Below are 57,671 nucleotides of genomic sequence, written 5' to 3'. Positions count from 1 at the left end.
TCGGCGGGGATCCCTCCAGATCGAGGCGGGCGCCCAGGCTGCGCAGGACGTCCAGGACGAGCCCGACCACGATCAGGTAGACGCCGGCGTCGAAGATCAACGCCGTCACGACCTTCACGTCGCCGAACACCGGCAGGTGGAACGAGAGCGCGACCGACGACATGGCCGGGGCGCCGACCACGAGCGAGACGATGCTGCCCGCGGCCGCGAGCAGCAGGCCCGTCCCGAGGACGCGGCCCGCGTCGAGCGGCAGTGCCTCGCCGATCTCGTAGCGTCCGCCGGCCAGGTACCGCAGCACCAGCGCGAGGCCCGCGGTGAGGCCACCGGCGAAGCCGCCGCCGGGCGCGTTGTGCCCGGCGAAGAAGAAGTAGACCGACAGCACCATCACGGTGGGGAACACCAGCCGGGACGTCACCTCGAGCACCAGGGAGCGGTGCCGCGGGTCACGCAGCGCGCTACCGCGCAGCCACGTGGTCCCGGGGGCCGCGGCCGCCGCGGCGGCGGCCTCGGCGCTCACCCGCGGCGCGGCGCCGAACCGACGGTTGCGGAACACCAGCGAGGCGACGCCCGTCGCCGCGACGAGCAGGACGGCGATCTCGCCGAAGGTGTCCCAGGCGCGGATGTCCACGAGGATCACGTTCACGGTGTTGTGGCCGTATCCGAACTTGTAGGCCTGGTCCGGCAGCCGGTCCGCGACGGGCGCGGCCACGCGCGCGCGCGCGCCGCGACGGCCACCACGACGACCATCACCGCCACCGCGACCCCCAGCAGGGCCCGGGCGACCCGCGACGGGCGGCTGCCCGTGATCGGAGCCTCCGCGGGCAGCTTGCGCAGCACCAGCACGAACACCACCAGCGTCAGCGTCTCGACCAGGAACTGGGTCAGCGCCAGGTCGGGCGCGCCGTAGATCGCGAAGATCACGCCGGTGCCGTAGCCCGTGACCCCGACGACGAGAACGGTCGCGAGGCGGTTGCGCAGCAGCACCGAGGTGAGCGCGGCTGCGCACATCAGCACGGACACGGCGAGGAACAGCGGCGAGGACTGCAACTGCAGTTCCGGGTCCGCGCGGGTCCCGAGCACGAGCACCAGCATCGGGAGTAGCACCAGCGTCAGCAGGATCGTGCCCTGCGTCAGCGGCAGCGAACCGCGCTGAGTGCTCTGTGTCATGCGGAGCGAGAGCACGTCGGCGCCGCGCAGGGTGGCGTCGTAGAGCCGGTCGGCGTTGCCCAGCAGGACGCTGTTGCGCCGCCGCAGCCGCGCGAACGGGCTGTGCGGCTGGGCGACGACGACGCCCGCCGCGATGATCAGCGCGGTCAGGAGCAACGGCAGCGTGAATCCGTGCCACAGCGCGAGGTGGTACGGGTCCTGCGCCGGCGGGAACGATCGATCCGGGTACTCGGCCAGCACGTGGTCGATCCACGGGGAGAAGACCCCGTCGATCAGGCTGAGCGCGGCGAGCAGCGCCGGACCGGCGAGGAAGAGCGGGCTGATCGCGTGCATGTTCTCGACCGCGCGCGTCGGCGAGGCCTGTCCCTTGCGGCCGAACGCGCCCCACAGGAAACGGATGCTGTAGGCCACCGTCAGCGCCGAACCGACGCACATGCCCACGAGCAGCACCACCGGGATCGGCGACGGCAGCGAGGCGTGCAGCATCGTCTCGAGCGCCGCCTCCTTGCCCACGAAGCCGTACAGCGGTGGGATCCCGGCCATCGACGCGGCCGCCAGGGCAGCGATCACCGCGAGCACCTTCTGCCGGTCGCCGAGGCGGGCGAGACGTCGGATGTCGCGGGTGCCGGTCGCGTGGTCGATGATGCCGACCACCATGAACAGCGTCGCCTTGAACAGGGCGTGCGCGGTGAGCATCGTCATGCCCGCGAGGGCCACGTTCCGCTCACCCGTGCCCACGAGCACCATGAGCATGCCGAGCTGGCTCACGGTGCCGAAGGCGAGGATCAGCTTGAGGTCGAACTCGCGCAGCGCGCGCCAGCCGGCCAGGATCATCGTCAGGATGCCGAGGCCCAGCACGATGACCCGCCACGACGTGAGCTGCGCGAAGGCGGGCGCGAGCAGCGCGACCAGGAAGACGCCGGCCTTCACCATGGCAGCGGCGTGCAGGTAGCCGGAGACCGGCGTCGGCGCGGCCATGGCGCCGGGGAGCCAGAAGTGGAAGGGCACGATCGCGGACTTGCTGATCGCGCCGACCAGGATCAGCACGACGCCGACTTCGACACCGATGGAGATGGTCGACGGGTCGGCGACAGCCCGGGCGATGACCTCCGAGAACAGGTAGCTGCCGTAGTGCTCGCCCAGCTCGACGATGCCGACCAGCATCGCGAGGCCGCCGAGCGTGGTGACCAGCAGGGCCTGCGTGGCGGCGCGGCGGCTGGTGGCGCGCTCGGCGTAGTAGCCGACGAGCAGGAAGCTCAGCACCGAGGTGAGCTCCCAGAAGACGTACATCGCCAGCATGTTGTCGCTGACCACGAGGCCGAACATGACGGCCATGAAGGCGACCAGCTCGGCCGCGAAGGTGGGCAGCTTGCGCGTGTTGGTGACGCCGGTGAAGTAGCCGGCGCAGTAGACCAGGATCACGGCGCCGATGCCGAGCACCAGCACCGACATGACGGCGCCGAGCGGCGTGAGCCGCAGGTCGACGTCCATGTTCAGCGACGGCACCCAGCGCAGGGTCTCGGTGCGGGCGGGTTCGCCGGAGACCGGCCAGACAGAGACGACCCAGACCAGCGCGGCGGCAGGGACCACTGCGAGGCCGAGGAAAGCGCGCGCGCCGAAGCGGCCGACTGCGACCGGTGCGGCTAAGGTCGCCAATGACAAACAGACAAGGATGACAAGCAAGGGCACTCCGTCCTTTGTGAGCGGGGTGTCGTTTCGCTTCGAGATTCTACCGGCCGGACATTTCGGGGAAGTGTGCGGCCGCGATGGAGGTGTGTGGGATGGCAACGGGACGCCGAGTGGTCCGTGGGCTCGCGACAGTGCTGGCGGGCGGCGCTCTGCTGCTCGGGGCGGCCTGCGGCGACGGCGAAACCGGTACCCCGGCAGCGACGGTCACCCTCCCTGCGGCGTTCCCCAAGGCCGACGTTCCGCTGGTCGAGGGAAACCTGATCGACGCGGGCGAGCGCGCGCAGGGCGCGGTCACCGTGTTCAACGTCACCGTCCAGGCCAAGCCGGGCGGGTACCAGGAGGCGAAGAAGAAGCTGGCCGACGCCGGGTTCCTCGCCCTCGGCGACGGCGCGCCGGGCGGCGGATCGCAGTCCGCCCAGTTCTCCGGCAAGGGCTACGTCATCACCGTCAGCTCCGTGCAGGACGCCGCGGTCCCCAACGCCGTCTTCTACTCCGTCAGCAAGGCCTGATCGGCCGACCCGCGCCGCCATTGCGGGCCGCGCCGTCTCCGCCGGCCCGCTACGTCGCCCGACGGTCCGCGTACGCCTGCAGGTCGGCCACCTGCGCCGGGTCGAGGGACGGCCGCACGGCCTGCCGTGCCGCCTCGACGTCGGCCGCGGTGACGGTGGCCGCGTCCAGGTCGCGCCGCATCGCGGTGAGCGCGGCCTCGCGCAGCAGCGCGCTGCAGTCCGCGGCGGAGTAGCCGTCCAGCTGCTCGGCGAGCACCGCCAGGTCCACGTCGCCGGCCAGCGGGATCGACCGGGACGCGGTCTTCAGGATCTCCGCGCGGGCCTCGGCGTCCGGCGGCGGCACGAAGATCAGCCGCTCCAGCCGGCCCGGCCGCAGCAGCGCGGGATCCACCAGGTCGGGGCGGTTCGTCGCGCCCAGGACCACCACGTCGCGCAGGGGCTCGGCACCGTCGAGCTCGGTGAGCAGGGCGGCGACCACCTTGTCGCCCACCCCGAGTCGGACGACTGCCCGCGCCGGGGCGCGAGCGCGTCCACCTCGTCCAGGAAGATCAACGACGGTGCGCTGCCCCGGGCCCGGGCGAACAGGTCGCGCACCGCCTTCTCGGACTCGCCGACCCACTTGTTCATGAGCTCCGCGCCCTTGACCGCGTGCACGGACAGCTGCCCCGATGCCGCGAGCGCGCGGACCACGAAGGTCTTGCCGCAGCCGGGCGGGCCGTAGAGCAGGACGCCGCGCGGCGGTTCGACGCCGAGCCGCGCGAACGTGTCGGGGTGGCGCAGCGGCCACAGCACGGTCTCGGTGAGGGCCTGTTTGGTCGAGGTCATGTCGCCCACGTCGTCGAGGGTGATGGACCCGACCGAGACCTCCTCGGTGGCTGACCGGGACACCGGCCGGATCACGGTGAGCGCGCCCAGCAGGTCGGGCTGGGTGATGGCGACCCGCTCGTCCGTGCCGACCACGCGGGCGGCGGCCCGCAGCGCCGCCTCGCGGCACAGCGCGGCCAGGTCGGCGGCGACGAATCCGGGCGCGCGCAGCGCCACCTCGTACAGGTCGACGTGGTCGGTGGGCGCCTCCCGCAGCAGCAGCTCCAGCAGCTTCTCCCGCTGCCGCGCGTCCGGCAGGTCGACGGTGACCGTCCGGTCGGCGAGGTCGGGCTCGCGCAGCCGCGAGTCCACCTCGGTCGGCGCGGACGTGGTCGCGATCAGCGCGACGCGGGGCGTGGCGACGGCGCGGCGCAGCTCGTCGAGGATCATCGTCGCGACCGGCTCGCGGGCGGCGGGGAGCAGCGCCTCGACGTCGCGGACGAGCAGCGCCGCCCCCGAGCCGCCCTCGGCCGCGTCGCCGGTGCTCGTCGTGGCGCCTTCGGCGGCCGCCCGCACGCGCGCGACGGCGTCGCGCACCCGCTCCAGCCGCGCCTGCGGCTCGAGCGCGCCCGTGAGCGCACCGTCGAGCTCGATGAGGGGACGCGGTGCCACGACGGACCGCGCCACCGTGGCCTTGCCGCCGCCCGTGGGGCCCGTGACCAGCACGCCGAGCCGGGCGGGCGCGCCGAGCTTCTCGAGCAGCTCGGGCTCGTCGAGCGCGAGGGAGAGCCATTCGGTGAGCCGCTTGACCGCGGTCTCGGCGCCCACGAGGTCGGCCACCGGCCGTGCGGGCGGCGTCTCGGCGTCGGGGACGTCCGCGGGGGCCTCCGCGGACGCGGGTACGGGCACGTCCATCGAATGGTGGACGGTGCCGGCCGCGGCGTCGTCCGCCCACAGCACCGCTGAGTTCGGCTGCACCGAGACCGGGCCCGGCGCAGGATCCACCGACACCACGGTGAGCAGTTCGTTCGTCCACGTGATCCCGACCAGCCGCGACAGCAGCCGGGTCGCCTCGGCGGTCGACGTGCCGGGCCCGAGGTCGCGGGGGAGGAGCGAGACGCTGTCGCCGGGCATCATCACCTTGCCGAGCAGAGCCTGCCGCAGCGCGGCACCGTCGAGCGCGTCCCGAGCGAGCGATCCGCCCCGCAGCAGCACCCGTTTGGCGCCGAACACGGTGGCGGGAGAGATCACGACCTCGCTGTCCTCGCGGAGGCCGCAGTTGGTGATGGTGAGCTCGTCGAGCAGGGCGACCCCGGGTGCGCTGTCCGACGGTGCCGCGGCCACGACGGCGGCGGTGCGGCGCGCGCCCAGCAGCTCGATGCCGTCCCATTCGCGCAGGCCGAGGGCGGCGAGCGCCTCCGGGTGGATCCGGACGATGCCCCGTCGCGCCTCGAGGGCCGACGTCTGCAGGCGGACGGTGAGCGACAGGTTCGGCACGACCGCCAGGGTAGTCGGCTACTCCTCGCGCGTGGGGCGCCGCAGGCCCAGGCGTGCGGCCGTGCGCCGGCCGCCCCGTCCCGCGGTGGCGGCGCGCCGGTGCGGCCGGACCGGGCGGCGCTGCTGCCGGCGCATCGCGCGCCGCTCGGCGGGCTTGCTGTCCCACGCCTCGGGCCGGGCCACCACCCACCGCTTCGAGCGCCAGGCGAACGGGATGTGCAGCAAGTAGATGCCGATCACCACGAGCAGCGCGATGTACGGGTAGGTGAGCATCAGGGCCACCAGGCCGGCGACGACCACGAGCACGCCGGCGGCCTTCGCGGGCTGCACGGTCATGGTCTTGAAGCTGGAGGTGGGGATGCGCGAGACGGTGAGCGCGGCCACGAACAGGGTCCAGATCGCGACTGCGGGCGTGCTCACCCACCAGCCGTCGCCCCACTCCTGCTGAGCGGCGAGCGGCGCCAGGACCAGGAGGGCGCCCGCGGGCGCCGGAACGCCGACGAAGAAGTCCTTGGTGTAGGCGGGGGCGGTCGGATCGGCGGCGAGGGTGTTGAACCGGGCCAGCCGCAGCACCATGGCGACCACGAACAGCAGCGCCACGATCCAGCCGGCGGGGAGCCCGGGAAGCAGACGAAGTACAGGATGAACGCGGGCGTCACGCCGAAGTTGATCGCGTCGGCCAGCGAGTCCAGCTCGGCACCGATCTTCGTGGACGCGCCGAGCAGCCGCGCGACCCGGCCGTCGAGGCCGTCGAGGACGGCGGCCACGACGACCAGCATGATCGCCAGGTCGACCTTGCCCGCGGCGGCGAACCGCACGCCGGTGAGGCCCGCGCACAGCGCGGCCACGGTGAGCACCGATGGGAGGATCATGACCCCGACCGGCCGGTGCGCCTCGGCGTGTTGCGGACTCACCGCAGCCGCGCGATCACGGTCTCGGCGGCCACGGCGCGCTGGCCGCTGTAGACGGTGAGTTCCGTCCCGGCGGGGAAGTAGGTGTCGACGCGCGAGCCGAACCGGATGATGCCGTAGGTCTCGCCCAGCTCGAGGGTGTCGCCGGGCGCGCAGTCCGTGCGGATGCGGCGGGCCACCAGGCCCGCGAGCTGCACGATGCCGACGGGGCCGTACTCGGTCGCGAGCCGGACGGTGTTGCGCTCGTTGCGGTCGCTGGCCTCGGGGAGGTCGGCGGAGAGGAACTGCCCGTCGGTGTGCACGACGGAGTCGACGACGCCCGCGAGCGGTGCGCGCTGCACGTGCGCGTCGAACACCGAGAGGAAGATCGAGACCCGCGGGAGCGGCTGATCGCCCAGCCCGAGCTCGGCGGGCGGGACGTGCTCGTCGACGAGGGTGACCTCGCCGTCGGCGGGAGCCACGGCGACGCCGGCCTCGGTGGGCGTCACGCGCGGGGGATGCCGGAAGAACCCGGCGCACGCGGCCGCGGTCAGCAGCGCCGGGACGCGGACCCAGCCCTTGCGGTAGCCCGCCGCCGCCACCCCGAGGGAGCCCGCGATGAAGGGATCCCCGCGGGGTGCAGCGGCGGGACGGTGTGCCGGATCAGCTCCGTGATGTGCTCGATACCGGTGGAGTGCTCGGTCAGATGCCCGTCGACCGGCGTGCGAGGTCGGCGCGCCACCTGACGTCCTCTCTGTTCGCTGTCATTTCGGGTGACATCATCGCACCCGAGGGCGCTATCCCTTGCGTCCGGTGACCAGCTTCACGATGAACAGCAGGATGCATGCGCCCGCGACGGCGGTGAAGAAGGTGAACCAGTAGCCGCCGCCCTTCACGTCGATACCCAGCTTGGTGAGGATGAATCCGCCGAGCAGGCCGCCGATGATGCCGACGACCACGTTGAGGATGAAACCCATCTGCTTGTCGGTGCCCATGAACTTGCTGGCGATCCAGCCGGCGAGTCCGCCGATGATGATCCAGCCGATCCAGCCGACCTTGTCGGGGGTGAAGGATGCGGCGATGAGTGCGTCGGCGTACTGGGTGATCATGTGGTGCCTCCTAGTGGGTGCCGTTCAGGACGATCACGTCCACCGGCTCCCCCGCGGCCAGGTGCTCGACCTCAGCGGGTACGTCCAGCAGGCAATCGGCCTGTGCAAGCCATCGTAAGTAGTGCGAGCTCGCTCCGCCGAGAACCGAGACCGAATCGGTACCGTCGTGCTCGTTCCGGAGGCGTCCGCGCAGGTACTGGCGTTTCCCGGGGATGGAGTCCACCGCTTCGGCGAGCCGCGCACGCCGTCGCGGGCGGTCCGGGACCAGCCCCGTGGCCGCGCGCAGCGCCGGCCGCAGGAACACCTCGAACGAGACCAGCGCGCTCACCGGGTTGCCGGGGAACGCCACGAACGGGACCCGGACCCCGCCCAGCGCGACGGTGCCGCATCCCTGCGGCATGCCTGGCTGCATGGCCACCTTGGTGAACTCGACGCCCCGGGACGCGAGGGTCTCCTTGACCACCTCGTACGCCCCGGCGCTGACCCCTCCGGTGGTGACGACGAGGTCCACGTCGCCGTGGTCGAGCCGCTCGTTCAGGCGCGCGAGCAGCTCGTCCGGGTGGTCGGTGACGAACCGCAGCACCTCGGCGGCGGCGCCCGCCTCGCGGACGGCGGAGGCGATCATCGGCGCGTTCGACTCGTAGATCTGCCCGGGCAGCAGGGGCTCGCCGGGCGGGACCAGCTCGGATCCGGTGGACAGCACCGCCACGCGCAGCGGCGCGAGCACGGGGATCGTCGTCAGGCCCAACGCGGTCGCGAGCCCGACGGTGGCCGCCCCCACCCGCTCGCCGGCGCGCAGCGCCACGTCGCCGGATTCGATGTCGCTGCCCGCGTGCCGGAAGAAGCGGCCGGGCTGCGGCGCCACGTCGATCCGCACCCGGTCGACGCCGGCGTCGGTCTGCTCCACCGGGACGATGGCGTCGGCACCGTCGGGCACGGGGGCGCCGGTCATGATGCGGAACGCGACCCCGCGCCCGAGCGGCGGGACGCCGACCCGGCCCGCGGGGACGTCCTCGGCCACCGGCAGCACGACGCCGGCGGTGGCGTCCGCGGCCCGCACGGCGTACCCGTCCATACCGGAGTTGGTGAACGGCGGGAGCGACAGCGGCGCGGTCACGTCGCGGGCGACGACGCGGTCCAGCGCCTCGGCCACCGGCAGGTCGACGGTGCGGGCGGCCGGGACCAGCGCGGCGACGGCGGCGCGGTGCTCCTCGACGGACCTCATGCGTCGCCCAGCCGGGTGAACAGCAGGGCCTCCGCGAGCGCGGTCCGCCGCAGCTCGCGCGGGTCGACGGACTCGTTGGGCGCGTGGATCCGGCACTGCGGCTCCTCGACGCCGAGCAGCGCGATCTCCGCCTGCGGTGCGGCCCTGCGCAGCTGGGTGCACAGCGGGATCGAGCCGCCCTGGCCGCTGAAGGCGACCTCGGCACCGTCGTACGCCTCGGACAGTGCGGCGCGCAGCGCGGCGTACCCGGGGCCGGTGGTGTCGGCGGCGAACGGCTCGCCCACGGACTCGACGGTCGCGTCCACGCGCGCCCCACGGGGCGTGGGCGTTCAGGTGCGCGACGAGCAGTTCGCCGGCGGCGCGCGGGTCGGTGCCGGGCGGCACCCGCAGGTTCAGCAGGGCGGCCGCGCGGGGCTGGATCGCGGCGGCGGCGGTGGCCGTCGCGGGCGCGTCGAGGCCGATGACGGTGACGGCCGGCCGCGCCCACAGTTGGTCGGCGATGGCGCCCGAGCCGAGGACGACGGAGGCGTCGAAGATCGCGGCGTCGGCGCGGAACGCGGCCTCGTCGTAGGGCTCGCCGGCCCAGCGGGCGATCGCGTCCAGGCCGTCGACGGTGGTGTCGCCGCGTTCGTTCCGCAGGGTCGCCAGCAGCGCGATCAGGGCCGCGAGCGCGTCGGGAGCGGCGCCGCCGAACTGGCCCGAGTGCAGGTCGGACGTGCCCGTCGTGAGCTCGACGCGCACGCTCGCGACGCCGCGCAGCGACGTGGTCAGGGTGGGCCTGCCCACCGCGACGTTGCCGGTGTCGCCGATGACGATGAGGTCGGCCTGCGCCAGGTCCGGGCGGTCCGCGATGAGCTCGTCGAGGCCCTCGCCGCCGGCCTCCTCGGAGCCCTCGATGATGATCCGCACGCCCACGGGGAGGGTGCCGTACGCGGCCCGGACGGCGCGCAGGGCGGTCAGGTGCGCGACGACGTTGCCCTTGCAGTCGGCCGCGCCGCGGCCGTACCAGCGCTCCGCCCCGTCCGGCCCCGGGCGCGCGGTGAGGGTGAACGGGTCGGTCTCCCACGCCTCGCGCGGGCCGGGCGGCTGGACGTCGTGATGGCTGTAGAGCAGCACCGTCTTCGCCCCGGGCGGGGCGGGGGTGTGTCCGACGACTGCGATCGAGCCGTCGGAGGTGGTGATCTGCTCGATGTTCTCGACGCCGGCGGCGGTGAAGGCGTCGGCCACCCACTGCGCGGACGCGCGGCCGTGCTCCGCGCCGAACTCGGGGCTCTCGTGCACCGACGGGTGCGCCACCAGCGCCGCCAGGTCGTCCCTCGCCTCGTCCATCAGGGCTTCGACGGTGTCGCGCACAGTTGCGGTCATCGGCTCACGATAGCGCGGGGGTTATGCGATCGGCGCGTCAGTCGTGGTTCACTGGATCGACTCTGGAGGAGGAATCCATGCTGAAGAAGTCTTGGACCGCGATGGGGGCTGCGATGGGGGTCGCAGTGCTGCTCACGGCCTGTTCGACGACGGTGCCGGGCTCGCCCCAGGCGGACCCGTCGGCGATGCCCCGGCCGGACACGGGCTCGTTCGCGACCGCGCCGCGCACCGTCTCGCCGATGACCGACGTCCAGGCGGCGGCCGCCGAGGGCTACCGGATGGTCGAGATCATCCCCATGCCGCCGGACATCGATCCGGCCATCCGCTACGACGGCAAGTTCTCCGTCGGCAAGCTCACCAGCATCAAGGGCACGTTCGGCGCGGGGGCCGCCACGGCGCTGCAGGATCACGAGGTGGGCGCGTACGTCTCGGCGACGGCGAAGAAGCCCGACGACTCCGGGACCAAGCCGGGCACGAGCCTGATCATGGGCGTCATGCGGATGAAGGACGACGCGGCCGCGATCGCCGCGGTGGCGAACCCCGTGTTCCTCGGCGACGAGGAGAAGATCGTGGACACGGAGCCCGACAAGGAGCCCGTCTCGATCCCCGGCTACTCGGGCGCCAAGGCGTACTCGAAGAACTGGACCTCGCAGAACACGGTGTCGACGACCGCGGTCGTCGCGAGCGGCCGCTACGTCCTGCTGACGTACACCACCGCCGGCGTGGACGCGGTGAAGAAGTTCTTCGACGCCCAGATCAAGGCGCTCGACGGTTTCCAGCCCACCCCGGTGGACAAGTTCTCGACGCTGTCCAAGGACCGCGACGGGCTGCTGCGCTACACGCTGCAGAGCAGTTCCACCCGCGACGTGGTGCTCCAGGCCCGGGCCGCGGTGGTCAATCAGACCGACATCACCGGATCGGTGAAGAACTTCGCCGACGCGGGGGTCGACCTGGTCGCCCGCGCCAGCAACCTGGTGTACCGGGCGAAGGACGCTGCGGGCGCGCGGCTGCTCGCGGACCGGTTCCTGGCCGAGGTCAAGGGATTCAACGCCGGATCGGTCGAGTCGACGGTGAAGGGCGTGCCCGGCGGCACGTGCCTGACGTACCCGACGTACAAGGGCTCCAAGAACACCCAGACCTACTGCGTGGCGCCGGTCGGCCGGTACCTCGCGGAGCTCGGTGACACGCAGCAGAACCGGGCGCAGCAGGCGCTCGGGGCGTCGTACCTGATCCTGAAGGACGCGAAATGAGGGTCCGCGCAGCGGTCCTGGTCGGGTCCGCGGCACTCCTCGCTGCCTGTTCGACGACGGTGCCCGGCTCAGCCGTCGTCGATCCGTCGGCGTTGCCGCGACCGGACACCGGATCGATCGTGATCGCTCCCCGCGAGGTCGGGAAGGCGGACCCGGCGCTGGGGTTGGTCCTGGAAGGTCGCCGGATGGCGGCGACGGCGCCCCTGCTGACGGAGATCGACCCCGATATCCGGTACAACAGCGACGTCGAGGCGGGCGCGCTCAAGGATTCCGGGCGCACCGTCGAATTCATGCTGGGCGCGCTGGCGGCGGAAGCCCTGAAGGATCGCGAGGTCGGCTTCTTCATCGGGGCCAGTGACCTGAAACCCGGTGTGCGCAAGGACGTCAAGGCGAAGTCCCGCGGGATCACCGTCGGCGTGGTCCGGATGCCGTCGAAGGAGAAGGCCGCCGCGGCGGTGACGGCCGCGTTGCGCGGCCGGGAGCCGAAGGCGGATGCGGACACGCCGGAGAAGAAGGAGACGTCGATCCCCGGTTACGACGGGGCGATCGCGTACACGCAGGACTTCCCGACGGGCAACCCGACGGTGGCGTTCGTCGCGCACGAGCAGTACGTGCTCTTCACCTACGGCGAGTACTCGCCCGAGCAGGTCCGGAAGTACTTCGATGCGCAGATCAAGGGGCTCGACTCGTTCACGCCCACGGCGATGAACGAGCTGGCGGGCCTGCCGGTGGACGAGTCCGGCGTCGCGAAGTACACGCTGCCGCCGAGCGACGAGGACCGCACCCGCACGGGCACGATGCCGCTGTCGGTGGCGCTCCAGACGCAGATCGACGTGACCGGTGCGAAGAAGGCCTTCGACGAGGCCGGCGTCGACGCCGTCGGGGTGGGGACGGGCACCGTCTACCGGACGAAAGATGCTGCGGCCGCGACGAAGTACGTGCAGGACTCGGTCCGCGAGGTCCGGGGCTTCTTCACCACCAACTCCGCGATCGCATCGCCGAACGTGCCGGGCGCGACCTGCATGGTGCTCCCCATGTACCCGGGGAGCGTGATCAAGACGAACTGGTGCATCGCCGCGGTCGGGCGGTACGTGGCGGAGGTGTCTGGCCCGCAGGAGCAGCAGGCGGTGCAGCGCATCGGCGCCGAGTATCTGATCCTGCGGGACGCGAAGTGAGGAGCGGCGTGAAGAGGGTTCTATCCGCGGCGGGCCTGGCCGCGTGCCTGGTGGTCACGGGATGCAGCGCGACGGTGGCCGGTTCCCCGGTCGCGGACCCGTCTGCGGTCCCGAAGCCCGAGACCGGCTCGTTCGCCACGACCGCCCGAACGATCAGCGGGACCGTGTCGTCGGGACTCGGCGCCATGCTCGAGGGGTACCGCATGGTGGAGACGGTGCCGTTCCTCCACACGATCGACCCCGCCCTGCACTTTCAGGGGCACGTGTCGGCGGGCTCGTCGAAGGACGGCGGCATCGCGGTGAAGAACACGTTCGGCGACGCGGCGGCGAAGGCCTTCGGAGAGGCGATCGAGGTGGGCGTCACGGTCTCGGCCGAGTCCAAGCCGCAGGGCACGAAGTACGACCCGAAGGATCAGGCGCGCTCGGTGACGGTGGCCGTGTTGCGGACGGCCTCCCCCGATGTCGCGTCTGCGGCGATCAGCAGCGATCTGCTGGCGGCCGAGAAGGACTTCTCCGGCAAGGACACCCCGGAGAAGAAGCGCATCACCATCCCCGGCTACGCCGACGCGATCGCCTACACCCAGACGTGGGAGTACAGCGGCACCGTGACCGTCGCCTTCTTCGCGCACAAGCAGTACGTGCTCGCCGTCTACGGCGACTTCTCGGCTGATCAGATCCGCACCTACGTCGACGAGCAGATCAAGGGGATCGACGGCTTCACGCCGACCCCGGTCGACGGGCTGACCACGCTCAAGGCCGACGAGCCGGGCGTCGCGAGGCTGACCCTGGCACCGTCGAAGGGCGACGGCGGCTACTCGCGCACCGCCCGGCAGGCGGTGATGAGTCAGACCGACGTGTCGCGGTCGGTGACGACCTTCGCCGAGGCGGGCGTGGACGTGATGGGTTCCGGCGGCAGCACCGTGTACCGCGCGAGGGACGTCGCGGGCGCGAAGCACGTCTACGACGAGTTCCTCGCCGAGACGAAGGAGGCCTACCCGAGCGCGCAGGCAGAAACGGTCAAGGGCGCCCCCGGCGCCGTCTGCCTGACGTACTCCACCTACGAGGGCTCGACCTCGAAGCGGACCTACTGCATGGTCGCGAGCGGCCGGTACCTGGCGGAGTTCACCTCCACTCAGCGCAACCAGGCGGTACAGGGCATCGGCGCCCAGTACCTGATCCTGGCTGCGCAGAAGTAGCTACTTCTCGGCTTCGGTCTTGATCTGCGAGAGGGTCTGCTTCATGCCCACGAGCAGGCCCTGCTCGAAGTCCTCGTTGCCGCCGAGGAGGGCGGAGACGAGGAAACTGCTGACGGCGGTGGTCTTGCCGCCCGCGGCCTCGCGACGCTCGACCACGGTGGTCTTGTCGCCGTCGGCGACCAGGGTGAAGCTCCACACGGTGTGGTTCTCGGCCACGCGGAACGCGATCTTCTCGTTGGGCGCGAACTCGACGACCTGGGTGTTGGTGGGCCACACGCGCCAGCCCTGCTTGTTGATGTTCAGCATGCGGGTGCCCTGCTTGATCGGGCCGCCGAACACGAACACCTTCTTGCACTGCGGGCTGCGCTCGCCCATGCGCGCCAGGTCGGACACGACCGACCAGACCTTGTCGACGGGGGCGTCGATGACGACGCTGGACTCCAGTACGGGGGTTGCCATGCCCGGATCCTACCCAGGGGTAGGAACAGTCCGTGCAGCATGCGGCGATCGACCTTGCACTCGGCACCGTCGAGTGCTAGAAACGACTTAGCACTCGGATACCGCGAGTGCTAGGTCAGGGAGGTGAGGCCCGGCCCTTCGCGCACCCCGCGGAGGTGACACGCCGGGCCGTCCGTCGCGGGCGCCGAATCGACCTAGAAGACGTGTCCAAAGTATGGGCCGAACCGGCCCCTATCTGGAGGAATCACTTCGCAATGGCCAAGATCATCGCGTTCGACGAAGAGGCCCGCCGCGGTCTCGAGCGGGGCCTGAACGCCCTCGCCGACGCTGTCAAGGTGACGCTGGGCCCCAAGGGCCGCAACGTCGTGCTGGAGAAGAAGTGGGGCGCCCCCACGATCACCAACGACGGTGTTTCCATCGCCAAGGAGATCGAGCTCGAGGATCCCTACGAGAAGATCGGCGCCGAGCTCGTCAAGGAGGTCGCCAAGAAGACCGACGACGTCGCGGGCGACGGCACCACCACCGCCACCGTTCTGGCCCAGGCGCTCGTGCGCGAGGGCCTGCGCAACGTGGCCGCGGGTGCGAACCCGCTGGGCCTCAAGCGGGGCATCGAGAAGGCCGTCGCGGCCGTCTCGGAGCACCTGCTCAAGGAGGCCAAGGAGGTCGAGACCAAGGAGCAGATCGCTGCTACCGCGGGCATCTCGGCCGGCGACCCGGCCATCGGTGAGCTCATCGCCGAGGCCATGGACAAGGTCGGCAAGGAAGGCGTCATCACCGTCGAGGAGAGCAACACCTTCGGTCTCCAGCTGGAGCTCACCGAGGGCATGCGCTTCGACAAGGGCTTCATCTCGGGCTACTTCGCGACCGACGCCGAGCGTCAGGAGGCCGTGCTCGAGGACGCCTACGTGCTGCTGGTGTCGAGCAAGATCTCGACCGTGAAGGACCTGCTGCCGCTGCTGGAGAAGGTCATCCAGGCCGGCAAGCCGCTCGCGATCATCGCCGAGGACGTCGAGGGCGAGGCCCTGTCGACGCTCATCGTCAACAAGATCCGCGGCACCTTCAAGTCGGTCGCCATCAAGGCCCCCGGCTTCGGCGATCGCCGCAAGGCGATGCTGCAGGACATGGCCATCCTCACGGGCGGCCAGGTCATCTCCGAGGAGATCGGCCTCTCGCTCGAGACCGCCGGCCTCGAGGTGCTGGGCACCGCGCGCAAGGTCGTCGTCACCAAGGATGAGACCACCATCGTCGACGGTGCCGGTTCGCAGGAGCAGATCGCGGGCCGCGTCTCGCAGATCCGCGCCGAGATCGAGAACAGCGACTCGGACTACGACCGGGAGAAGCTGCAGGAGCGCCTCGCGAAGCTGGCCGGCGGCGTGGCCGTCATCAAGGCCGGTGCCGCGACCGAGGTCGAGCTCAAGGAGCGCAAGCACCGCATCGAGGACGCCGTGCGCAACGCCAAGGCCGCCGTCGAGGAGGGCATCGTCGCCGGTGGTGGCGTCGCTCTCGCGCAGTCGGGTGCCGTGTTCGAGGCTCTCGCCCTCGAGGGTGACGAGGCCACCGGCGCGGCGATCGTCAAGGTCGCGCTGGACGCCCCCGTCAAGCAGATCGCCTTCAACGCCGGCCTCGAGCCCGGCGTAGTGGCCGAGAAGGTCCGCAACTCGCCGTCCGGCACCGGCCTCAACGCCGCCACCGGCGTCTACGAGGACCTGCTGACCGCCGGCATCAACGACCCGGTGAAGGTCACCCGCTCGGCGCTGCAGAACGCAGCCTCGATCGCGGCGCTGTTCCTCACCACCGAGGCCGTCGTCGCCGACAAGCCGGAGAAGGCCGGTGCCCCGGTCGATCCGACCGGCGGCATGGGCGGCATGGACTTCTAAGTCCTCGCCTCAGGCATCAGGGCCCGGCATCGTCTTCCCGACGGTGCCGGGCCCTCGCCGTTCGTCGCCTCCCGTAACGCGTCCCGACGGTGCCCCGATACTCCGGGCACGAACTGCTGCACTGAAGCCGCCGGTGCGACCCGCACACGGACGGAGGCAGAGCATGAATCGGAACGCAGTGGTAGCACGGGCCGTGATGGCGGTCGCCGCAGTGGCGCTGGGCGCCGGAGCGGTCACCGCCGGTCCGGCGGCGGCGAGCGAGGTCACCGAGCACGGGTTCTACGGCGGACCCTCCTGCGACCCCGCCGTATCGGCGGCCATGGTGATCGCGGAGACCGCCGACGAGAAGTTCGTGATCTGCCGGCAGAACGGGGTCTTCCCACCCGACGATCACATGATCACGGCGCTCAACGTCAAACCGCTTCCCTTCCGGTACGACGACGTGAAGTACGGGCCGCAGACCTACGTGGTCGACGTGTACGGCAAGAAGCTGCTCGTGGGCCGCGGCTACAGCGAGTTCCACGACGAGCAGGGGAAGATGATCTGGCACAAGCCCACCACTGAGTACCGCTTCCAGCTCTGATCCCGCCCAGCGATCCGCCGCTGGCCACCGAGGGCCAGGTGAATCCACGGTCCTGTGGGCACAAGAAGCCAGATCTGGCCTCGTGCCTCCGTCTAGCCGCGGATTCACCCGGCGCGGGACGCGCGTCGTCGGACCGGCGGGAGGCGCGCACCGTCGGGTTGGCAGAATCGACCCAGGCACCGTCGGATGATGAGGAGAAGTGCGCCGTGACCGCTGAGACCCTGCAGTTCCAGGCCGAGACCGATCAGTTGCTCTCGCTGATGATCCACTCCGTGTACTCGGAGAAGGACGTCTTCCTGCGGGAGCTGATCTCGAACGCCTCGGACGCCCTCGACAAGCTGCGGCTCGAGGCGTACCAGGACAAGGACCTCGACGCCGACGCCTCCGACCTGCACATCGAGCTCCGCCCCGACGCGGAGGCCCGCACCCTCACGATCGCCGACAACGGCATCGGCATGAGCCGCGCCGAGGTCGTCGATCTCATCGGCACGCTCGCCAAGTCCGGCACCGGCGAGCTGCGCCGCAAGCTCGAGGCCGCCAAGCAGGCCAAGGAGCAGGGCGCGTCCGCCGAGCTCATCGGCCAGTTCGGCATCGGGTTCTACTCGGCGTTCATGGTCGCCGATCGCGTCACCCTGGTCACGCGCAAGGCGGGGGAGGACACCGCCACCCGCTGGGAGTCCGAGGGCCACGGCACCTACACCGTCACCGATCTCACCGGCGAGGACGTACCCGCGCAGCACGGCACGACGATCACCCTCCACCTGCGCGCCGCCGACGGCGATGAGAGCCTGCACGACTATGCGTCCCCGCACGTCCTGCGCACCGTCGTACGGCGCTACAGCGACTTCATCGCCTTCCCGATCCGCCTCGTGCTTCCCGCATCCGAGGCCGCCGACGATGCCGGCGAGGACGAGGCCGCCGGTGCCGAGAAGGCCGGTCCCGAGACGCTGAACTCCATGCAGGCCCTGTGGGCCCGGCCGAAGGACGAGGTCTCCGCCGAGGAGTACGCGGACTTCTACCGGCACATCAGCCACGCCTTCGACGAGCCGCTCGAGACGATCGCGTTCCGCGCCGAGGGCACCTTCGAGTACCAGGCGCTGCTGTTCATCCCGACCATGCCGCCGTTCGACATGTTCTACCGCAACACCAAGCCGGGTCCCGCGCTGTACGTCAAGCGCGTCTTCATCATGGACCACTGCGAGGCCCTGCTGCCGCCGTACCTCCGCTTCGTGGCCGGCGTGGTGGATGCGCAGGACCTGTCGCTCAACGTCTCCCGCGAGATCCTGCAGAACGACCGGCACCTCGTGATGATCCGCAAGCGGCTCGTCAAGCGCGTGCTGCAGACCGTCAGCGCGATGCGCGAGAACGAGCGCGAGAAGTACGACACGTTCTGGACCGCGTTCGGCGCCGTCCTCAAGGAGGGCCTGCTCGACGACCAGGACAACCGCGAAACCCTGCTCAAGGCATCGGCGTTCGAGTCCACGTTCAGCGAGACGGGGACCACGAGCCTGGCGGAGTACGTCTCCCGCATGCCCGAGGCGCAGGACGCGATCTACTACGCCGCCGGTGATTCGCGGACGCGCCTGGAGTCCTCGCCGCACCTGGAGGCGTTCGCCGCCAAGGGTTTCGAGGTGTTGCTCCTCACCGATCAGGTCGACGAGCTGTGGACCCCGGGCGCGGAGTTCGACGGTAAGCGGTTCGTCTCCGTCGCGAAGGGTGAGGCCGATCTCGGCGACGAGACCCCCGATGCCGAGGGCTTCGAGCCGCTCACCGAGTGGCTCGCGACGACGCTGGACGACAAGGTGTCCGGCGTCCGCCTCACCTCGCGCCTCACCACCTCGGCGGCCTGCCTCGTGGGCGGCGAGTTCGATCTCACCCCGCAGCTGGAGGCGATGTACCGGGCCAGCGGTCAGGAGGTGCCGCGCACCCGCCGCACGCTGGAGCTCAACCCCGAGAACGACCTCGTGCAGAGCCTGCGGGACCGCGTCGCCGCCGCCGAGACCCCCGCGGACGACGAGACCCTCACGGACGCCGCCGAGATCCTCTACGGCACCGCGGTCCTCGCCGAGGGCGGCGCGGTCGCCGACCCGGCGGAGTTCGCCGCGGTCCTCGCCCGCCAGCTCGGCCGCAGCCTGAGCTGACCCGCACGACCCGGCAGGGGCGTACGGTCGGGGACATGGATTCAGCCGCTGCACGGACCTGCTCACCGACGCGTTCGCCCGGATCGCCGAGCACGCGGAGGACGTCACCGAGGGGCTCGATCCGGGCATCGCGGACCGCAGGATCACCCCGGACGCCAACACGATCGCGTGGCTGGTGTGGCACAGCGCGCGGGTGATCGACGCGCAACTCGCGCCGATCGCCGGCGTGGAGGAGGTCTGGACGGCCAACGACTGGTACGGCCGCTTCGCACTCGACCTGCCCCCGGACGCCACCGGCTACGGTCAGTCGCGGGCGGAGGCGGCCCAAGTGCACGGCAGCGACGCGCTGCTCATCGGCTATTTCCGCGACGTGGACGCCCTCGCGAAGCGCTACCTCGCGACCGTCACCGACGACGAACTCGCGCGCGTGATCGACGAGGCGTGGGACCCGCCGGTCACCGTCGCGGTGCGGCTGGTGAGCATCGTCGACGACTGCGCCCAGCACCTCGGCGCCGCCGCGTACCTCAAGGGTGCGCTGCAGGACTGACGCCGAGGTCGCGCACCGCGTGCAGCGCCAGCTCCACGTACACGCGCCGCTCATCGATGCCGTGCCCCAACGCCTGTTCCGCCTGCCGGATCCGGTAGCGCACGGTGTTCGGGTGCACCACCAGCTCCTCGCCGGTGGCCTTGGCGTCGCCGCCGGCGCCGAGGTAGGCGAGCGCGGTCTCCCGTAGGCGCGCAGCGGAATCCGTGTCGGCGGCGAGCGGTCCGAGCTCTCGCCGCACCAGGGTGTCCAGTCCCCAGTGGCCGGCCAGCCCCGCACCGAGGCACGCCAGCTCCACCTCCCGGTAGCAGGTCCAACGCCGTCCCGTCCGTTGCGCGAGCGCCAGCGCTGCACCGGATTCCGCGTGGCTGCGCCGGAACCCGTCGAGGCCGGGGTGCGCGGTCCCGAGGAGCAGCGGACCGTCGGGGGCAGGTCGGGCCAGCCGGGCTCCGACGATCCCGTGGACCAGCAGCGCAGCGATCGCGCCCCGATCCGCTGCGCCAGGCGGTGCTCTCCGCCCACGGCCCGGTGCACCGTCGCCCCGGCGCGTTCGAGGAGGTGATGGACGTCGGTATCCGGCACGGCCTCGTCGACCCACAGCGTGTACGCGGTGTGCGCGGGCCCCAGCGGATAGCCGAGTGCGGCGGACGCCTCGGCCGCGTTCACCTCCTGGCCGGCCAGCACGGCCTCGACGGTGGCCGCCTGCCGCGCCAGCGCTCCGCGTTGCCACTGCTCGCGCTCCGTCACGAAGGTGCCGATCATCTCCTCGATCGAGGCGTCGAGCCACTCGGTCACGCGGGGCCAGAAGTACAGCAGGACCTGCGAGCGTACGTCGGCGTCGGCGATCTCGGCGGCGACGCGCGCGGTGAACAACTCCCACGCGCCGTTCTGTCCCACCCGGTACACGGCGAGCAGGACCCGCAGTTCGAAGCCGCGCCGTGCCATCGTCCGGGCCAGGTCGTGGGTCTCCTCTCCCGGGTGGATCGAGTAGGTCGCGCGGAGGAGATTGCCGAGGACACCGCGCCAGTGCGCGCGGGTGCTGGCGTCGAGTTCACCGCGCAGCAGCGGCTCGTCCATCTCGGGCAGCGCGGCGACGATGGCGTCGTCGACCATGGCCACCATTGCGTCCAGCTCGTGCTCGTGCTCCCCGGCTCGCGCGAACTCCGCGAGCCAGGTGCGGGCCGGCTCGCTCAGCGATGCCACGGCGCTCGGCATTGTTCCCGGGGACAAGAGTGGGATCGAACCTTGCTCATGACGCCAAGAATATGGCTCTCATCACACTCCACACTTGGAAGTGCTCAACAACACACCACCTCCAGGGAGCCCTCGATGATCGACCGCACCAGCCATTACATCGACGGTCAGTGGCGGCCGTCCACCGGAACCGAGACCATCGACGTCATCGACGCGACGACCGAAGAAGTGATGGCGCACGTCGCCGCCGGCACCGCCGAGGACGCCGATGCCGCGGTCGCCGCCGCCCGGGCCGCCTTCGACGGCTGGTCGCGCACCCCGCTGCAGGAACGGATCGGCTTTCTCGTCCGCGCCGCGCAGGCGCTGCAGGCCCGGCAGAGCGAGATCGCGACGCTGGTCAGCCAGGAGGTGGGTATGCCCTTCGCGTACAGCAACGTCGTGCAGGCGGGCCTGCCGGTGCAGTCGCTGGTCTCCATCGCGGAGGTCGCGAGCACCTACGCCTTCGAGGAGACGGTCTACAACTCGCTCGTGGTCCGCGAGCCGATCGGCGTGGTCGTGGCGATCACGCCGTGGAACTACCCGCTGCACCAGGTGGTCGCGAAGGTCGCGCCGGCGCTGGCCGCGGGCTGCACCGTGGTGCTCAAGCCGAGCGAGGTCGCGCCGTTGACCGCGTTCGTGCTCGCCGAGGTCTTCCACGAGCTGGGCCTGCCGAAGGGCGTCTTCAACGTGGTCACCGGCACCGGACAGTCCGTCGGCGAGGCGCTCGTCGGCCATCCCGAGGTCGACATGGTCTCGCTCACCGGTTCCACCGGCGCCGGCCGCCGCATCGGCGAGGTCGCCGCGCAGACCATCAAGAAGGTCGCCCTCGAGCTCGGCGGCAAGTCCCCGATGATCGTCCTCGACGACGCCGATCTCATCGAGGCCGTCGGCGCGGGCCTGAACGGCTGCTTCCTCAACTCGGGCCAGACCTGCATCGCGCTCACCCGCATGCTGGTCCCGCGCGCAGTACTGCCGCAGGTCGAGGCCATCGCCGCCGCCGGCGTCGAGCAGATCAAGGTCGGCAGCCCCTTCGAGGCCGACACCGTCCTCGGGCCGCTGGTGTCCGCGCAGCAGAGGGACCGGGTGGTCGGGTACATCGAGAAGGGCGTCGCCGACGGTGCGCGTCTGGTCGCGGGCGGCCCTACCCCTCCGGACGGCCTGGACCGCGGGTTCTTCGTGCGGCCCACGGTGTTCTCCGACGTCAGCGGCGACATGGCGATCGTGCGCGAGGAGATCTTCGGCCCCGTCCTGGTGATCCAGGCGTACGACGACGAGGAGGAGGCCATCCGCCTCGCCAACGACACCCCGTACGGCCTCAACGCAGCGGTGTTCTCCGCCGACGCCGACCGCGCCGTCGCGGTGGCCCGGCGCATCCGGGCGGGCCAGGTCCAGATCAACGACGGTGCCTTCAACATCCACGCCCCGTTCGGGGGATACAAGCAGTCGGGCAACGGCCGGGAGTTCGGCGCGTGGGGCCTCGACGACTACCTCGAGACCAAGTCGATGCAGCTGCCCTGAGCGCGAATCCCACTCACCCCCATGACTTTCGATTGGACAAGACCATGAGCTTCACTTTCGACGCGCGCCGCCGCGCCACTCTCACCGCCGTCGTCGACACCTTCGTCGCCTCGGTGCCCCGCGACGACGACCCCACCGGCTTCTGGGCCGTGAAGGGCAGCGACCTGCAGGTCGACGCCGCCGTCGAGCAGTACCTGCTCGAGCACCTCCCCGAGGAGGAGCTCGAGAGCCTCGGCCAGCTGCTCGACACCGCCGCCCTGGTCGGCATGAAGAACCAGCCCCAGGCGATCCGCGAGGCGATCCTCGCGAACCTCGGCGGGATCGCCCCCGAGGCGGGACTCGCCGTTGCGAGCCTGTGCCAGCTGTCGACGATGATCGCCTACGGCGTCATGGACGACCAGGGCCGCAACCCGCTGTGGGCGGGCGTGGGCTACCCCGGGCCGGTGTCGGCCCCGCCCGCGACGCCCAAGACCATCACCACGATCGCGCCCACGGCCGGGGAGACGCTCAGCGCCGACGTCGTGATCGTCGGCAGCGGCAGCGGCGGCGGTGTGGCCGCGGCGATGCTGTCGCAGGCCGGGAAGAACGTGATCGTGGTCGAGGGCGGAAGCTACCGCAACGAGGCCGATTTCGTGCAGAACGAGCTGTTCGCCTACCAGACCCTGTTCCTGCGCGGAGGATTCTTCCCCTCCGCCGACGGGAACGTGATGCTCGCCGCGGGCGGCACCGTGGGCGGCGGCAGCACCGTCAACTGGTCCAACTCGCTCAAGACGCCCGACGTCGTCCGCAAGGAGTGGGCGGACGCGGGGCTCGAGGACGCCCTCGGCCCCGAATTCGACGAGCACCTGGCACAGGTGTTCGCGCGGATGGGCTGCAACCAGGACGTCGCCCTGCAGAACGCTCAGCACGAGCGGCTCGCGGAGGAGCTGCGGGCCTGGGCTACTCGTACCGCAAGGTGGATCTCAACGTGAATCCCGACCGGTTCGACCCGGTGCGCTCCGGCTACAGCGGCATGGGCGATCAGACCGGTGCGAAGAACGGCACGATGAAGACCTTCCTGCAGGACGCGTCGGACGCGGGCGCTCGCCTGCTGCCCAACACCCGGATCCGCGAGGTCACCACGGACGACGGCGCCGCCACCGGCGTCGAGGGCGTGCACACCGACCCCGAGACCGGCGCGCAGACCCCGGTGCGGATCACCGCGCCCACCGTCGTGGTCGCCGCGGGCAGCCTGGAGACCCCGCCTTGCTGCTGCGCTCGGGGATCGGCGGGCCCGCGGTCGGCACAACGCTGCGGCTGCACCCGGCCTCGCTGGTCAGCGGCATCTACGACGAGCCGCAGGACCCCTGGTACGGCCCGGCGATGGCGGGCGTGATGAACGAGTTCGCCGACGCCGATTCCGGCTACGGCTTCCTCATCGAGGCGGTCCAGCACTTCCCGGGCCTGTTCAGCAGCATCGTGCCGTGGCTGGGCGGTGCGGCCCACAAGGAACTCGCCGTGCAGTACCGCAACCGGGTCGACTGGGTGGCCCTGGTCAAGGACCGCGGCGTGGGCGCGGTGACCATCGACGAGAACGGCGAGGCCGTGCACACCTACCCGTTCGACGACGAGCTGGACCGCAAGCACCTCCGGGAGGGCCTCGTGGCCGCCATCCGCATGCAGGAGGCCGCCGGTGCGAACCAGATCTACGTGGCGGGGCAGCGGTTCGCGCCGTGGCAGCGCGGCGAGGATCTGGACGCGTACATCGAGCGGGTGAACGCGATCCCGATCGGCCCCGGCGGCACCCCGGTGTTCAGCGCGCACCAGATGTGCAGCGCCCCGCTGGGCGCGGATCCCGCCACCTCCGTGGCGAAGCCCTCCGGCGAACTGCACGACACCCGCGGCGTGTGGATCGCCGACGCCAGCGGCATGCCCACCTGTTCCGGCGTGAACCCGATGATCACCACGATGGCGCTGGCGCGGCGCACCGCGACCAACATGCTGGCCGCGAACGCCTGACCCGCCGCCACAGTCCGCTCCCGCGGCGACGAATCGTTCCCGCGATCACCATGGTGATCGCGGGACACGTCGCTACCGCGGGAGTGGCCGGGCGGCGGCTTCTTCGATGGTGATGGGCGCGACAGAGTCGAACCCACCGACAGTTACAGGCCGGCGACCTGCGGCAGTACCTCGGAGCCGATCCACTCGACGTGCGCGAGGTCGCGCATGTCCAGTACCTGGAGGTACACCCGCGTCGCGCCGGCCTCGGCGAAGGTGCCCAGCTTGTCGACGATCTCGGCCGCGGAGCCGGTGAGCCCGTTCTCGCGCAGCTCGGGGAGCTCGCGGCCGATGGCCGCTGCCCGTCGCTCGACGGTGGCCGCGTCCGCGCCGCCGCAGACCACCTGCGCGGCCGACTTGACCACCGACTTCGGATCGCGGCCCGCAGCCTCGCACGCGGCGTCGATCCGGCCCCACACCGCGGCGGCCTCGGCCACCGGGACGAACGGGGTGTTGTACTCGTCGGCGAACCGCGCGGCCAGCGCCGCTCCGCGCGTGCGGCCGGCGCCGCCCAGCACCACCGGGACGTGCGCCTGCGCGGGCTTCGGCAGCGCGGGGGAGTCGACCACGGAGAAGTGCTCGCCGCGGAACGTGTAGGGGCCCTGCGACTCCCACAGTCCGGTCACGATCTCGAGGGTCTCCTCGAATCGTGCGAAGCGCTCCTTCACCTCCGGGAACGGGATGGCGTAGGCGCGGTGCTCCTCTTCGAACCACCCGGCGCCGAGCCCGAGTTCCACGCGGCCACCGGACATCTCGTCCACCTGCGCGACGGAGATCGCGAGCGGCCCGGGGAACCGGAACGTCGCGGACGTCACCAGCGTGCCGAGGCGGATCGTCGAGGTCTCCCGCGCGATGCCGCCGAGGGTGACCCAGGAGTCGGTGGGCCCGGGCGCACCGTCGACGTTCATGGCGACGTAGTGGTCCGACCGGAAGAACGCCCCGAAGCCGGCCGCCTCCGCGGTCCGGGCGACGGCGAGTTGGTCGGCGTATGTGGCCCCCTGCTGGGGTTCGACGAAGATGCGTAGCTCCATGGAGCCCACTCTGCCACCTGGTGGGCCGCTACAGGCGCGGGCGTGTGCGGTCGAACGGTGCCTGCACGAACCGGATGTCCGTGCTGCGCTCCATCGTGCGCCGTTCGTACGTCGCCTCCAGCCGCGCACCGTCGACGGTGCCGGACATGCGCAGGGCGTCCGGGCGGGACGCGACCACGGTGAGCTCCACCGGCGCCGCGCCGGCTCCGGCGCGCACCGTGAACCGGTCGCCGTCCGCGCGCAGCCCCCACGCGGTGACGACACCGTCGGGGGTCTGCGTGACGAGGGAGTCCTGCGCGGACCCCTTCGCCGGCCGTTCCGCGGTACCGCGCAGCGTGATGGCGATCGAGGTCCACACGGGCCCCGCCTGCCCGACGGCCGCAGCGGGACGGCCGTCGAGGCTCAGCGACGTCGCGCGCCACACCCCGTCGCGGGTGTCGCGCGGCGTGTTCATGGCGTCGACGCGGGCGAGGTTCCCCGCGGTCGTGACGCCGATCAGAACCGCCGCGAGCGCGACCATCGTCGCGGCGACGACGGTGCGCCGGCGTTCGGCTGGTGGGAACACTGCGGTGAGCAATGCCCGTGCGTGCGGTGCCGCCAGGACGGCCGCGATCATCAGCAGCTCGCCCGCGAGCAGCTTGACGGGCACGTCGTAGAACACGTTGAGCAGCACGATCTGCGTCAGCGCGACGATCGAGAGCAGCGTCCCGGCGACGCGGGTGCGCGGGAACACGAGCAGGACGCCGGCCGTCACCTCGATGGCGCCCGTGACCACCGTGTACGGGGTGGACGCCGCCATGTATCCCCACAGCATCGAGAACGGTTCGGTATCGCCGACGGCCTGCAGCTGGTACGCGGGTAGGTTCATGTGACCCATCTGCGCCGGGATCAGCTTGGCGAGCCCGTAGAGCAGCATCGCGACCGCGAGCGTCCCGCACGCGATGCCGGACAGGATCCGGGCCGCGCGGTCGATCCCGGCGGTGGCCCGCCGCCTGGCCGCCACCGCGCCCCACGCGGCCCCGGCGACGGTGCCTGTCAGGAGCCAGCCCAGGTGTAGTTGCCACGCCCAGGCGAGGTCGCTGCCGGTCGCCACGTCGACGGTGCCGGGCGCGGTCCCGGTGACCGCGGCGCCCAGCCGCGCCAGGGCGCCCCAGACCGGCTCGAACAGCGCCGACGCCCCGGCCGCTGCCAGGATCTGCGAGGCCAGGACACCGACGACGAACAGGATCAGACAGCCGCTGGCCACCGTCAGGGCGATGGTGCGAGCCAGGATGCGCGGCGCCGTGGGGAGTCCCGTGGTCATGGCCTCACCGTATCGATCAGTATGGGTACCCTACCCTTGGTTGTGACGAATCCCACCTGTGTCCGGGCTGAGGAGCGGAATGTGATTTGATAAGCCTGTCCTAATACACTGAGAAAGGGCTTCTTCATGGCCAAGAATGTGCGATATCTCGTCGCCATCCTGTGTGCGCTCGGGCTCGTTGCCGGCTGTGGCGGCGGCTCGTCCGACGACGCGGAGAGCGGCGCGAACGCGAACGCCACCCGCACCGTCAGCACGGTGAAGGGGGACGTCACGATCCCCGCCAAGCCGAAGCGCGTCGTCCTGCTGAACTACGCGCTGGCGGGCTACCTGTACGACCTCGGTCTGCCGGTGGTGTCGACGGTGACCGAGTACACCGACCGCGACATCACCAAGGCGGAGCCGTTCGAGGCCTGGGCCGACGACTTCACGAAGGCCGGCACCAAGTTCATGCACTGGCCCGCCGGCGGCTACAACATCGAGGCGGTCGCCGCGGAGAAGCCCGACCTGATCATCGGCGGCGGCCTCGGCTTCCCGTTCAAGCAGGGCACCGACGCCTACGACCGGCTCACGACCATCGCGCCCACGATCCTGGTCGACAACAAGCTCGAGAGCTGGCAGCAGCAGTTCGAGTACCTGGCGAAGACGTTCGAGCAGCCGCAGGTCTACCAGGACGCGGTGAAGAAGTACGACGAGCGCATCGCGCAGGTCAAGGCCGGTATCACGCCGCCTCCCGGGCCGGTCGCGTTCCTGTCGATGACCGCGCAGGGCAAGGCCTACGGACTCATCGAGAACCGCGGCGTCCCCGCCGAGTTCGCCAAGCTCGGCATCGAGCCCGCCCCGATCTTCGCGTCCGGGAAGTTCAAGCCGTACACCGCCGGTGGTGACTCGTACGAGATCACGCCGGAGCAGCTGCCGAGCACTGTCACACAGCCCTCGGTCTTCATCGTCGGCTTCAGTGGCCAAACCTTCGATGTGAACTCGCTCCGCTCGCAGCCGGTCTACGCCTCGCTGCCCGCGTTCTCCTCGAACCACGCGTACGACCTGCCGTACTGGGTCCAGCGCCCCGACTTCGACAAGGCCATGGCCACGCTCGACGTCGTCGAGAAGATGTTCAAGAAGTAGCCCGCTCCACAGGTTCCACAACGCGACGGTCGCGGCCCGGATGTGATTCCGGGCCGCGACCGTCGGCGTGACGGGCCCTTCGGCGTCAGTCCGGGAGGACCTGGACCATCGCCTCCTGCGTCACCGTCGCAACGAGCTCGCCGCCGGTGTAGAAGTGTCCGGTGGACAGGCCGCGGCCGCCGTGCGCGACGGGGGAATCGACGGCCAGCAAGTGGAAGTCGTCGAACCGGGTGTGCCGGTGGAACCACAGCGACTGGTTCAGCGTCGCCGCGCCGACCCGGTCATAGCCCCACGCGAGCCCATGCCGCGCGATGATCGGATCCTGCACGGTGAGGTCGGAAGCCCACGCGAGGGCGGCGTCGTGGAGCACCTGATCGTCCGGCATCGCACCGTCGGTGCGCATCCACACCAGGTTCCGGCTGTCTGCGTTCTCGACGTCCCGCTTGTCCCACACCGGATCCGAGGCGAACCGCATCTCGATCGGGTGCGAGGCCTCGACGAGGGCGCACAGGCGCGTCTCGTGCCCGGCGAAGCGCTCCGCCATCGTCGGCAGAGCTTCGGGGTCGCCCGCCGCCGGCGCGGCACCGGTGTGCTCCAGCGGGTTCGGCGCGTCCACCTGGTAGGCGAGCGTCATGACGGCGAGGATCCGGCCGTCCTGCTCGACGGTGACCTGCCGGTTCGCCGTGCCGCGACCGTCCCGCAGGCGGAGCACGCGATAGGTGAGATCGTCGGTCACCGAACCGAGTTCGACGAAGTGGGTGTGCGCGGCGTGCAGGGGCGGCGCACCGTCGGGCCCGGTGGTGAGCGTGCGGCCGGACGCGACGATCGCCTGGGCCAGGATCTGCCCGCCGAAGGTGTGCACGCCGACCTTGGCCGGGTGGCGCCCGGTGTACACGTCGGGGGAGCCGGTCGCGGCGAGGCGCAGCACGTCCAGGAACTGCTCGAAGTCCGTGCCCGCCGGGGTGCCGTCGGCGGCGGAGGCCGTGGCGCGCGCGGCGATCCCGGCCACCGTCAGGCCCTCCAGCACGTCGCGGGCGCCCAGCTCGAAGCCGAGCCTACGGGCGCGGGAGACCACCTGCAGCGAGACCAGCGAATCGCCGCCCAGCTCCACGAAGTCGTCGCCGAGCGCGACGTCGTCGGTGTCCAACAGCTCGCGGAACACCGCGAGCAGCGCCGCCTCGGCGGGGGTCGCGGGCTCGCGGTCGAGCCCGGCGTCGGCACGGGCGGCGGGGTCCGGCAGCGCGTCCCGATCGAGCTTCCCGGTGGGGCCCAGCGGGAGCCGGTCCAGCACCACGTAAGCGGCGGGCACCATGTGCGTGGGCAGTTCGGTTCCCAGCGCGGTGCGGATCGCCTCCGGATCGGGCTCGGCGCCGTCGTTGCGGACCAGGTACCCGATGAGGCGCTGGTTCCGCACCAGCACGGCGGCTGCGCGCACGCCGTCCTGCCGGGCGAGCGCGGTCTCGATCTCGCCCAGTTCCACGCGCAGGCCGCGGATCTTCACCTGGTGATCGGCGCGGCCGTGGAAGCTCAGGTTCCCGTCCTCGCGCCACATCACGAGGTCGCCCGTGCGGTACATACGGGAACCCGGTTCCCCGAAGGGATTCGCAACGAACGTCGCCGCCGTCAGGTCCGGCCGGTGCAGGTATCCCGTGGCCAGCGAGTCGCCGGCCAGGTACAGCTCGCCGAGCACGCCCGTACCCACGGGGTTGAGGCCCTCGTCGAGGACGTAGCACGGCAGGTTCGGGTCCGGCCGGCCGATGGGCAGCGGCCCCGGATCGTCCGGGACGTAGCGCCAGGTGACCGCGTTGATCGTCGCTTCGGTCGGGCCGTAGCAATTGAACAGCGCGCGGCGGCCCCGGCCCCAGCGGTCGGCGAGTTCGGGGTCGAGCCGCTCGGCGCCCACCATGAAGATCACCGACGGATCGACCTCGGCGTGGTCCGGCATCGCGGCGAGGAACGATGGCAACAGGTTGATCACCGAGACCCGGTGCCGCTCGATGTATTCCAGCAGCTCGTCGCCGGGAACGCGCACGGCGTCGGGCGCGATCACGGAGGTGGCGCCGGCCATCAGCGGGCCGAGCACCTGGAGGACGGAGATGTCGAAGCTGGGCGAACCGGTCTGCAGCACGCGCTCGTCGGAGCGGAAGCCGAGCGCCTCCACGACGAAGGCCATGAGGTCGGGGATGCCGCGGTGGCTGACGGCGACGCCCTTGGGGCGTCCCGTCGTGCCCGAGGTGTAGATGATGTACGCCAGGGCGTCCGGGGTGAGTCCGGCCCGGGCGTGCGCCGGGTCCGTCGCGTCCCCCGAACCGTCCCACGGGTCCACCGCGAACACGGGAACCCCGCCGGGCACGCGAGCGGTGGCCGTCTCCGGGATCTCGCCACAGGTCAGCACGGCCGACGGTGCCGCGTCCTCGAGGAGGAACTGCAGGCGCGCCGCGGGGTAGGACGGGTCGAGCGGAAGGTAGACCGCGCCCGCCTTGAGCACGCCGAAGACAGCGACGTACCAGGGCAGCCCGCGCTCGGCGAAGACCGCGACCAGATCCTGCTGCTGCACCCCGGCGGCGAGCAGCCGGTGCGCGAGCCGGTTCGCGGCCTCGTCCAGTTCCCGGTAGGTCAGCTGCCGGTCTTCGCAGACCACGGCGGGGTGCTCGGGGGTCGCGGCCACGTGGGCGCCGAACTCCTCGAGCAGCGGGCCGTACTCGCCGCGAAGCGGGACGTCGCCCAGCGCCAGCATCGCCGCCCGCTCGTCCGACGCCAGCGTCCCGATCGCCCCGACGGGGGTGTCCGGCGCGGCCACCATGGCCCGCAGGACCTCCGTGAGCCACCGGCCGTAGCCGCGCACCGTCGCCTCGGAGAGGACGTCCGTGCGGTAGCCCAGTCCCAGGGTCAGGCGTTCGCCGGGAAGGGCGACCACGGTGAGCGGATAGTGCGTGGCGTCGGAGATGTCGACGCCCGTGAGATCGAGGCCGGGCTCGATCGGCTGCACGCTCCGGTCGGAGAGCGGGAAGTTCTCCGTGACGACCATCGTGTCGAAGAGTTCGCCGAGGCCCGCGGCGCGGGTGATCTCGACCAGGCCCAGGTGGTGGTGCTCCGAGAGCGCCAGCGCGCGGCGGTGCACGTCCGCGAGGACCTCACCCACGGCCTGCTCGGGGGTCGCCCGCACCCGGATCGCGATCGACTCGCCGAGTTGTCCGACCATCGTGCCCACGTCGGGCACCTCCACGGGGCGCCCGGAGACGGGGCAGCCGAACACCACGTCGCGGCGACCGGTGAGCCGGCCGAGCAGCAGGCCCCACGCGGTGTGCAGCACGCTGGTCAGCGTCACGCCACGGGCACGTGCCAGCTCCGCGATCCCGCGGGTCAGGTCGTCGCCGAGCTCGACCAGGACGCGCTCCGGTATCCCCTTGGAGGACTCGGAACCCGTGGGCGCGAGCAGCGTCGGCGCCTCCAGCCCGGACATCTCCTCCGCCCACGCGGTTCTCGCGGCGGGCAGGTCCCGGTCGGCGCGCCAGCGGTAGTAGCCGTCGAGCGGCGCCGAGGCCGGTGCGGCCGGGCCGCCGCCCAACTCGGCGTAGATCGCGAACAGCGTGCGCCCGGCGATCGGCATGGACCAGCCGTCGAGCAGCGAGTGATGGTTCGTCAACGTCAGGCGGTACGCGTCGGGTCCGGTGCGGCACAGTAGGAACCGGATCAGGGGCGCGGTCGACGGATCGAACCGGCGGGCCTGCTCTGCCGCGGCGATCGCGGCGAACTCGGCCGCCGGATCCGGATGATCGGCCACGTCCACGAAGGTGAACTCGGGTTGCACCGCCCGCGGAACCACCTGCACCACATCGGCGCTCGCGGTGTATCCGAGGCGGGTGCGCAGCGACGGGACCCGGCGCAGCAGCTCCGCCGCGGCGGTCGCCATCCGCTCGGGATCCACCGGGCCGCGCAGGTACGTCGCGGCCTGCACCACGTACACGTCGGGATCGCCGTCCGCGAGTACCTGCGACTGGAACGCGAGGCCCACCTGCAGCGTCGTCGCCGGCAGCACGTCCGCGATCGGACCGTCCTGTTCCAGCAGGTCGATGTCGGCCTGGTCCAGCGCCACCAGCGGCAGGTCCGACGGGGTGAGGCCGCCACCGTCGGGCCCGATGAGCTCCGCGTGCGCGGCGAACGCGCCCAGGGCCTTCGACCAGCACTCCTGTAGGGCGGCGACGGCGCTCGGATCGAGTACGCCGCCCGCGGCGGTCCATTCGACGGTGAGCCCGTCGGCGCCGTCGAAGCAGTTGATCGCGAGCACCTGTTCGAGCGCCTTCTCCGCCGGATCGAGCACCGCGAACGGGGTGGCGCCGGGGAGCCGCCAGCCGCCGTCGGGTTCCGCGAAGCGGCCCAAGTAGTTGAACACCACGTCGGGCGCCGGCGCGTCGAGACAGGCGCCGGGGTCCAGGTGCCGGAGCACGCCGTAGCCGATCCCGTTGCCGGGCACCGCGCGCCGCGCCTCCTTGACGGCCCGCACCAGGCGGCCTGCCGCGGGCCCGCCGGTGAGGGCGTCGTCGAGCTCGGCGTCGCCCGCCGGCAGCGGCAGCGCCACCGGGTACTCGGTCGTGAACCAGCCCGTGGTGCGGGCGAGGTCGGCCGAACGCACGACCTCCTCGCGGCCGTGGCCCTCGACGGTGACCGTCGCGGCGTCGGAGCCGCCGCGACCGGTGCGCCGGCGGTGCAGACGCACCGTCAGCGCGAGCACCGCGAGCAGGGTCTCCTCCGCGTTCGCCCGGTAGGCGGCGGCGAGATCGCGGGTGATCGCGGTCGCCGTGGCCGCGTCGGTGGCGGTGTGGGTGACCGCGGCGGTGCCGACCAGGTCGGCACGCGGGTCCAGCGAGCGCGCGCCCAGGCGTTCGGCGTGGTCCAACGCGGCCCGCCAGTGTTCGAGTTCGCCGCGGCGGGAACCGGACTCGCCCTCCTCGGCCAGGGCGAGCGCGTGCGCCGCCACGAGGTGCCCTCGGCGCGCAACGCGGGCTCGTGGCCCGAGGCGGCGGCCGCGTGCGCGCGCGGCAGGTCCTCGAGCAGGACGCGCCAGGAGACGCCGTCGACGGCAAGGTGATGGATCACCAGAACCAGCCGGTCCGGCGTACCGTCGGGGTCGCGCACGATCGCCGCGCGCAGCACCGCGCCGTGGGCGGGGTCGAGTTCCGCGGCGAGCTCGGCCGCCACGGACTCGACGGTGCCGCTCCGCTCGCCGACCTCGACGGCCGCCGCGGCCTCGTCGACGGTGAGCTCGGCGGGGCCCGAGATCCGCAGGCGCAACGCGTCGTGCGCCGCAACGAGGGCGTCGAGCGCGGTGCCCACGGTCTCGGCGGTGGCACAGTCGGGCAGTTCGGGAGCGATCCACTGCGCGTACCCGGCGACGGAACGCGGATCCGCGTTCAGCGCCAGCAGTGCCGCCGCGATCGGCGGAGCGGGGAAGGCGCCGACGGCCGGGACGACGGGGCCGGTGTGCTCGGTCGCGGTGTCGGCCGCTTGGGCGGCGAGCGTGGCGAAGCTGCTGCCGGACAGGAAGTCCCGTGGGCGCACGTCCATGCCGCGGGAGCGCAACTCGCTGCACACCGTGATGGCGCTGATACTGTCGCCGCCCAGGCTGAAGAAGTCGTCGTCGATGCTCACGACCTGTGCGTCGAACGCGGTCGCGACCACCTCGCAGAGGAGCCGCTCGCGGTCGGTCCGGGGCGCGCGCCCGCCCGTCTGCACGGCGGGCACCGGCAGGGCCGCGCGGTCCAGCTTGCCGTTGATCGTCACCGGCAGCTCATCGAGCGCCACGACGGCCGACGGGATCATGTGATCGGGCACGGCGGCCGCCAGTGCGTCGCGCACGCCGTCGGCCGTGACGGTGCCGGTCACGTAGCCCACCAGGCGGTCCCGGCCGCCCTCGGAGCGCACCACGGCGGCGGCGCTGGTGACGCCGGGGACCGCCGCGAGGGCCGTCTCGACCTCGGCGATCTCGATCCGGTAGCCGCGGATCTTCACCTGCCCGTCGCCGCGGCCCAGGTACTCGTAGCCGCCGCCGGCGGTGCCGGTGACGGTGGTGCCGGTGACGGTGGTCGAGCCCCCGATCCAGCGCACGCGGTCGCCGGTGCGGTACATGCGCGAGCCGGGCTCGCCGAAGGGATCCGCCACGAACCGCTCGGCGGTTGCGGCGGGCAGGTTCAGGTACCCGCGCGCGAGGTGCGGCCCGGCGAGGTACAGCTCGCCGACCTCGCCGTCCCGGACCGGTTGCAGCGCACCGTCGAGCGCGTACGCGGAGGTGCCGGGCACGGCGCGCCCGATGACGGGCGTCGCGCCCGCCACCCGCGCGGCGGTCGCGTCCACGGCGGCCTCGGTGGGGCCGTACACGTTGACGGCGGGAACGCCGGTGTCCGCGATCCGCTTCCACAGCGCGGGGCCGGTGGCCTCGCCGCCCAGGATCAGCAGGGCGGGGCGGTGCTCGCCGTCGAGCAGGCCGGCGTCGATCAGCGGCGCCGCCATCGACGGGGTGGTGTCGACGACGTCGATGTCGTCGGCGCGGTACGCGGCCAGCAGCGCGTCGGCGTCCCGCGCGGTGTCGGTGGAGTACAGGTGCAGCGTGTGACCGCTGAGCAGCCACAGCAACTGGTCGAGCGAGGCGTCGAACGAGAACGAGTAGGTGTGCGCGCAGTGCAGCCGCCGGTCGGGGTCGCCGCCGATGGCGGTGTCGACCAGCGTCGAACGGTGGTGGCGCAGCAGGCTGGTCAGCCCGCCGGCGCGGGCCGCGACGCCCTTGGGACGGCCGGTGGAGCCGGAGGTGTGGATGACGTAGGCGAGGTGATCGGGGTGGCGGGGCGCCGCGAGTTCGGCCTCCGCCAGTGGGCTGGGGGGCAACGCCGCGAGCCGCGCGCGCGTCGCGGGAGCGTCGAGGGCGAGCGCGCGGACGGACTCGGGAGCGGGAGTCTCGGCGTCCGTGATCAGGAGCGCCGGAGTGGAATCGGCGATCAGCTCCGCGTGCCGCGCCGGGGGATGCGCGGGGTCCAGGTACTGGTACGCGGCGCCCGCCTCGAGTACCGCGAGCAGCGCGATCACCAGGCCGGCGCCGCGGGGCAGTGCGAGTGCCACCACGTCCTCCGCGCCCACGCCCTCGTCGCGCAGCAGCCGGGCGGTGCGGTGCACCCGCTCGGCGAGCGCGCCGAAAGTGAGTGCGGCACCGTCGAACACGAGGGCGGGGACGTCCGGGTGGAGCGCCGCCTGCCGGGCGAGCGCGGCGGGCACGTCCTCGGTGGGGTGCGCGGATCCGGCGGTGTGCGCACGCGCGACGAGGGCGGTGCGCAGCACCGGCGGGAGCAGGTCGACCTCGCCGACCGCCGGGGCGGCGGGCGAGCAGAGCTCGCGGATCAGGGCGGTGACGGTGTCGAGCCGGCCCTGGACCTGGTCCGCGGTGGCGGCACGCGCGTCCACCTCGAAGCCGATCAGGAGTCCGCCGCTCGTGCCGGCCGGGGCGTCCACGGGCGGCGCGGTGGGGATCGCGCTGAGCCCGTAGTCCTCCGGCGGCCCACCAGCCACGTTGCGCATCGTGCCGGCCGAACCGGCGAAGTCGAGCGTGAGGTCGAAGGCCTTGAGATTGATGCCGCGGCCGTGCAGCAACGCGCCCACGTTCGGCGTGGCCAGGTCGCGCGGGAGGTCCTCACCGCGGTACCGCTGGTGCTTGCGCATGCGCCGCATCGCCTCGGCCACGCGGGAACTCAGGTCGGCGAGCCGGTCGCCGGGGAGACCCGCAGGCGCAGCGGCAGCACGTTCACGGCCATCGCCGGGGTGCGCAGCGCCACGCCACCGCTGCGCGACATGGGCGGCATCGCGAACACCACGTCGGTCTCGCCCAGGGTGCGGTGCAGGAATGCGGCGTAGCAGGCGATGAGCGTTTCGCCCCAGGTGGTTCCGGCCTCGTCCGCCGCGCGGCGCAGCGCGTCGACGTCCTCCGGGCCGAGCTCCGTCCGGGCGGAGTGGGTGGTCGTCGCGGGCCCGTCGAAGCCCGCTCGCTCCGGAAGCGCGGGCAGCGGGGTGAGCTCGTCGCGCCAGTACGCGCGGTCGGCCTCGAGGCGCTCGCTCGCGCGGTACTCGACGTCGCCCGCGATGAAGTCGGTGAACGAGCCGAACGGCGACGTCGGCGGCTCGGTGCCGCCGACGAGCGCGGTGTAGTGGCTCGCGACGCGGCGCGAGAGCATCGCCGCGGAGTAGCCGTCGAACACCAGGTGGTGGCCCATCTGGGTGTACCAGACCTCGGTATCCGACAGCCGCAGCAGGCGATACGCGAACAGGTCACGGTCCACCATCTCGACGCACGCGGCGGCCAGGCGCGCCCGCTCCGCCGCGACCTCGGCCTCCGCTGCGGCCCGCGGATCGGGCTCGGACCGCAGGTCGACGGTGACCGGCGCGGCCGGCGCACCGTCGTCGATCCACTGACGCGGCCCCTCGGCGGTCTCCACGACGCGCAGCCGCAGGCTGTCGGCCTCGGCGACGGTGCGCGCGATCGCGGTGCGCAACGCCTCCAGATCCACCTCGCGCTCGCCGGCGATCTCCAGCACGTCCCCCACCACGTAGTACGGCGAATCCGGTTCGAGCCGTTGTGCGTTCCAGATTCCCAGCTGCGCCGCGGTGAGCGGCAGCAGGGCACGGTCGTCGGGGCCGGGGGACACCGGGGCGTGGGCCGCCGCTGCGAGAGTCACGTGGTCGCTCCTGGGGGTCGGGCGGGTCAGTGGGGAGGGCGTCGCGGAGCTCGCGTGGGCGCAGGTCGGTCCACGCGCCGTCGATGTGGGCGCGGCAGGCCTCGCGTCCGGCCGGGCCGAACTCGACGGTCCAGCCGGCGGGGACCTCGGCGAACCGCGGCCACAGCGACCGCTGGTCGCGCGCGTTGCGCAGTACCAGGAACTCGGCGTCGGGATCGTCGAACGGGTTCATGCGCCCACCACCAGCCGCTGCCAATGGGCCAGCTCGGGCTGCTCGGCGAGGTCGGGGAACTCGAGCTCCGCAGCACCCGCGTCGCGCCAGCGCTGGATCAACGTCATCACGCGGACCGAGTCCAGGCCGAGGTCGAAGAGGTTGTCGTCGTCCGCGATCTCGTGCGGGGGCAGCTGCAGCAGCTCAGCGACGTCGGCGCGCACGCGGTCGGCGGTCAGCGGGGAGGTGGACATGTCGGAAACCGTCTCCTTGGGGTAATCTCCAGTGCGATCAGGTAGGTAAGCCTACACTTCTCTGTTTGGGGGTTCGGATGCTGGACCGCGCCGCCGCCGGGCGACAGCTCGTCGGGCGGTCGCACCCGCCGATCGGCGACGTCGCCCGCGCCCTCGCTCTGGACGGTTTCGACGTGCGCGTGGCCGACCCAGGCGGCCCCGACGTCGACGTGATCCACCGGTGGATGAACACGCCCGCCGTGGCGGCGTTCTGGGAGCAGGCGTGGTCCAGGGAGCGGTGGCGGCGGCACCTCGCCGACATGCTGGCCGGCACGGTGGTCGCGCCGCTGATCGTGGGCGATGCCGACGGCGACATCGCCTACCTGGAGTTGTACCGCGCGCACGCCGACGTGGTCGCGCTGCACTACGACTCGGACCCCCATGACATCGGGGTGCACCTCGCGATCGGTTCGCAGGCGCATCGCGGTGCCGGCTGGGGCTCGCGGCTCGGGGCGGCCGTCGCGGTGGCGGGATTCCGCGCCGACCCCCTGTGCCGGCGCATGCTGACCGAGCCCGATGTCCGCAACGCCGCCGCCGTCGGCGTCAACGAGGCGATCGGCATGCGCCGGCTCGGCCTCGTGGAGCTGCCGCACAAGACCGCCGTCCTGTTCGTCGTGGAACGCTCGGACCCCGAGTCCCACGGCGTCGACCGATTGGAGTGATGCATGAAGTGGAACGATTTCGTCCTGACGCTGACGGCGACCTCGCAGGTGGCCGCGAACCTGCTGCGTCTCGAGTTCGAGGTGGGTGGCGGCACGGCAGACGGTTACGTCCCGATCGCGCCCGGCGACGAGGCGATCGCCTTCTACTTCTCGCCTGACGGCGACGAGCTGGTGGCCCGGCAATCGGACGACCCGAAGGCGCTGGGCGGCTGGGAGATCGCCGATCCCGAGCGCAGCGCCGGGCACCGCAACTACACCGTGCGCGCCTACGACCCGCAGACCCGGCGGATGCTGGTGGACGTGGCCGAGCACGGCCACGGTCCGGCGATCGACTGGTTCCGCGCCGCGCGCCCGGGTGGCGGCTGCTGGCCGCCGGGCCGAGGTCCTGGTACGAGCCGGCCGTTGACGCCACCCGCCATGTCCTCGCGGGCGACCTCGCCGCGCTGCCCGCGCTCGCCCGGATCCTGGAGGAGACCCCCGCGGGCATCGACGTCACTGTGATCGCCGAGGTCCTCGACCGCAGCGAGCTCGACTACCTGCCGCGGCGCGACGGGGCCGAGGTCATCGAACTCGTCGGCACCGGGAACGGCGCGGCGCCCAGCCGCCTCCCCGAGGCGCTGCGCAGCGTCGATCTCCCGACCGACGCGTACCTGTGGCTGGCCGGGGAAGCGGCCGACACGCGGGCCGCCAAGAAGCACGTGCGCGGCCTCGGCTGGTCGCGCGACCGTGCCGACGTCGTCGGGTACTGGCGGTACGACGCCGAGGCGTGGACGAAGCGCTTCGAGGCGGCGGGGGAGGACCGGTTGCGCGCCGTGTTCGCCGACGCCCTCGCCGCGGGCAAGTCCCGCGACGAGGCGACCGACCTCTACGAGCAGGCCCTCGAGGCCGCGGGGCTGTAGCGGCCGCTGGGTGACCTCTGGCTCTCCTGGCCTAGAAGGGTGGGGGTTGGAGGGGCTGCGTGTCGTCGTAGTCGATGCCTGCCGCTTCGGCCTGGGCGCGCTCCTGCTCGCGGGCGCGTTGTTCCGCCGCAGCGGCGCGGTGTCGTCGATGTTCCTCACGCAGAATCTGGTTCTCCGCGCGGAGCGCCTTGCGGGCCTTCGCACGTCGTTTCGCCGCGGTGGCCAGTCCGTCGGGGTTCTTCGGTTTCGGCGGTGCGGGTTCGGGGGCATCCCAGATGATCTGTTCAAGCCCGGGGAGCAGATCCCGGGCGCTACCGGGTGGGACGGCGTGCACGCCTCCGGCGGGGTGCCGCCATTCGACGGTGCCGTCCGGCAGCAGGTCTGAGAGCCATCCGGTCTCGGTCTTGATGCGGTGGTGGAACCCGCACAGCGGCACCAGGTTCCCCGCGGTGCCTTTGCCTGCGACGGTGGTCGCCCCGCCTGCGCCGGGATCGTCGTGGTCGAATTCCCCGACGTGGTCGGCCTGGCAGTGGTCCGATGGCACGCTGCAGCCGGGGAAGACGCATGTCGGGTAGGTCAGGCGCATGACGAGTAGTTGGTACCAGGTGGGGCGGTACCCTCCGGCGCCGCGGGCGTGAATCTCCCCGGTGGCGGGGTCGCGGCGGCCGAGGACCCGCCACTGGGTTTGCGTGGCGGCGATCAAGGCCCGCGCTTGCTCCACGGTCACAGGGCCGGTGATCCCGGGGTCTCCGGTCAGGACGACCGCCCCGTGTTCTGCATCGCCGCCACCGGCAACGACTTCGGCGTCCCCATTGCCAGTGGCGTCGGCATCTTCGAGTGCTTGCGCAGGCGCGGCGTCAGGGGTGGGCGTGAACAGATCAGGTTCCGGTTCGGGCGGGGCCGCGTCGTCGAGCGCGGCGGCTGTGACGTCGGCGAGGTCGGATTCGTTGAGGACGATCACCGCCAACGCCCGGATATCCTGGGACACCGCCGCGGTCCGCGGCCGCGCCTCGCGCAGCTCGCACGAATCAGTGCCGCATAGGCAGCCCAAGCTCTCGTATCCCTCCGCGAGCGCGACGAGCGCGGCGACCTGCCGCTGCCCCACCGTGCGGCCATCCGCCCGACACACCGACTGCACCAGCGGCCCGACTAGCGCCGACAACCGCAGCGCCTGATCCTTGGGCATCACCGCCTCCAGATCGACCAGTCCGTCCACACGCGTGTGGAACTCCAACCGCTCCCGCGGCTCGGCCGGCGGTGTTTCCCGCGCCGCCGCCGGATCCAACCGGACGAGCACACTCTTCGCGGCGTCGGTCACCGCCCGCACCGACAGCGACTGCCCACAGCGGGTTGCGAGCCACGCGGTGATCCGCTCATCGAAGGCCTTCGCGACCTGCTCATTGAGCACCGCAGCGGATGCCGGAGCACCTCCCGGACCAGCGGCAGCGATACCTTCCCGGCAGCGAACAGTTCGAACAACCGCGGGCACCGCTCGCGCAGATCCAGCCCGCGATGCACCGCGGACCCCGCGGCCGTGCGACCAACACCCAGGGCGGCACCGACCTCGGCGACCAACTCATCCCAATCGTCGACGAACCGACGCGATGACTCCTCCCGCACCCGCCGAGCATCATCCCGCAGTTCATAGAGCCTGGTCAGCACCGCCGCCCGTTCCGCCTCCAACCGATTCTGCTGCGCCGCCGGCTCCCGCAACCGCGACAACGCACCCCCGGCGCTGAGCCCGGACACCGCACCGTCGAACACCCCGGGCAGGGGCGTGGCAACCCGCCTGCCCAACGTGAACGCATCGTCCGAATAGCTCATGCCTTCTATTTTAGGAAGATATATCGAACGATGATAGGTCTTGACATCATCTTTCTAGTGCGACATCTCGAATCTTCTTCGAGTCAGCCCGCGGTCTTCGCGGCGTTGGACAGCAGGGGAACGTAGCGGTCGAGCAGCCACGGCAGGTCCAGCACGTTCGGCGAGCTCACGGCGAACACCAGAGGCGGATCGGTCAGCGGGACGTAGGACTTGCGCTGCACGGCCTTCAGGCTCGCGAACGACGGGTTGGCCTCGGTGGCCTCGCGCTTGGCTGCGTCGAGGTACCACGAAGTGAGGACATCGGCGTTGTACTCGGGCACGTTCTCCCAGCTCACCGGTGCCGCGAACTTGCCGGGAGGGTGGCCTTGCGCAGGGCGGCCAGCTCGGGCAGCACGGTGAAGCCGAAGCTCTGCAGCAGCATCACCCGCGGATCGGTGTCGAAGTAGAAGTTGAGGCTCTCGGGGGTGGTGCCGCTGGCCGCGGCCACCGTCTTTCCGGCGAACTCCGGGTGCGCGGTCCTGACCTCGGCGATCCGCTTATCGGTGTCCGCGATCAGTGTCTTGGCCTCGGCCTCGCGACCGAGGGCCTTGCCCACGAGCGTGGTCTGGTCTTGCCAGCTGGTCTGCCAGTTGCGGCCGGGCTGCGCCACTGTGGGCGCGATCTTGTTCAGCTGCGCGTACTGGTCGGCGGTGAGTCCGGATTGCACCGACAGGATGACGTCGGGCTTCAGTGCCGCGATCTGCTCGAGCGGGATCGACCTGCTGGACTCCGGCAGCAGCACCGGCTTCGCGTCGCCCAGCTTCGCCTGCACCCAGGGCATGGCACCGCTGCCGCCCTCGCCGAGCTCGGACTTCATATCCCGCATGCCCACGGGGATCACGCCCAGGGCCACGGCGGCCTCGGTGCTGCCCCAACCCAGCGTGACCACGCGCTGCGGCCGGGCCTTGATCTCGACGGTGCCGAGCGCCGAGGTGATGCTGACCGGGAATCCGGTGTCGTGCTGGGTGTGGTCCTCAGCCGGGGTTCCGGAGCCGCAGGCGGTCCCCGCGAACAAGGCAGCGGAAGTGGCGATGACCAGCGCGGCGCGCGCGAATCGTGGTCTGCGGAACATGGCGTCTCCTCGGGGCGCGGGTGCTGTGTGACTGGACACAACGGTTGTCTCGACTGGCGAACCATACCCCATTTCAGGTATGCCTATCCTACCTAGTTCGACGGCGCGAAGGAGACTCATGGCACAGCAGCAGGCGATCGCCGACGTGGTCGGCATCGGGGCGGGACCGTCCAACCTGGGGCTCGCCGCGGCCGTCCATGAACGCAACAAGGCCGGCTATCCCTCCCTGTCGATGGCCGTCCTCGAGCGCAAGCCGGCGTTCGCGTGGCACCCGGGCATGCTGCTCGACGGGGCCACCATGCAGATCGCCTTCCTCAAGGACCTGGTGACGCTCCGCAACCCGCGCAGTCCCTTCAGCTTCCTGAGCTACCTCGAGGCCCGGGGACGGCTCGTGGACTTCATCAATCACCAGACCTTCTTCCCCACGCGGGTCGAGTTCACCGACTACCTCGGCTGGGTGGCGGAGAGCGTCGACGCGTCGATCTCCTACGGCACCACCGTGACCGCGGTGGAGCGCCTCGACGGCTCCGGTACCCCCGACGGTGCGCGGTGGCTGGTCCGGTTCTCGGGCCCGGACGGCGACGGCGAACTGCGGGCGCGGTCCGTCGTGGTTGCCACCGGCCTGCGCGAGCGGCTGCCGGAGTGGGCCGCGACCGGCCCGCGGCTGTTCCACAACCACCGCCTGCTCGAGCACTTGGCAGCGGCGGACCTGGATCCGGCTGCGCCGCACCGCTTCCTCGTCGTCGGAGGCGGGCAGAGCGCCGCCGAGGTGGCGCAGCACCTGCACCGCAGCTACCCGGAAGCGGTGGTGGAGTGCGCGTTCAACTCCTACGGCTTCCAGCCCGCCGATGACAGCCCCTATGCCAACAAGGTGTTCGATCCGGCGGCCGTGGACGACTTCTTCGACGCGGAGGACGATGTGCGCGCCGAGCTCATGGCCAGGCACGCAACCACCAATTACGGCTGCGTCGACCTCGAGCTCATCAACGAGCTGTACGCCGTCGAATACCAGGAGAAGGTGACCGGGAACCGCCGGCTCCTCATGCGGCCCGTCACCGAGGTCCGGGCGGCGGCACCGTCGAACACCGGGGTCCGGGTGGAGCTGCACGACCGCATGTCCGAGCGGACGACCACCGCGGAGTACACGGCGGTGGTGTGCGCCACCGGATTCCGTTCGATCGGCGTCTCGGACGTCGTGTCCGACTGGGGAGTGGCTCCCGAGCGGATCCGGGTGGGCCGCGACTACCGTCTCACGATCGACGGTGAGCCCGTTCCCGGCCTGTACGTCCAGGGCGCCACCGAGGCGACCCACGGCCTCGGCTCGACGCTGCTGTCCAACGTCGCCGTCCGGGCCGGCGAGATCCTCGACGGGCTCGTCGCCGACACCAGCCTGACCACCATCGCGAAGGGAGCATGATGCGCGTCGTCACGTTCGGGTTCCAGACCTGGGGCCACCGCACGCTGTCCGCCGTCCTCGAGGCCGGCCACGAGGTCACGCTCGCCGTGACGCACCCCGTCTCGAACAACCCGTACGAGATGATGTGGAACGACTCGGTCGAGGAGCTCGCCGCCGAGCAGGGGGTGCCCGTGCATCTGGCGAAGAAGCCCGATGATGCACTCTTCGAGGCGGTCTCGGCAGCGGAACCGGACATCATCGTCGCCAATAACTGGCGCACCTGGCTGCCGAAGTCGATCTACGCGATGCCGCGGCTGGGCACCCTCAACATCCACGACTCGCTGCTCCCCAAGTACGCCGGCTTCTCGCCGCTGATCTGGGCGCTCATCAACGGCGAGACGCACGTGGGCGTCACCGCGCACCTCATGGACGAAGGCCTCGACACCGGGCCGATCATCGCGCAGGAGTCCGTCGCGGTCGGGCCCACCGACCGCACCGTCGACCTGTTCCACCGCACCGTCGACCTGATCGGACCGCTCGTCGCGCGGGCGCTCGGTGAGCTGGAAGCCGGTACGGCGCACCTGATCCCGCAGGATCCGGCCGCGGCGACGTACTTCCACAAGCGCTCCGACGCCGACAGCGCCATCGACTGGTCGTGGCCCGCCGATGCCATCGAGCGGCTGATCCGCGCGCAGTCCGATCCGTACCCGAACGCCCACACCGTCTTCCGTGGCGAGCGGCTCGCGATCACGGCGGCCTCGGTGTCCAGCAAGCGGTACGGCGGCACGCCGGGCCGCGTCTGCGTGCCCGACGGTGACGGCATCGCCGTCGTCGCCGGGCCCGACGCCTGGCGCGGGGGCAACCCCGCGCTGATCGTCGAGACTGTCCGCACCGCCGACGGCGCCGAGCACCCCGCCGCGAAGATCCTGGGCGACTCCGGCGCCTATCTCGGCTGACCCGGGGGCGCGAGACATGCACGCATTCATCACCGGCGCCGCGTCCGGGATCGGCGCGGCGACCGCCCTGCGGCTCGCGCGGCGCGGCCCCGTCGCTCTCGCGGACCGCGACGCGGACGGGCTGATCGCGACCGCCCGCGCCGTCGCGGACGCGGGCGGCACCGCCACCTCACACGTGCTGGACGTGACCGACGCGGACGCGGTCGCCGCGGCGCTCGACGCCGCCGAGAAGGCCGGCGGGCCCGTGGACGCGCTCGCGCACTGCGCGGGAACCCTGGTGGCCGGGCCCGTATTGGACACTGCGGCCGAGGACTGGGCCGCCGCGCTGGCCGTGAACCTCACCGGCACGGTGCACGTGCTCACCGCCGCCGCCCGGCGGATGGCCGAGCGCGGCGCCGGCGCCGCCGTGGTCGTCGGCTCCAACGCCGGGAACGGCCCGCGCGTCGGCCTCGGCGCCTACGGGGCGTCGAAGGCGGCCGCGCACAACGCGACCCTCACGCTCGCACTCGAACTGGCGGGAAGCGGCGTGCGGATCAACGTGGTCGCCCGGATCGACGGCCACCCCCATGCAGACGGCGTTCGGCGGTGCGGCCGCCGCGGAGGCCGCGATCGCCGGCGATCTGGCCCGGCACCGGCTGGGGATCCCGTTGGGCCGCATCGCCGACGCCGACGACATCGCCGGCGCCATCGACTACCTGCTCTCGCCCGATGCGCGGCACGTGACCGCGCAGGTACTCACCGTCGACGGAGGCGCCACGGTATGACCAGCACCGAGACCCGTTTCTTCCCACCCGAATTCGCCGCGCGGTGCCGCGCCGCCGGGTACTGGACCGGCGAGACCTTCGCGGCCTTCCTCCCCGACGCCGCGGAGCGCTTCGGCGGCGCCGAGGCGCTCGCCGCGCAGGACGTCGCCGGGAACCCCGTCCGGCTGAGCTACCGCGAGCTGGACGCCGCCGCCGCGGCGACCGCCGCCGGGATGCGCGCCGCGGGGATCGCCGCGGGCGACCGCGTGGTGCTGCAGCTGCCGAACACCGCGGAGTTCGTCACGGTGCTGTTCGGGCTGTTCCGCCTCGGGGCGATCCCGGTGTTCGCGCTGCCCGCGCACCGCCGCAGCGAGCTCGTCCATTTCGTCCGCACCGCCGGGGCGAAGGCCCTGATCACGGCGGCGACCATCAACCGCTTCGACCACCGCGCGCTGGCCGCCGACGTCGCAGCTGAGACCGGCGCCGAGTCCTTCGTCGTCGACGACGCGCCCTTCGGCGCCGGCGCGCACGGAACACCCGCCGCCGTCGACCCCGAAGGGCTGGCCTTCCTGCAGCTCTCCGGCGGCACGACGGGCGTGCCCAAGCTCATCCCGCGCACCCACGCCGACTACCTGTACTCCGTGCGCGAGTCCGCGAAGATCTGCGGCCTCGGCCCCGGCAGCCGGTTCCTCGTGGTGCTGCCCGTGGCGCACAACTTCCCCATGAGCAGCCCCGGCATCCTGGGCGTGCTGTGGGCCGGCGGCACCGTCGTGCTCGGGACGGACCCGGCACCGTCGAAGGCCTTCCCGCTGATCGAGGCGGAGAAGGTGACCATGACCTCGCTCGTGCCGCCGCTCGCGATGCTGTGGCTGCAGGCCCGAGCGGCCGGCGGCGCCGGCGCGTCAGCGGACCTGTCGAGCCTCGACGTGCTGCAGGTGGGCGGCGCCAAGTTCCCGCCCGAGGCCGCGCGGCGCGTCGCCCCCGAGCTCGGCTGCCGCCTGCAGCAGGTCTTCGGCATGGCCGAGGGCCTGGTCAACTACACCCGCGACGACGACCCTGAAGACCTCGTCCTGGGCACCCAGGGCCGGGCCATCTCGCCCGACGACGAGGTGCGCGTCCTCGACGAGGACGGTGCCCCGTCCCGCCCGGCGCGCCCGGGCTGCTCTGGACCCGCGGGCCGTACACGATCCGCGGCTACCTGGGAGGCGTCGACACCGAGTCCTTCGACGCCGAGGGCTTCTACCGCACCGGCGACGTCGTGCGGCAGCTGCCGTCGGGGCACCTCGTGGTGGAGGGGCGGGCGAAGGACCAGATCAACCGCGGTGGCGAGAAGATCGCCGCCGAGGAGGTGGAGAACCACCTGCTCGCCCACCCGCTGGTGATCGACGCGGCCGTCGTGGCCGTCGCCGACGAGTTCCTGGGCGAGCGGACCTGCGCCGTCGTGCTCACCGGGGCCCAGCGGCCCACCGTGCCCGAACTGAAGAAGTTCGTCCGCTCGCGCGGCGTGGCCGAGTACAAGGTGCCCGACCGGGTGGAGTTCGTCGCCGAGTTCCCCACGACGGGCGTCGGCAAGATCAGTCGCCGCGAACTGCGGCGCGCGCTGGCGGACCGGATTCGGCACGAGGACGAGGCGCGTAGGAACGAGGAGAAGTTGTGAGCCTGCCCAAGACGGTCGTCTACGACCTGCCCGAGATCGAGTGCGCCGACACGGTCGACTGGACCGTCGAGCCGGCCCGCGCCGTCCTGCTGATCCACGACATGCAGGAGCACTTCGTCGGGCCCTTCGAGCGCGACGCGGAGCCGCTGCGCACCGTCGTGCCCAACATCGTGGCCCTGCGCGCCGCGGCCCGCTCCGCCGGCGTGCCCGTGGTCTACACGGCGCAGCCCGGCGACCAGGACCCCGAAGAGCGGGCGCTGCTCACCGATTTCTGGGGCCCGGGCCTGAAGACGGCCAATCAGGACATCATCGGCGAGCTGACCCCCGCCGACGACGACGTGCTGCTCACCAAGTGGCGCTACAGCGCCTTCGCGAAGTCCGACCTCGCGGAGCGGATGCGGACCTGGGGCCGCGATCAGCTGGTGATCGCGGGCATCTACGCCCACATCGGGATCATGACGACCGCGCTCGACGCCTTCATGCGCGACGTGCAGCCGTACGTGGTGCGCGACGCCGTCGCCGACTTCTCCGCGCAGGATCACGCGAACGCGCTCACCTACGTGTCGGGCCGATGCGGCAGGTGGAGACCACCGACCGGGTTCTGGAGGCGCTGCGATGATCGACTCCGCGGAGAGCGAGCATCCGCACTTCCTGCTGACCGCCGCCGGGCAACGCCTGGCCGCGAGCGGGACCGCGAGCACGTTCACCGACCCGCACGCCGCGGCGGCCGCGCTGCGGTCGGGCGCCGCCCCGTCGCTGGTCGGCGCGCTCCCGTTCGACCTGGACGACCCGGCAGCGCTGACGGTGCCGCGGCGCTTCGGGCCCGCGGCAGCGCCGGGCGCACCGTCGGAGCTCCCGACTCTGGTCCAGACCGCCCAGCACCCCGAACCTGCCGAGCACGTGTCCCGGGTGCGCCGCGCGATCGCGCTGATCGAGGGCTCCGACCTGCAGAAGGTGGTGCTCGCGCGCGCCGTCGACTTCGAGGCCGCCGCCGCGCTGGATCCGCTCGCCGTGGCCGCTGCGCTCGAGGAACGCGACCGCGAGGGCAACGCGTTCGCCGTGGCCCTGGGCGCCGCCGGCGAGGATCATCGCGGGCGCTGGCTGGTCGGTTCCAGCCCGGAGATCCTGGTCGGACGCATGGGTGGCACGGTCTTCTGCCACCCGTTCGCCGGCACCGCGACCTCGCCCGAGGGACTGCTCGACTCGCCGAAGGACCGCGAGGAGCATGCGTACGTGGTCGACGAGATCGCCGCCGCGCTGGCGCCCCTGTGCTCCGACCTGGACGTGCCCGGCGCACCGTCGGTGACCCGGGCCGGGCCGGTGTGGCACCTCGGGACGAAGATCGAGGGCCGGCTCGCGGATCCGGCGACGACGGCGCTGGACCTCGCCCTCGCACTGCATCCGACCCCCGCCGTCTGCGGCTTCCCGCGGCGCACCGCCGCGCACGCGATCGCCGACATCGAGGGCGGCAGCATCGATGGGGGCTCAGCCCCCGCGGCTTCTACGCCGGCGCCGTCGGATGGAGCGCCGCGAACGGCGACGGGCACTGGCGCGTCAGCATCCGGTGCGCGGAGCTCGACGGTGCGCGGCTGCGCGCGTTCGCCGGGGGCGGCATCGTCGGGGCGTCCGACCCGCACGCCGAACTGGCCGAGACCCGCAATAAGCTGCGCACCGTGCTGGGCCCGTTCCGGCTCACCGAGACCGCGAGGAGCTGACTGTCCGATGGCCGACTGGACCGGGAGCCGGCTGCCGGTGTTCTTCGAGGCGCCGGAGGAGCAGCCCGAGCACCGCCCCTTCGCGGTCGACGGGACGACCACGCCGCGGCAGCTGGTGCTGCGCACCATGTTCGGCAACCGGTCGCGGACGCTGCCCGCGGGACTGCTCATCATCGGCCACCAGGTCGGCGAGGCGCTGGTGCCCGTCGTGATGGGCCTCGCGATCGACCGGGCGATCCAGACCGGCGACTGGGCGGCGACCGTCCGCTGGGTGCTCGTGCTCGCGGTCCTGTTCGCCTTCCTCTCCTTCAGCTTCCGCTTCGGTTCACGCATCGGCTTCCTCGGGATGAACACCGTGCAGCACCGGCTGCGGACACAGGTGACCGACAGGATCCTGGACCCCGCGGCCTCGGCGGCGGCCACTCGCCCGGTGTGCTGCTGTCCATCGCGACCTCCGACGTGCAGCGGCTCGCCATGTCCGTCGCGCTCGGGCTCTACCCGGTGGGCGAGCTGGCGGCGATCGTCTTCTGCGGCGTCGTGCTGCTGTCGATCTCGTGGCAGTTGGGGCTGCTCGTGCTGCTCGGCGCGCCGGCGATGCTGTGGTGCCTGGACAAGGCGGGCGGCGCCCTGCGCGCCCGCAGCGAGGCGGAGCAGCGGGCGGCCGGCGAGGCCGCCGGGGCCGCGGCCGATCTCGTCGCCGGGTTCCGCGTGGTCAAGGGAATGCACGCCGAGGCCGAGGCGGACCGCCGCTACCGGTCCGCGAGCGCCCGCGCGCTCGCCGCCGTCATCAAGGCCCGCAGGTCCGAGGGGGCGTACGTGGGCGCGATGGAGGCCGTCGCCGCCGTCTTCGTCGTGCTCGTGGGCGTGCTCGCCGGCGTCAAGACCGTGCACGGCGACCTCAGCGTGGGACAGCTGATCACCGTCGTGGGGCTGACCCAGGTGGTGATGGCGCCGCTGCAGGCAATGGGCACCAACTTCGGCAAGTTCTGGGTCGCGGGCAACGCCTCCGCCAAGCGTGTGCTCATGGTGCTGCAGGCCCCGTTCGCGCGCGACGAAGGGACGCTGCACGCGCACGACGGCGACGACGTGCCCGTACGGGTCACCGGCGTCCCCGCGGGCGAGGACCTCGTGGACCTGGAGTTCCCGCCCGCCGGGGTCACCGCCGTCGTGTGCGGCGCCGAGACCGCCGCCGCCGCGACCGCGCTGCTCGCGCGCACCGGTGCGCCACGGCCCGGGGCGTCGGTCACCGTCGGAGGCACCGACTTGTACATCCTGAGCCAGCCCGCCGCGCTGCGGGCCGTGCGCGTCGCGCCACACGCCACGACGCTGTTCGAGGGCACGATCGAGGAGAACGTGGCCGCCGGCGGCGCGCCCGACCGCGTCGCTGCGGCGCTGCTGGCCGCGGCTTGCGACGACGTCCTCGCCGTGTTGCCCGACGGGCTGCAGACGTCGGTCGGCGAGGCCGGCCGCCTGCTGTCCGGCGGCCAGCGGCAGCGGGTCGCTCTGGCCCGGGCGCTCGCCACCGACACGCGCACGCTGGTGCTGGTGGATCCGACCAGCGCCGTCGACTCGGTCACCGAGGCGGCGATCGCGGACCGGCTGGGTGCGGCCCGCGAGGGGCTCGCCACCGTCGTGTTCACGGCGTCCCCGACGTTGATCGCCGCGGCCGACACCGTTGTGCACCTGACTCCGACCGGAGCGGAGGTCCGGGCATGAGCGCCCCCACGTCGACCATCGGCGCCCTGCCGATCGCGGACGGGCGGGAGACCTTCCGGTACGCCCGCGGGCTGCTCGCCCGGAAGCGGGCCGCGCTCGCGGTCGTCTTCGTCGTCCTGCTCGTCGGCGCCGCCCTCGGACTCGCGGTGCCGTGGGGGTTCGGCGCGATGGTCGACGAGGCCATCAGCGGCGGCGGGTACGCCGACGTGCTGCGGATCGGCGGGATCATGGCGGCCGCGGCGATCGCGTCGGCGTGCTTCACCGGCGTCGGAATCGCCCTGACCGCACAGCTCTTCGAGACCGCACTGGCCCGGCTGCGCGAGTCGATGGTGGGCGCGGCGTTCCGCCTGTCCCAGTCCCGTGTCGAGGAGGCGGGCTCCGGCGATCTCGTCTCCCGCGCCACCGACGACGTGGGCGTGGTGAGCCAGGCGATCTCGCGGGGCGTGCCCGCGTTGGCCCGCTCGGGCTTCTCCGTCGCGGTGACCGTTGCCGGGTTCGCCGCGCTGGATTGGCGCTTCCTGCTCGTGGCGATCGTGGTGCTGCCCGTCTACGGGCTCGGCGCGCGCATGTACGTGCGGGTCGCGCCGCCGGTCTACCGCTCGGAGCGGGCGGCGATGGCCGAGCGGGCGCACCACATGCTCGGGTCCATCCGGGGCCTGCCCACCGTCCACGCCTACGACCTGATGGACCGCGCCAGCCTGCGGGTCAGCGACGGTTCGTGGCGCGTCGTGCGCTGGACCATGCGCGCGCGGATCGTGCAGAACCGGCTGTTCGGTCGGGTCAACCTCGCCGAGTTCGTCGGTATGGCCACAATCCTCGTGCTGGGCTTCGCCCTCGTCGACGGTGACCTGGTCACCGTCGGCGCCGTCACCACCGCGATGCTGCTGTTCCTGCGCCTTTTCGGGCCGATCGGCGCGCTGCTGCTGGTGATGGACGACATCCAGTCGGCGGGCGCCTCGCTGGCGCGCATCGTCGGGGTGATCCGCCTCGCGGACGACGAGGCGGCGGGCCCGGCACCGTCGGGCGAGGTGGGCGCGAGCGGCGGACCGCCCCGCGTCGAGGTCGACGGGGTCGCCTTCGGCTACGGCACCGGTCGCCGTGTGCTGGACGGGGTGAGCGTGACCATCGAGCCGGGGGAGACGGTGGCCGTGGTCGGCACCTCCGGAGCGGGCAAGACGACGCTCGCGGCGCTGGTCGCGGGCGTGCACGTGCCGGAGGCCGGCGCGGTGCGGATCGACGGCAATGCCCTGGCGGCGCTTCCGGAGGACGCCGCGCCCGTCCTGCTCACGCAGGACGTGCACGTGTTCGCCGGGCCACTCGCCGACGACCTGCGGATGGCGCAGCCCGGCGCCTCCGACGACGCGCTCCGGGCGGCGCTGGAAACGGTCGGGGCCTGGGAATGGGTGTCGCTGCTCGAGTCCGGGATGGACACCGTCGTCGGAGCGGGCGGGCAGGTGCTGACGCCCAAGCGCGAGCAGCAGCTCGCGCTGGCGCGGCTCGTGCTGCTCGACCCGCCGGTGGCGATCCTCGACGAGGCCACCGCCGATGCGGACAGCGCCGACGCCGACGCTCTCGAGGACGCCGCGCACGCCGCGCTCGCGGGGCGAACCGCGATGGTGGTGGCGCACCGCCTGAGCCAGGCCGCCCGCGCCGATCGGATCCTGGTCATGGAGCGCGGAGCGATCGTCGAGCAGGGCACGCACGACGACCTGCGCCGCGCGGGCGGACGGTACGCCGCCCTGTGGGCGGCGTGGAGCCGGAACCGCTGAGGTGACGGCGGACCGTCAGGCCCCGTGGAAGGCGCGGTAGACCGCCGAGCCGTAGAACTTCCCGATCGTCTCGGCGTCGCCGCGCCAGTCAGGCCCGGCGTCGTCGGGGCGGTCCGCGAGCATCGAGCGGACGGCCGCCTCGCACGCCGAGACGAACAGTTCCATGAGCATGGGCAGCTTCTGGTCGAGATCCTGCATGTCCCACCAGCGGATGAGGGCGGGGCGGATCCACTCCTCGGCCTGCGCCGCCAGCGTCCTGCGGGCGCCGCGAACGCGGTGCACGACCTCCGGGTCGGTGACGCCGGAGAACAGCAGCTGCCAGGTGTCGGCGCGCTCGTTCACCGCGGCCAGCAGGCCGCGCATGCCGATGATGAACGCCGTCTCCGGGTCCTCGCCGTGGGCGCTGTGCAGCGACGTGAGGACGTAGGTCATCATCGTCTCGGTCTCCCGGTCGAGCAGCTCGGTGATGAGCGCGACCCGATCCGGGAAACACGAGTAGATGACGGGGCGGGTGACCTGCAGCTTGTCGGCGACGGTGCCGATGGTGACGGCGGCGAGCCCGTCGCGCGCGGCGATCTCCAGCGCGGCGTCGAGGACCTGGGGGCGGCGACGCTCGGGCCCGAGGTGTTCGGCGCGCCGGCGTCCGCGGTTGGCGGTGGTGGGCATCGCGGCACAGTTTACCCGGGGCGGACAACCGCACGTTCACGTGCAGTTCACCGAACCGTCCTGGCCTTTGACTACGCTTCCGCGCGTGATGGATCTGGATCTGCCGGCGGGCATCGATTTGAGCGCGGTCAGTGGCCGCGAGGCGCTGCAGAAGATCGTCGACCTGCGGGCGACCGAGGGCTTCTCCGTCAACGACGACGATGACGACGATCCCGTGCTGCTCACGCCCGAGCGGCACGTCGTGGACACCTGGCGCGAGGGCTACCCGTACGACGAGCGCATGGCCCGGTCGGAGTACGAGCGGGAGAAGCGCCTGCTGCAGATCGAGCTGCTGAAGCTGCAGCGCTGGGTCAAGGACACCGGCCAGCGCCTGGTGATCGTGTTCGAGGGCCGCGACGCCGCCGGCAAGGGCGGCACCATCAAGCGCTTCATGGAGCACCTCAACCCGCGTGGCGCGCGTGGTCGCGCTGGTCAAGCCCACCGAGCGCGAGGCCGGCGAGTGGTACTTCCAGCGCTACATCGACCACTTCCCGACCAAGGGCGAGATCGTGCTGTTCGACCGCTCCTGGTACAACCGCGGCGGGGTCGAGCGGGTCATGGGCTTCTGCTCCGACGAGCAGCACGAGCGCTGGACCCACCAGGTTCCGCTGTTCGAGAAGATGCTGGTGGACGACGGCATCGACGTGACCAAATTCTGGTTCTCCGTGACCCAGCTCGAGCAGCGCACGCGCTTCGCGATCCGCCAGATCGACCCCGTGCGGCAGTGGAAGCTCTCCCCGATGGACCTGGCGTCGCTGGACAAGTGGGACGGCTACACCGCGGCGAAGGAGGAGGTGTTCGCGGCGACCGACACCGACTACGCGCCGTGGACCGTCGTCAAGAGCAACGACAAGAAGCGTGCGCGCCTGAACGCCATGCGCTACATCCTCGACAAGTTCGACTACGACAACAAGGACATGGAAGTCCTGGCCGCGGGCCCGGATCCGTTGATCGTCGGACGGGGTCGGGACCTCATCGGCGACTGACGACGGTAGCGTTGTCGCCGTGCGTTCTCTGACGGCTTTCCTCCTCGTGCTCGTGGCGATCCTGGCCACGTTCGTGGCGGTGCCCGCCAACTGGGCGTCGCGGACGGTGCTGGACCGCGACGAGTTCACGGCCCTGATGGAGCCGCTGGGGCACGACCGCGGCGTGCAGGACGCGATGGCGCAGGAGATCGCCCAGCAGGTGCAGCGGCTGCTCACCGAGCAGGGCGACGCGCGGCCCCGCTCTCGGCGATCACGCCGTACGTCTCGACCTACACCCACGGCCCGCAGTTCCCCGGGGCGTTCAAGGCGGCCCTCGGCGAGGTGCACGATTGGCTCCTGCAGCGCCAGACCGCGGAGCAACGGCTGCGCGGCGAGACCACCGCGGAGATCGACCTCGCACCCATGATCCGTGACGTCGCCGCCGCGAACAACGTGACGGTGACGGTGCCCGAGCGGGTCACGATCGATCTGTCCGGCACGGGCGCGAACCGGGACCTGTTCCGGGCGGGTCGGTACGCCGACGCCGCCGACGCGATCCGGCGGGCGGCGTGGATCGCCCCGATCGTCGCGATCGTGGCCGCGCTGCTCGCGCTGTGGGCGGCGCACCGTCGGGGATTCATGCTGTTCTACCTGGGGCTCGGCGTCGCGGTGGCGGCCGGCGTCACCTGGATGCTGTGCGTGGTGGCACCGTCGTACGTGGCGGGCCGGGGCGGGACCGGCGGACTGAGCCCGACGGTGATCGACGCCGCGATCACGCAGGTGACCCACAGCCTCACCCCGTGGATCGTGACCGAGGCGGCGGTCGGTGGCGCGATCGCGCTGATCGGCCTGATCTTCGGCGGTCTCGGGGCCGTCGCCGAGCGCCGCGCGGAACGGCGGGCCTGGTGAGCTCCCCGGCCTCGAACGCGCAACGGCGGCCCACCGTCGCGACGCTGACCTACAAGGACGGGGTCACCACGAACCCCGTGCGGATCTTCCGCGGGCCGGACCCGGCGGCGCCGGTGCTGATGATCTGGCCCGGCGTGAACGTGCCGGCCGGGTACTTCGACGACTTCGGGCGCGCGCTGGTCGACGCGGGACTCAACGCCGTGGTGTCCGAGCACCGTGGGCAGGGCGATGCGCGGCCGCGCGGCGCGGCGGGCGCACACGGCTTCCAGGACGTGGTGGTCGAGGACTATCCGGCGGTGTCCGCGCTCGCGCGGCAGAAGTTCCCGGACGCGCCGCGAATCCTGCTGGGGCACAGCCTCGGCGGGCTGATGGGAACCATGTACGCGGCGCGGGCGCGGCGCAACCTGGCCGGGGTGATCCTGGTGGCCTGCGGCACCGGCTATTACAAGCTGGACGGGTTCTCGGGGACCGCGCGCCGGATCGGCACGTCCGTCGCCGCGCGTGCCGCGGCCCGACGGGGCCACTGGTCCGGCCCGGACGGGTTCGGGGAGGTGCCCAAGGGCATCGTCCGCGACTTCGACCACCTGGTGCAGACCGGCGATTTCAACGTGGACGGCGCGGACGTGGACTACGAGAAGCGGCTCGCGGGAACGAAGACGCCCGTCCTCACGGTGTCGATCGCGGGCGACGAGATGGTGTCGGAGAAGCAGTCGCGGTTCGTGGGGGAGAAGTTTGCGGCGTCCACGCACCGGCGGATCGAGCAACCGCTGGGGCACAACCAGTGGATCCTCTCACCGGAGCCGGTGATCCCGGTGCTGTCGGAGTGGATCGCGCAGCACGGGTAGGGCGAGTCAGCCCGCGAGGCCGGTGACCAGGACCGGGTTGTGTACGGGCGCCAGCCATTTCAGCAGGGTGATCATGCCCTCGCGGCTGATCGCGACGCAGCCCAGCGTCGGCTTGCCGTCCGTCACGTGCAGGAACATCGCGCCGCCCTTGCCGGGAGTGTGGCCGGGGTTGTTGTCGAAGTGCACGGCGTAGTCGTAGACGGGGCCGATGTCGTAGAGGTTCTCGCTCTCGGGCCCGGGGCTGGCGGCCTGGACGACCATCCGGTCGTAGGTGGGGGAGTTCACGTTTCCGTCCCACCAGTGCTGATTCGTCACCTTGGTGTACGGCAGAGTGGTGCCCGGGTTGTCCTGCCGGCCGAAGGCGAGATCGAGCCGGAACACGCCGAACGGCGTGCGGGGCACCCCGTCCTTGCCCTCGCCGATGCCCTGCTCGCCGACCTTGCCGGGGACCGGCCCGTAGACCTTGGTCCACCCCTGCGCGAGCTGCGCCCACGCCGAGACCTGGACGTCGGTGGAGGAGAACGACGGTGCCGCGACGGTGATGACCTCGCGGGCCGTCGGCGCGGCCGCGATCGCGGCGTCGAGCAGCGCCTTGTCGGCGTCCGCCGCTGCGGCGTGCGGTGCGATCAGCGACGACGCGACCGCCGCCGTCGGTACCACCGCAAGCCCCAGGAGCATCTGGCGTCGCTTCAGTATCATGCGTCACAGTATGGCATGGCGGATGCCGCCGTGCGGTCGACCGGACCGTGGTCCCGCGGGGGTTCGCTCCTCAAGCCCCGGATGCAGCGGGGTGACTACGGAGCGAACCCCGCGGGAGCGGAATCATCCGCGAGTGGGACCGGGATCGGGGACGATGGACCCGCGGTGCGGGGGCGCCGCAGGGGAGGGAACCCATGTCCGAGGACGAATCGATCGAGCATCGGCACCGGCGGGAGCTGCACGCGGTCGGAACGTCGGATCGGGTGATCCGAAAGCTCGTGCACGCCCAGCAGATGCACAGGGTGTGGCGAGGGGGCTATCACAAGGGCGGCCGGCTGCCCCGTGGGACGAGCTGGCACTGTCGGCGATGGCGGCGGCGGAGCGCGCGGGACCGGCGATGGTGCTCAGCCACGCCGCGGCCGCAGCCGTCCTGGGCATGCAGGTGCTCACGTTCGATCACCGGACCGTGGAATTCACCCGCGACGGAAACCGGGGCGGTGGCAAGGAGGGCGCCGGCGGGTGTACCGGCGACGATTGGATCCCGAGGACGTCACCGTCGTGAACGGGGTCGCGGTGACGACGATCGCGCGGACGGCCGTAGACCTGGCGCTGGCGGGCACGTTCGAGCAGGCCGTGTGCGCGATCGACGCGGCGCTGCGGATGGGGGTGGCGACGGACGAGCTGACGGCGTCGATCGGTCGCCTCGGCCGGCGCCGGGGGATCGCCGTTCTCCGCGCCGCGCTCGCTGAGGGCACGCCGCTGTCGGATTCGGTGGGTGAGTCCTGGAGCCGGGCGCTGATGCTGAAATGGCCTGAGATTCCCCGCCCCGAACTGCAGCGCGAGTTCTTCAACGAGGCGGGCGCCCTCGAAGCCAGGGCGGATTTCCTCTGGTCGGACCTGGTGGTCGGCGAGTTCGACGGCAAGTGCAAGCAGAAGAAGGGCTTCACCTCCGAGCGGCGGATCCAACGCGACAGCCTGCTGATGAGTCGCGGGCTGAAACCGACGCACTGGGATTGGGGCGACTGCAAGCAGCCGGACCGTCTGCACACCAAGCTCGTGGACATCCTCGGCCCGCACGGTCTGCTGCTCGACGGTGCCTCCCGCCGGGGTTCGCACCTCAGACCCCGGATGCAACGGGGTGACGGAGGAGCGAACCACCGCGGGAGCGGTCAGGGTGCCGCCGCTGCGCAGGTGCTTCTCGACTCGCTCAACCTTGGCCGAGAGCTGGCCCGTGTGCCCGGGGCGGATGTCGCACTTGACCACGAGGGAGACGCGGGGCGCGGTCTCGGCGAGGCGGTCGACGCACGCCTTGATCACGCCCATCACCTCGTCCCACTCGCCCTCGATGGTGGTGAACATCGACGTCGTCTCGTTGGGCAGGCCGGAGGCACGCACGATGGCGACCGCCTCCGCGACCGCCGCGGCGACGCCACCGTCGGCGGCTCCGCCCGTGCCGTCCAGGCCGCCCATCGGGCTGATCGAGAATGCAGCGAGCATGGTTCCTCCTCAGGTGTTGTCGGACGCGGATCCCAGCTCGCGCCACAGGAACTCGTACGCGAGTGCGGATTTGAAGGCGGCCTGCTTGTTGTCGGCCGCGCCGCCGTGGCCGCCCTCGATGTTCTCGTAGTAGCCCACCTCGATGCCGCGGTCCTGCAGCGCGGCGACGAATTTGCGGGCGTGGCCGGGGTGCACCCGGTCGTCCCGGGTCGACGTGGTCACCAGGAGCGCCGGCAGGTCGCCCGGCTCGCCGGGGCCGTCCGGCAGGTTGTGGTACGGCGAGTACTCGCTGATGTAGGCCCACTGGGTGGGATCGTCGGGATCGCCGTACTCGGCCATCCACGACGCTCCGGCGAGCAGCTGGTGATAGCGGCGCATGTCCAGCAGCGGTACCTGGCACACGATGGCGCCGAACAGTTCCGGGTAGCGCGTGTACATCACCCCCATCAGCAGGCCGCCGTTCGAGCCGCCCTGCGCTCCCAGCTGCTCGCGCGTCGTGATGCCGCGCGCCACGAGGTCCGCGCCACGGCGGCGAAGTCCTCGTAGGCGCGCAGCCGGTTCTCCTTGAGCGCGGCCGTGTGCCACGACGGCCCGTACTCGCCGCCCCCGCGGATGTTCGCGAGCACGTACACGCCGCCGCGCTCGATCCACGACGCCCCGG

Annotated in this window: 38 protein-coding genes and 15 pseudogenes (2 of these 53 only partly in view); 29 read left to right on the top strand and 24 right to left on the bottom strand. The window is 71.9% G+C overall.

Going from position 1 to position 57,671, the window contains the following annotated elements; genetic code table 11:
* A pseudogene (locus MTP03_RS19585) lies at nucleotides 1–2,850 on the bottom strand (Na+/H+ antiporter subunit A) (it extends 5 nt beyond the left edge of the window).
* Nucleotides 2,851–2,948: 98 nt separating this feature from the next.
* On the opposite strand from MTP03_RS19585, the gene MTP03_RS19580 reads away from it, so the two are divergent.
* On the top strand, nucleotides 2,949–3,365 hold the full coding sequence (locus MTP03_RS19580; RefSeq protein WP_248489619.1) for a hypothetical protein: 417 nt from the start codon (nucleotides 2,949–2,951) through the stop codon (nucleotides 3,363–3,365).
* 49 nt (nucleotides 3,366–3,414) lie between these two features.
* Here MTP03_RS19580 and MTP03_RS19575 read toward each other — a convergent pair.
* The 6 genes and pseudogenes from MTP03_RS19575 to MTP03_RS19550 all read right to left on the bottom strand — a co-directional run bounded on the left by MTP03_RS19575 (nucleotide 3,415) and on the right by MTP03_RS19550 (nucleotide 10,255).
* Nucleotides 3,415–5,666: pseudogene (locus MTP03_RS19575) on the bottom strand (AAA family ATPase).
* A gap of 18 nt (nucleotides 5,667–5,684) precedes the next feature.
* A pseudogene (locus MTP03_RS19570) lies at nucleotides 5,685–6,538 on the bottom strand (phosphatidylcholine/phosphatidylserine synthase).
* 38 nt (nucleotides 6,539–6,576) lie between these two features.
* Nucleotides 6,577–7,298 (bottom strand): annotated as a pseudogene (locus MTP03_RS19565) (phosphatidylserine decarboxylase).
* A gap of 55 nt (nucleotides 7,299–7,353) precedes the next feature.
* A complete protein-coding gene (locus MTP03_RS19560) occupies nucleotides 7,354–7,665 on the bottom strand; it encodes a GlsB/YeaQ/YmgE family stress response membrane protein (RefSeq protein WP_248489618.1) in 312 nt (103 codons plus the stop codon).
* Nucleotides 7,666–7,675: 10 nt separating this feature from the next.
* Nucleotides 7,676–8,830: pseudogene (gene glp / locus MTP03_RS19555) on the bottom strand (gephyrin-like molybdotransferase Glp); the annotation flags it as partial.
* A 56-nt stretch (nucleotides 8,831–8,886) separates the two neighbouring features.
* A pseudogene (locus MTP03_RS19550) lies at nucleotides 8,887–10,255 on the bottom strand (M20/M25/M40 family metallo-hydrolase).
* A 77-nt stretch (nucleotides 10,256–10,332) separates the two neighbouring features.
* On the opposite strand from MTP03_RS19550, the gene MTP03_RS19545 reads away from it, so the two are divergent.
* Genes MTP03_RS19545 through MTP03_RS19535 form a run of 3 tightly spaced genes read left to right on the top strand, consistent with a single transcriptional unit; the run spans nucleotide 10,333 to nucleotide 13,876 of the window.
* Nucleotides 10,333–11,505, top strand: a complete 1,173-nt coding sequence (locus tag MTP03_RS19545) for a hypothetical protein (RefSeq protein WP_248489616.1) — start codon at nucleotides 10,333–10,335, stop codon at nucleotides 11,503–11,505.
* Entirely contained in the window at nucleotides 11,502–12,680 is a 1,179-nt protein-coding gene (locus MTP03_RS19540; RefSeq protein WP_248489615.1) for a hypothetical protein, read from the top strand. Before MTP03_RS19545 ends, MTP03_RS19540 begins: the two co-directional genes overlap by 4 nt.
* 8 nt (nucleotides 12,681–12,688) lie before the next feature.
* A complete protein-coding gene (locus MTP03_RS19535; protein WP_248489614.1) occupies nucleotides 12,689–13,876 on the top strand; it encodes a hypothetical protein in 1,188 nt (395 codons plus the stop codon).
* Here the strand turns inward: MTP03_RS19535 and MTP03_RS19530 are convergent, their stop codons facing one another.
* Entirely contained in the window at nucleotides 13,877–14,335 is a 459-nt protein-coding gene (locus MTP03_RS19530) for an SRPBCC family protein (protein WP_248489613.1), read from the bottom strand.
* A gap of 254 nt (nucleotides 14,336–14,589) precedes the next feature.
* Between MTP03_RS19530 and groL the strand changes: the two genes are divergently transcribed.
* From groL to MTP03_RS19510, 4 genes are all read left to right on the top strand, one after another.
* On the top strand, nucleotides 14,590–16,212 hold the full coding sequence (groL, locus tag MTP03_RS19525) for a chaperonin GroEL (protein WP_248489612.1): 1,623 nt from the start codon (nucleotides 14,590–14,592) through the stop codon (nucleotides 16,210–16,212).
* A 163-nt stretch (nucleotides 16,213–16,375) separates the two neighbouring features.
* Nucleotides 16,376–16,795 (top strand): hypothetical protein, encoded by a 420-nt coding sequence (locus MTP03_RS19520; RefSeq protein ID WP_248489611.1) that lies wholly within the window; start codon nucleotides 16,376–16,378, stop codon nucleotides 16,793–16,795.
* Nucleotides 16,796–17,055: 260 nt separating this feature from the next.
* On the top strand, nucleotides 17,056–18,936 hold the full coding sequence (gene htpG, locus MTP03_RS19515) for a molecular chaperone HtpG (RefSeq protein WP_248492305.1): 1,881 nt from the start codon (nucleotides 17,056–17,058) through the stop codon (nucleotides 18,934–18,936).
* Between the two features lie 58 nt (nucleotides 18,937–18,994).
* Nucleotides 18,995–19,483 (top strand): DUF664 domain-containing protein, encoded by a 489-nt coding sequence (locus MTP03_RS19510; RefSeq protein ID WP_248492304.1) that lies wholly within the window; start codon nucleotides 18,995–18,997, stop codon nucleotides 19,481–19,483.
* Here MTP03_RS19510 and MTP03_RS19505 read toward each other — a convergent pair.
* Nucleotides 19,461–19,778 carry a helix-turn-helix domain-containing protein gene (locus MTP03_RS19505; RefSeq protein ID WP_248489610.1) on the bottom strand — a complete coding sequence of 106 codons (318 nt, stop codon included), beginning with the start codon at nucleotides 19,776–19,778 and terminating at the stop codon, nucleotides 19,461–19,463. The genes MTP03_RS19510 and MTP03_RS19505 overlap by 23 nt on opposite strands.
* A gap of 66 nt (nucleotides 19,779–19,844) precedes the next feature.
* Between MTP03_RS19505 and MTP03_RS19500 the strand changes: the two genes are divergently transcribed.
* From MTP03_RS19500 to MTP03_RS19485, 4 genes and pseudogenes are all read left to right on the top strand, one after another.
* Nucleotides 19,845–20,042 carry a hypothetical protein gene (locus tag MTP03_RS19500; RefSeq protein ID WP_248489609.1) on the top strand — a complete coding sequence of 66 codons (198 nt, stop codon included), beginning with the start codon at nucleotides 19,845–19,847 and terminating at the stop codon, nucleotides 20,040–20,042.
* Between the two features lie 767 nt (nucleotides 20,043–20,809).
* Nucleotides 20,810–22,231 carry an aldehyde dehydrogenase family protein gene (locus tag MTP03_RS19495; RefSeq protein WP_248489608.1) on the top strand — a complete coding sequence of 474 codons (1,422 nt, stop codon included), beginning with the start codon at nucleotides 20,810–20,812 and terminating at the stop codon, nucleotides 22,229–22,231.
* A 44-nt stretch (nucleotides 22,232–22,275) separates the two neighbouring features.
* A pseudogene (locus MTP03_RS22930) lies at nucleotides 22,276–23,417 on the top strand (GMC family oxidoreductase N-terminal domain-containing protein); the annotation flags it as partial.
* 59 nt (nucleotides 23,418–23,476) lie between these two features.
* Nucleotides 23,477–24,229, top strand: a complete 753-nt coding sequence (locus MTP03_RS19485; protein WP_248489607.1) for a GMC oxidoreductase — start codon at nucleotides 23,477–23,479, stop codon at nucleotides 24,227–24,229.
* A 143-nt stretch (nucleotides 24,230–24,372) separates the two neighbouring features.
* On the opposite strand, the gene MTP03_RS19480 is transcribed toward MTP03_RS19485, so the two are convergent.
* The gene (locus MTP03_RS19480) at nucleotides 24,373–25,299 is read right to left on the bottom strand and encodes an LLM class F420-dependent oxidoreductase (protein ID WP_248489606.1); all 927 of its coding nucleotides are present in this window, start codon (nucleotides 25,297–25,299) and stop codon (nucleotides 24,373–24,375) included.
* A 28-nt stretch (nucleotides 25,300–25,327) separates the two neighbouring features.
* A complete protein-coding gene (locus MTP03_RS19475) occupies nucleotides 25,328–26,602 on the bottom strand; it encodes a hypothetical protein (protein ID WP_248489605.1) in 1,275 nt (424 codons plus the stop codon).
* Between the two features lie 126 nt (nucleotides 26,603–26,728).
* On the opposite strand from MTP03_RS19475, the gene MTP03_RS19470 reads away from it, so the two are divergent.
* The gene (locus tag MTP03_RS19470) at nucleotides 26,729–27,724 is read left to right on the top strand and encodes a Fe2+-enterobactin ABC transporter substrate-binding protein (protein WP_248489604.1); all 996 of its coding nucleotides are present in this window, start codon (nucleotides 26,729–26,731) and stop codon (nucleotides 27,722–27,724) included.
* Nucleotides 27,725–27,809: 85 nt separating this feature from the next.
* Here the strand turns inward: MTP03_RS19470 and MTP03_RS19465 are convergent, their stop codons facing one another.
* From MTP03_RS19465 to MTP03_RS19445, 5 genes and pseudogenes are all read right to left on the bottom strand, one after another.
* A complete protein-coding gene (locus MTP03_RS19465) occupies nucleotides 27,810–32,228 on the bottom strand; it encodes an amino acid adenylation domain-containing protein (protein WP_371820995.1) in 4,419 nt (1,472 codons plus the stop codon).
* Nucleotides 32,229–32,443: 215 nt separating this feature from the next.
* Nucleotides 32,444–35,449, bottom strand: a complete 3,006-nt coding sequence (locus MTP03_RS19460; RefSeq protein WP_371820812.1) for an amino acid adenylation domain-containing protein — start codon at nucleotides 35,447–35,449, stop codon at nucleotides 32,444–32,446.
* A gap of 8 nt (nucleotides 35,450–35,457) precedes the next feature.
* Nucleotides 35,458–36,438 (bottom strand): condensation domain-containing protein, encoded by a 981-nt coding sequence (locus MTP03_RS19455; RefSeq protein ID WP_248489603.1) that lies wholly within the window; start codon nucleotides 36,436–36,438, stop codon nucleotides 35,458–35,460.
* Between the two features lie 139 nt (nucleotides 36,439–36,577).
* Nucleotides 36,578–36,670, bottom strand: a pseudogene (locus MTP03_RS24025) (MbtH family NRPS accessory protein); the annotation flags it as partial.
* On the bottom strand, nucleotides 36,667–36,903 hold the full coding sequence (locus tag MTP03_RS19445; RefSeq protein ID WP_248489602.1) for a phosphopantetheine-binding protein: 237 nt from the start codon (nucleotides 36,901–36,903) through the stop codon (nucleotides 36,667–36,669). The gene MTP03_RS19445 and the pseudogene MTP03_RS24025, both read right to left, overlap by 4 nt.
* Before the next feature lie 65 nt (nucleotides 36,904–36,968).
* Here MTP03_RS19445 and MTP03_RS19440 point away from each other — a divergent pair, with 65 nt between their 5' ends.
* The 3 genes from MTP03_RS19440 to MTP03_RS19430 are packed head-to-tail and all read left to right on the top strand — an operon-like array spanning nucleotide 36,969 to nucleotide 38,503.
* A complete protein-coding gene (locus tag MTP03_RS19440) occupies nucleotides 36,969–37,604 on the top strand; it encodes a GNAT family N-acetyltransferase (protein ID WP_248489601.1) in 636 nt (211 codons plus the stop codon).
* Nucleotides 37,605–37,607: 3 nt separating this feature from the next.
* Nucleotides 37,608–38,105 (top strand): siderophore-interacting protein, encoded by a 498-nt coding sequence (locus MTP03_RS19435; protein WP_248489600.1) that lies wholly within the window; start codon nucleotides 37,608–37,610, stop codon nucleotides 38,103–38,105.
* On the top strand, nucleotides 38,048–38,503 hold the full coding sequence (locus MTP03_RS19430; protein WP_371820994.1) for a siderophore-interacting protein: 456 nt from the start codon (nucleotides 38,048–38,050) through the stop codon (nucleotides 38,501–38,503). Before MTP03_RS19435 ends, MTP03_RS19430 begins: the two co-directional genes overlap by 58 nt.
* Nucleotides 38,504–38,534: 31 nt before the next feature.
* On the opposite strand, the gene MTP03_RS19425 is transcribed toward MTP03_RS19430, so the two are convergent.
* The 4 genes from MTP03_RS19425 to MTP03_RS19415 all read right to left on the bottom strand — a co-directional run bounded on the left by MTP03_RS19425 (nucleotide 38,535) and on the right by MTP03_RS19415 (nucleotide 41,438).
* Complete coding sequence (locus tag MTP03_RS19425; protein WP_248489599.1) at nucleotides 38,535–39,911, bottom strand: HNH endonuclease signature motif containing protein; 1,377 nt, start codon at nucleotides 39,909–39,911, stop codon at nucleotides 38,535–38,537.
* The gene (locus tag MTP03_RS24020; protein ID WP_371820811.1) at nucleotides 39,818–40,327 is read right to left on the bottom strand and encodes a DUF222 domain-containing protein; all 510 of its coding nucleotides are present in this window, start codon (nucleotides 40,325–40,327) and stop codon (nucleotides 39,818–39,820) included. Before MTP03_RS24020 ends, MTP03_RS19425 begins: the two co-directional genes overlap by 94 nt.
* An 83-nt stretch (nucleotides 40,328–40,410) precedes the next feature.
* Nucleotides 40,411–40,662 (bottom strand): hypothetical protein, encoded by a 252-nt coding sequence (locus MTP03_RS19420; RefSeq protein ID WP_248489598.1) that lies wholly within the window; start codon nucleotides 40,660–40,662, stop codon nucleotides 40,411–40,413.
* A complete protein-coding gene (locus MTP03_RS19415) occupies nucleotides 40,659–41,438 on the bottom strand; it encodes an iron-siderophore ABC transporter substrate-binding protein (protein ID WP_248489597.1) in 780 nt (259 codons plus the stop codon). Before MTP03_RS19415 ends, MTP03_RS19420 begins: the two co-directional genes overlap by 4 nt.
* Nucleotides 41,439–41,556: 118 nt before the next feature.
* Between MTP03_RS19415 and MTP03_RS19410 the strand changes: the two genes are divergently transcribed.
* The 9 genes and pseudogenes from MTP03_RS19410 (at nucleotide 41,557) to MTP03_RS19375 (ending at nucleotide 51,390) form a co-directional block, all read left to right on the top strand.
* A complete protein-coding gene (locus MTP03_RS19410) occupies nucleotides 41,557–42,855 on the top strand; it encodes a lysine N(6)-hydroxylase/L-ornithine N(5)-oxygenase family protein (RefSeq protein WP_248489596.1) in 1,299 nt (432 codons plus the stop codon).
* The gene (locus MTP03_RS19405) at nucleotides 42,855–43,790 is read left to right on the top strand and encodes a methionyl-tRNA formyltransferase (protein WP_248492301.1); all 936 of its coding nucleotides are present in this window, start codon (nucleotides 42,855–42,857) and stop codon (nucleotides 43,788–43,790) included. The genes MTP03_RS19410 and MTP03_RS19405 overlap by 1 nt, the downstream gene beginning before the upstream one ends.
* Nucleotides 43,791–43,806: 16 nt before the next feature.
* A pseudogene (locus tag MTP03_RS19400) lies at nucleotides 43,807–44,554 on the top strand (SDR family oxidoreductase).
* Nucleotides 44,551–46,190: pseudogene (locus MTP03_RS19395) on the top strand ((2,3-dihydroxybenzoyl)adenylate synthase). The pseudogenes MTP03_RS19400 and MTP03_RS19395 overlap by 4 nt, the downstream one beginning before the upstream one ends.
* A 101-nt stretch (nucleotides 46,191–46,291) precedes the next feature.
* Nucleotides 46,292–46,705 (top strand): annotated as a pseudogene (locus tag MTP03_RS19390) (isochorismatase family protein); the annotation flags it as partial.
* A gap of 100 nt (nucleotides 46,706–46,805) precedes the next feature.
* A pseudogene (locus MTP03_RS19385) lies at nucleotides 46,806–47,597 on the top strand (chorismate-binding protein); the annotation flags it as partial.
* Nucleotides 47,513–47,905, top strand: coding sequence for a chorismate-binding protein (locus tag MTP03_RS22920; RefSeq protein WP_256465294.1), 393 nt, complete (start codon nucleotides 47,513–47,515; stop codon nucleotides 47,903–47,905). The pseudogene MTP03_RS19385 and the gene MTP03_RS22920, both read left to right, overlap by 85 nt.
* 432 nt (nucleotides 47,906–48,337) lie before the next feature.
* Nucleotides 48,338–49,621: an ABC transporter ATP-binding protein gene (locus tag MTP03_RS19380; protein WP_248489595.1), complete on the top strand. Its 1,284-nt coding sequence runs from the start codon at nucleotides 48,338–48,340 to the stop codon at nucleotides 49,619–49,621.
* Nucleotides 49,618–51,390, top strand: a complete 1,773-nt coding sequence (locus MTP03_RS19375; protein WP_248489594.1) for an ABC transporter ATP-binding protein — start codon at nucleotides 49,618–49,620, stop codon at nucleotides 51,388–51,390. The genes MTP03_RS19380 and MTP03_RS19375 overlap by 4 nt, the downstream gene beginning before the upstream one ends.
* A 15-nt stretch (nucleotides 51,391–51,405) precedes the next feature.
* Here the strand turns inward: MTP03_RS19375 and MTP03_RS19370 are convergent, their stop codons facing one another.
* Nucleotides 51,406–52,056, bottom strand: coding sequence for a TetR/AcrR family transcriptional regulator (locus tag MTP03_RS19370; RefSeq protein WP_248489593.1), 651 nt, complete (start codon nucleotides 52,054–52,056; stop codon nucleotides 51,406–51,408).
* An 88-nt stretch (nucleotides 52,057–52,144) separates the two neighbouring features.
* Here MTP03_RS19370 and ppk2 point away from each other — a divergent pair.
* The 4 genes and pseudogenes from ppk2 to MTP03_RS19350 all read left to right on the top strand — a co-directional run bounded on the left by ppk2 (nucleotide 52,145) and on the right by MTP03_RS19350 (nucleotide 54,814).
* Nucleotides 52,145–53,081, top strand: a pseudogene (gene ppk2, locus MTP03_RS19365) (polyphosphate kinase 2).
* A gap of 19 nt (nucleotides 53,082–53,100) precedes the next feature.
* Nucleotides 53,101–53,487, top strand: coding sequence for a hypothetical protein (locus MTP03_RS19360; RefSeq protein WP_248489592.1), 387 nt, complete (start codon nucleotides 53,101–53,103; stop codon nucleotides 53,485–53,487).
* Nucleotides 53,403–53,969 (top strand): hypothetical protein, encoded by a 567-nt coding sequence (locus tag MTP03_RS19355; RefSeq protein WP_248489591.1) that lies wholly within the window; start codon nucleotides 53,403–53,405, stop codon nucleotides 53,967–53,969. The genes MTP03_RS19360 and MTP03_RS19355 overlap by 85 nt, the downstream gene beginning before the upstream one ends.
* On the top strand, nucleotides 53,966–54,814 hold the full coding sequence (locus tag MTP03_RS19350; RefSeq protein ID WP_248489590.1) for an alpha/beta fold hydrolase: 849 nt from the start codon (nucleotides 53,966–53,968) through the stop codon (nucleotides 54,812–54,814). The genes MTP03_RS19355 and MTP03_RS19350 overlap by 4 nt, the downstream gene beginning before the upstream one ends.
* Nucleotides 54,815–54,820: 6 nt before the next feature.
* Here MTP03_RS19350 and MTP03_RS19345 read toward each other — a convergent pair whose 3' ends face one another.
* From MTP03_RS19345 to MTP03_RS19335, 3 genes and pseudogenes are all read right to left on the bottom strand, one after another.
* The gene (locus MTP03_RS19345; RefSeq protein ID WP_248489589.1) at nucleotides 54,821–55,513 is read right to left on the bottom strand and encodes a L,D-transpeptidase; all 693 of its coding nucleotides are present in this window, start codon (nucleotides 55,511–55,513) and stop codon (nucleotides 54,821–54,823) included.
* Between the two features lie 1,185 nt (nucleotides 55,514–56,698).
* A pseudogene (locus MTP03_RS19340) lies at nucleotides 56,699–57,010 on the bottom strand (MTH1187 family thiamine-binding protein); the annotation flags it as partial.
* 9 nt (nucleotides 57,011–57,019) lie between these two features.
* A pseudogene (locus MTP03_RS19335) lies at nucleotides 57,020–57,671 on the bottom strand (prolyl oligopeptidase family protein) (it continues 1,393 nt past the right edge of the window).

The organism is Tsukamurella sp. PLM1 (assembly GCF_023168325.1).
Classification (GTDB): domain Bacteria; phylum Actinomycetota; class Actinomycetes; order Mycobacteriales; family Mycobacteriaceae; genus Tsukamurella.
The sequence above is the reverse complement of the archived record's forward strand: the minus strand, read 5'-3'. Positions and strand labels throughout refer to the sequence as shown.

Excerpts from the sequence above, each read along its gene's own strand:
- MTP03_RS19580 (WP_248489619.1), top strand. The coding sequence starts at position 2,949 with ATGGCAACGGGACGCCGAGTGGTCCGTGGGCTCGCGACAGTGCTGGCG.
- MTP03_RS19560 (WP_248489618.1), bottom strand. The coding sequence starts at position 7,665 with ATGATCACCCAGTACGCCGACGCACTCATCGCCGCATCCTTCACCCCC.
- MTP03_RS19545 (WP_248489616.1), top strand. The coding sequence starts at position 10,333 with ATGCTGAAGAAGTCTTGGACCGCGATGGGGGCTGCGATGGGGGTCGCA.
- MTP03_RS19540 (WP_248489615.1), top strand. The coding sequence starts at position 11,502 with ATGAGGGTCCGCGCAGCGGTCCTGGTCGGGTCCGCGGCACTCCTCGCT.
- MTP03_RS19530 (WP_248489613.1), bottom strand. The coding sequence starts at position 14,335 with ATGGCAACCCCCGTACTGGAGTCCAGCGTCGTCATCGACGCCCCCGTC.
- groL (WP_248489612.1), top strand. The coding sequence starts at position 14,590 with ATGGCCAAGATCATCGCGTTCGACGAAGAGGCCCGCCGCGGTCTCGAG.
- MTP03_RS19520 (WP_248489611.1), top strand. The coding sequence starts at position 16,376 with ATGAATCGGAACGCAGTGGTAGCACGGGCCGTGATGGCGGTCGCCGCA.
- htpG (WP_248492305.1), top strand. The coding sequence starts at position 17,056 with ATGATCCACTCCGTGTACTCGGAGAAGGACGTCTTCCTGCGGGAGCTG.
- MTP03_RS19495 (WP_248489608.1), top strand. The coding sequence starts at position 20,810 with ATGATCGACCGCACCAGCCATTACATCGACGGTCAGTGGCGGCCGTCC.
- MTP03_RS19480 (WP_248489606.1), bottom strand. The coding sequence starts at position 25,299 with ATGGAGCTACGCATCTTCGTCGAACCCCAGCAGGGGGCCACATACGCC.
- MTP03_RS19475 (WP_248489605.1), bottom strand. The coding sequence starts at position 26,602 with ATGACCACGGGACTCCCCACGGCGCCGCGCATCCTGGCTCGCACCATC.
- MTP03_RS19470 (WP_248489604.1), top strand. The coding sequence starts at position 26,729 with ATGGCCAAGAATGTGCGATATCTCGTCGCCATCCTGTGTGCGCTCGGG.
- MTP03_RS19445 (WP_248489602.1), bottom strand. The coding sequence starts at position 36,903 with ATGTCCACCTCCCCGCTGACCGCCGACCGCGTGCGCGCCGACGTCGCT.
- MTP03_RS19435 (WP_248489600.1), top strand. The coding sequence starts at position 37,608 with ATGAAGTGGAACGATTTCGTCCTGACGCTGACGGCGACCTCGCAGGTG.
- MTP03_RS24020 (WP_371820811.1), bottom strand. The coding sequence starts at position 40,327 with ATGAGCTATTCGGACGATGCGTTCACGTTGGGCAGGCGGGTTGCCACG.
- MTP03_RS19415 (WP_248489597.1), bottom strand. The coding sequence starts at position 41,438 with ATGTTCCGCAGACCACGATTCGCGCGCGCCGCGCTGGTCATCGCCACT.
- MTP03_RS19410 (WP_248489596.1), top strand. The coding sequence starts at position 41,557 with ATGGCACAGCAGCAGGCGATCGCCGACGTGGTCGGCATCGGGGCGGGA.
- MTP03_RS19405 (WP_248492301.1), top strand. The coding sequence starts at position 42,855 with ATGCGCGTCGTCACGTTCGGGTTCCAGACCTGGGGCCACCGCACGCTG.
- MTP03_RS19375 (WP_248489594.1), top strand. The coding sequence starts at position 49,618 with ATGAGCGCCCCCACGTCGACCATCGGCGCCCTGCCGATCGCGGACGGG.
- MTP03_RS19370 (WP_248489593.1), bottom strand. The coding sequence starts at position 52,056 with ATGCCCACCACCGCCAACCGCGGACGCCGGCGCGCCGAACACCTCGGG.
- MTP03_RS19345 (WP_248489589.1), bottom strand. The coding sequence starts at position 55,513 with ATGATACTGAAGCGACGCCAGATGCTCCTGGGGCTTGCGGTGGTACCG.